We start from the raw sequence: 57,671 nt of genomic DNA, 5'->3' as shown, positions 1-57,671 counted from the left end.
TTGATCATCGCGGTGGGGAGCCGGGAAATACTTCAATAGCAAAGGGTTAACGGCTCGTGAAGTTACTAACATCACACCTACTTTACTAATTCAATTAGCCGAAAGTTTTGCTAATTTTTTTTGGCGTGCCAATATGTTCCTCAACAGCCCTCAGATTCGTTTTCGTCAACTATTTTGGACGGTGTATTTCATAACCGAAAAGGCCCGATCACGCCAGTAAACTGACAGCAATCGGGCCTTTTATCCTTTGAAAATCAAGGCTTTACTCGCCGCGCAACCGCTTTTGGTATGTCAGAGCCAATCGCAGCTTGAAGTAATCGTGCTTTTCGCGCAAGTGATCGAAAAGATCGCGCAGCAGCGGCGAACCGCCAAGCTGCCCCACAGCCGTCTGGATTTCGGCAAAATCGTCCATGCTCAGGAATTCCTCCAGCCGAATCTGGTAGCCTTTGGCGTACAGGTTTTCGAGGTGCGCCCGGATTGTGCTGGGGCTTAGGCCGCGCTGGACGGCAATGTCGTCGACGCCCATACCTGCGCGGTGTAGCTGGAAAGTGGTGTCCTGCGTATCGTTGATTTCGGTGCGCGCTTTGCGGGCCTTTGGCGCGGGCAGGTCGGCGGAGTCGGCAGGCGTTTCAGATTCGGCGGGGTTGCCGCCACGCGCCAAAATTTCCTTGATAAATGCCTCGCCGTAGGTTTCGAACTTCTTCATACCCACACCCGAAATAGCCAGCATGGCGGTGCGCGTAACGGGACGTTCCTGCGCCATTTCCTGCAAGGTCGTGTCCGAAAATACCACGTAGGGCGGCACATTTTGCTCGTCGGCAATGCGCTTGCGCAGGGCACGCAGGTGCCCAAACAGCTCGGCCGTAGCATCGGTGGGCGTAGCAGCTGCCGCGGCCGCTTTCTTGCTGGCGCGGGTCGGTTTTTCGGCCTTCTCAGCAGGCTGAAATTTCTTCAGCGGCAACTGACGCTGGCCTTGCAGCACCTCCTTGCCTAACTCTGTGATTTTCAGCGAGTAGCCTTCTTCGTAAGCAATATACAACAGGCCATCGTTGAGCATCTGGTGGATGTAGCTATACCAATCCAGATAAGGCAGGTCGGCACCGGCACCGTAGGTCTTGATCTGGTCGTAGCCGCCGGAGAGCACCGCTTGGTTGCGCATGCCGCGCAGCACGTCGATGAGCAAGCCAATGCTGGCTCGTTCGCGCATTCGGGCTACGGCCGATAACGCCTTCTGTGCCAGCAAAGTACCATCAAAGGTGGTAGGTGGATTGCGGCAGATATCGCAGTTGCCGCAGTCCTGGCCCAGGGTTTCGCCGAAGTAGTTAAGCAGAATTTTGCGGCGGCACGAAGCCGCTTCTGCAAACTGCTGCATTCGCTCCAGCTTCGTGAGGTTGAGTTGGGTGAGATGCGGATTCTCTTTGGTGAGCATGTCGCGCAGGCTCATTACGTCGCCGAAGTTGTAGAACATCAGCGCCGTGGCCGGAGCCCCGTCGCGGCCGGCACGACCGATTTCCTGGTAATACCCTTCTATATTTTTGGGCAAGTTGTAGTGAATTACCCAGCGCACATTGCTCTTGTCGATGCCCATGCCAAAGGCAATCGTAGCCACAATTACCTGGATATCATCGCGTAAGAAAGCTTCCTGCACCGCGCCGCGCTGGTTGGGCGTCATGCCGGCGTGATAGTGGCCGGCCCGGATGCCTTTGGCCAGCAGCTTTTGCGAGATGGTTTCGCACTGCTTGCGCGACAGACAATAAATAATGCCCGCCTCGCCCGGATGTCGATCCAGAAACTCCAAGATGCCGCCGATCCGGTCTTGGCCGGGGCGCACGATCAGGTTGAGGTTGGGGCGGTCGAAGGAAGAGAGAAAGACCTGCGGCTCGTTCAAACGCAGTTGTTGCTGAATGTCGCGCTGCGTAAGACGGTCGGCGGTAGCGGTGAGGGCAATGATGGGCACCTGCGGAAACTGCTCGCGCAGGACGCGCAGCTGCGTGTACTCGGGCCGGAAATCGTGGCCCCACGACGAAATGCAGTGCGCTTCGTCGATGGCGAACATGCTGACTTTGAGACGCTTAAGAAACTGCAAAAAACCCGACGACAGCAGCTTTTCGGGGCTCACGTACAGCAGCTTCAGGTGGCCATTCATGCAATCGCCGGCAATGCTGTTTTGCTCGCTCTGGCCTACGCTGCTGTTGATGTAAGCAGCCGAGATGCCGTTGCCTTTTAGGGCTTCCACCTGGTCTTTCATCAAGGCGATCAGCGGCGACACGACCACGCACGTTCCTTCGCTGATGACAGCCGGCACCTGAAAACACACCGATTTGCCGCCGCCCGTTGGCATGAGCACCACCGTATCGCGCCCCGCCAGGATAGACTCGATAATATCCTGCTGCATAGGCCGAAACGCGTCGTAGCCGTAGTATTGCTTCAGGACGCGGCGGGCGGAATCAACGGTAGGTTCGAAGGTTTCGGGGGCAAATAGCATTCGGTAAAAATACGGCTAATCGGGGGGAGTTGAAAGATTAATTGAACCACTAAAGCGCGGAAATCGTGCACATTCTCGGCGCAATTCTACACCATCGCCGCCGACAAAAGCCACGTAAAAAAGAGCAAATCTTTTTGTTCACTTTTCTACTAAGCCCCAATGAACCAACCTGCTTCTACTTCGAACCAAGCTAGTCAAACCGTCTTAGACGCCTTGAGTCGCTGCATCGCCGCCTGCGAAATGTGTGCCGACGCGTGCCTGCACGAAGACGACATCCAGATGATGGTGCCCTGCATCCGTCTCGATCGAGACTGTGCCGATATGTGTCGGCTGACGGCCGCCTTTATTGCCCGCAGTTCCGACCACGCCCAACATGTGTTGAAAGAATGCATCGAGATCTGCCAGAAGTGCGCCGACGAATGCGGACAACACAAGCATGATCATTGCCAGAGATGCGCTGAAGCATGTCGTGCCTGCGTGGCAGCCTGCAAAAGCTACCAAGCATAACATTCTGATTATCACATACTTACAAATCCACTTCCAGTTATTCAGAGCGTAGCAAAGAATAACTGGAAGGGGTTAAAGTAGCTAGCCGAACACTATCAGACAATCTTTGGCTTGCGCGTGCCTTGGTAAAGCTCGTACTTCAACAGCCGGCATTCAATTGGTCCGTTGTAGAGCGGCACACGGCGGGAGGTGCGCAGGCCCACGCTTTTGGCCGCCTCCAGGTTGCCGGTAAAAATGTAGGCGTCGTAGCCCTGAAAGTTCGTTTTGAGCGTATCGCCGATGGTTTTGTAGAGCCCGGCCATTTCTTGCTCCGCCCCGATGCGTTCGCCATACGGCGGGTTCATCATCACGATACCGGGTTCGCCTTTGGGAGCTTTGGCTTCCTTGACATCGCGCACACCAAGCCGGATATAATCCTCTAAATCAGCAGCTTCCACGTTTTGCCGCGCCAGTTCGATGAACTCGCGGGAGATGTCGGAGCCGGCGATGTCGGCTTGGGGCTCTTCGAGGCGGGCATTTCGGGCGTCGAGCCGAATGGTTTCCCAGAGCGAAGCGTCGAAGTCGGCCCAATTTTCGAAGCCGAATTTGCCTTGGTGATACAAACCAGGCGCAATGCGCTGGGCGATGAGCGCGGCCTCGGTCAGGAGCGTAGCGGAGCCGCACATCGGATCGACAAGCGTTTTCTTACCGTCCCAACCCGACAGCAGCAATAGCCCGGCGGCCAATACTTCGTTGAGCGGCGCGGCGTTGGTTTGCTGACGGTAGCCGCGCCGGTGCAACGATTCGCCCGCCGCATCCAACGACAGCACCACTTCGTTTTCGAGCATGTGCAGGTGCAACCGGATGTCGGGACGGTTGACGTCGACGCTTGGGCGGCGGCCCGTACGATCGCGGAACTGGTCGACGATGGCGTCCTTGGCCAATTGCGCTACAAATAGCGAGTGCTCGAAGCTGGATTTATTGACAACGGCCGTAATAGCAAAGGTCTGATTTTCAGCTATATACTTACTCCAATCAATTTTACCAACTTCCCGATACAGTGCCCGCTCGTCGCGGGCGTAGAAGTCGGCGAAGGGCTTGAGTATGCGCATGGCGGTGCGGCACCACAGGGTCGCTTCGTAGAGTAATTGCTTGTTGCCGGTAAACTCCACGGCCCGGCTGCCCATCTTCTCGATTTTGGCGCCGAGCTGGCGCAACTCATCAGCCAACACCTCTTCCAGCCCAAACTGGGTGGTGGCAGTCATAAAAAACGGAGCGTCGCGGCGGTTATCAGCCATAAAAAGCGGCAAATGTGAGGAGAAGGCACAAAGGTCGGCAAATGCGCAGGAATGCAACGCGTGCTTTTACGCCGCGCAGCATCAGGCGAAAGTAAACGCAACAGCCCAAGCGGTTTTTCTATCTTTAAGGCCTCGCTTTTGCTTTTCCTCTCCAAAACTTCGCCTGCATGGCCGTTCCCACCACCTCTTCCTCCCCGATTGCGGCTACCGGCCCCGAAACCAAGCGCAGCTTTGCGCTGCCCATGGCCGCCATGACGTCGCTGTTCTTCCTGTTTGGGGCCGTCACGAACTTCAACGACGTGCTCATGCCCTACCTCAAGGACGTGTGTCAGCTCACCGATTTACAGTCGTCGTTGGTGCAGTCGGCTTTTTTCGGGGCGTATTTCCTGATGTCGCTGCCAGCAGGTTACGTTTTGAAACGCCTTGGTTACCAGCGCGGTATCGTGGTGGGCTTGCTGGTAATGGCGGGCGGTGCGCTGCTGTTTGTGCCGGCGGCCAATTCGCGCACGTTCGGGCTGTTTCTGACGGCGCTAGGCGTGCTCGGAGCTGGTATCACCCTACTGCAAGTTGCAGCCAACCCCTATGTGTCGGTGCTGGGCGCTGCGCGTAGCGCGGCGGCGCGGGTGAGCATTGTAGGTGTGGCCAACAACTTCGGTGGCGCTTTATCACCCTTGGTGGGCGGAATTTTATTGTTCGGTGGCTCGGTAGCGCTGAAAGCGCGTTTGGCAGCTCTGCCCGTGGCCCAACGACTGGCCGAAGAATCGCAACTGGTAAAAGCCCCCTATCTCGGCTTGGCTGCGTTTTTGGCGGTGCTGGCGGGCGTGTTTTTCGTCTTGAAATTACCCGAAATTGAAAGCCTGCCTGCCGAAGATGAACCCCAAGCAGCCGACCTTGCCGCCAACGGCCAATCACAGACGGCCGCCCGGCAAAGTGCGCTGGCATTTCCGCACCTTGTGTTGGGCATCGTGGCCATTTTCGTGTACGTAGGAGTGGAAGTAGGCTTGGGCTCCTTCCTGATCCGCTACGGCGAATCGCAAGGCATTCAACAACTTAGCTCGTTTACCCAAACCCTCGTCCGCAGCCTGAACGTGGCAACCAACTACGCCTTGGTGCTATTTGGCCGCCACGCCGACGCCCTCGATACGTCGGCTGGTTTTACCAAGGCAGTGGGCGCGGTGCTGGTTTCCTCGTACTGGTTTGGCTCCTTAGTGGGCCGACTGGTGGGCATTCCGCTGCTGCTGCGCTTTCACAACCGAGCCTTATTAGTGGCAGTGTGCGCCGCCGGCGTGATGCTGGTAGTTGCTTCGATCCTGAGCCACGGTGAAACTGCTTTGTGGTTGGTGGTGCTCTGCGGCTTGTGCAACTCCATCATGTGGCCCGTAATTTTTCCACTGGCGATTACAGGCCTCGGCTCATTCACCAAACAGGGCTCGTCCTACCTGATCATGGCAATTGTGGGCGGAGCCATCATTCCTCCGCTTATGGGCTTCATCGCCACGCACGGCGGAGGGCTACGGGTAGCCTTTGTGGTGCCGGCCCTGTGCTATACTTATTTGTTGTTTTACGCGTTGCGCGGCTACCGGGTGCGGTAAGCAAGCCTCTTCCAGAAAATTAGGTTGGGGTATTTTCGCTCCCTCTACCCAGCAAAAAGTCCGGCAGTATGCCGGACTTTTTGCTGGGTACGCTTTGCTTGGTGATTAACGCTTAAGAGAACTTATGCTTGAGGCGCAGGAAATAAGCCTCAAAATACCGATAACTTATATAGCTCATTATCAAAGATATAGCCAGAGCAATACCGGCGTAGCTAAAGCCCCCTCCCACGCTCTCACGAGACAGATGCGCGCCCCGAAACAAGAGAATTGTCACTTGGATGGCGATGGGATGCAGCAAATACAGGCCGTAGGTATACTTGCCTAACCGGGAAAGCGTAGTGAGGCGGGACAGCTTTGATGGTGAATGCCCTGCGAAGTTCTGCTCCGTTATGATAAAAGCAAAAAACAAGGTACTCACCAAGCGCGCAACCACGGCCGCAGAAGTGCCGGGGTACAGATCATCGCGGTACAACAGCAACGCGAAACCGAGCAGGTATGCCAACCCGATCACCAGTTTGGGCAGGTTCTGGAAAAAGCCAACAAACCGCGGATTAAAACGGCAGTGGTAGGCAAACAAACCGCCCATTGCCAAATCCGACATTACTGATAGCGTATGGAAATAAAGGGTGTCGCCATCCGTGCGGTGCAGATAGCGAAAAACCAATGAGCAGAGTATCACTCCGTAAAAAATTGCCTGGTAATACCGTTTGGGCACCACCAAAAACAGCAGCGGCCACACCAGGTAAAATTGTTCTTCAATGGCTACCGACCAGGTAATCCCGATCATCGCCACGGAGAGTGCCTGCAAATGATTGTGAGCCAGATAAATTGAATCGAAATTACTCAGAAAGGTAAAATAGAAAGGTGCCCGGTGTGCTATGTCAGTAGTGATGCCAATGACGCCTTTGAAGGCTGGGTACACGAAAAAGCCGAAGAGCAGCACAGCGAAATACAGAGGCCAAATTCGCAAGGTGCGCCGGACGTAGAAGTTACTCAAGTGAATCCGCCCGGTTGCTTCCCGCTCTTGTAGCAGCAGATACGTAATCAGATACCCGCTTAGCACGAAGAAAAAAGATACGCCCGATCCGCCATCCGACAGCAAGTTGATAACTCGGATATAGAAAGAATTGCTGCTGAAATGGCCCAGCGTCTTGCCCAACTCGCTGTGCGCCAAAAACACCATTCCGAAAGCCACAACACGTAACAGATCGAGGTTGTCGAAATATACTTTCTGCGCTTTAGGAGGCTTGACAAGCCCAGCAGAAGATGAGGCATCTATCGAAGTAAGCAGTAAAGAATGCTCGGCCATTAGGGCTTCGTTGAAGGTAAATTACCTCAAAGATACGAGTACAATGCTTCTTACATTAGAACGAGACGCAATCCAATTACTTCTCGAAGCGTCAAAAGCGGGAATACGAAACGGCTACCTTTGCCAAGAAATCACTTCCCGCCTTCCGCATGACTTCGGCTCCTCTTCTTGAACACAACGTTTCGCTACGCACCTATAACACGTTCGGCATCGATGTGAAAGCACGCTTGTTTGCGCGCTTTGCCAGCACCGATGAATTACGGGCACTGTTGGCATTGCCCGAAGTTCAGCAAGCCGCAAAGCTGGTGCTAGGCGGCGGCAGTAACTTACTGTTTACCAAGGACTTCGATGGTGTAGTACTCCGAAACGAGATTCGGGGTTTAGAAACGTTGTCTTCCGACGAGGCCAGCGATACAGCTTTGGTCCGTGCCGGTGCTGGCGAGTCGTGGCACGCCCTGGTGCAATACGCTCTGGATCAGAATCTTAGCGGAATCGAAAATCTCTCTCTGATTCCAGGCACAGTTGGCGCTGCGCCGCTCCAAAATATTGGAGCCTACGGAGCGGAGTTAAAAGACACCTTTGAGAGCCTCGAAGCGCTCGAAACCAGCACCGGGCACTTGCGCACGTTTACCCGAGCGGAATGTGGCTTTGGTTACCGCGAAAGCGTGTTCAAAGGGCCGCTCAAAGACCAGTACATTGTCACCAGCGTGCTGCTCCGGCTGCACCGCAAGCACCGCGTCAACATCAGCTACGGCGCCATCGGCACGACCTTGGCCGATATGGGAATCGAAGGCGAGCCAACGCCGCAGCATGTGAGCGAAGCCGTTATCCAGATTCGTAGAAGCAAACTGCCTGACCCGGCCGAAATTGGCAACGCAGGCAGCTTTTTCAAGAACCCCGAAATCTCGCAGCACAAATACGACGAACTCAAAGCGCAATACGCCGACTTGCCGGGTTATCCCGTGCCCGGAGGTGTGAAAGTGCCCGCGGCTTGGCTCATCGAGCAGTGCGGCTGGAAAGGTCAGCGCCGCGGCCCCCACGGCGTCCACGACAAGCAAGCATTGGTACTCGTAAACCACGGCGGCGCGCAAGGCGCTGACATTCAGAGCTTAGCCCAAGAAATCATTACTTCAGTCCGTGAAAAATTCGGCATCGAGCTGCACCCCGAAGTGAATATCATGTAGCCGTAGCGGCGCCTTGCAGGCTCCCACCCCTGTTTCTTTCACTCTACTCCTTTGCATCTGTCATCTTGAGCAACGCGAAGGACCTTATCACAGCAGAACAAGTTCTTGTGCCGTGATAAGGTCCTTCGCGTTGCTCAAGATAAAGAAAAGTCTTACAACCATCTAATAATCAGATGTTTGCAATACACTTTACTTTAAAACTGCTACCGTAGCACCATCGCCGCCGCGGTCGGCGTGCTCGTCGGCGACGCTGGCCACGGAGCGCACCGAGCGCAAATAATCGCGCACCACCTGGCGGAGTACGCCGTTGCCGCGACCGTGCAGAAACTTGATTTCCGGAATGCCCAGCATGACGGCGTCGTCGATGTAGGACATTATTTTCTGTAACGCGTCTTCGGCCCGCTCGCCGCGCAGGTCGAGCGTGGTGTTGAAGCCCGACATTCGGCCCGTCATATCAAACCCGGATCCAGCGTAAGTGGCTGGTGCTGTGCGGGCCATTTGCTTCTCGCGTTCGCGAATTTCGGAGCGGCTCACCTTTTCGAGCTGGCCAACTTTCACCAGCGTTTTCATGCCGCCGAACGATACCTCAGCCGATTTGCCCTTTAGACTCATAATTTCGCCGTAACCTTCCTGGCCAATCAGCGCAACTTTGTCGCCGATCTTAAGTGTGTTAGGATCAGCTACTTCACGATGGGCCTTGGGCTTGGGCGGCTCAATCTGCAACTCCTTACGCACGAAATCGTCCAGCTTCTGGCGTGCCTGTTTGGTTTGCTCTTTATCCGCCTGCGAAGTCTTTATTTCCTGAATCGTGGCTTCTATTTGCTGGTTCGTGTCCTTGAGCAGCAACTTGGCTTTCGCCTTGGCGTCGCGCAGCACGTCGAGCGTGGTTTCGTCGAGGTATTTTTTCAGATCCTGATATTCCTGCGCCGCTTTTTTCATGCGCCGCTCCTGCTTGGCCGCTTCCGCCGTGCGCTGTTCCAGGTCGGTTTTTTCCTTTTCCAAGCCCTCCAACAGCCTGTCGTACCGGATTTTATCCTTACCAACGAGTTGGGTGGCGCGCTCCACAATTTGCTTAGGCAGCCCGATTTTTCGAGCAATTTCAATGGCAAACGACGAGCCCGGCTTCCCGATTTCCAAGCGGTAGAGCGGCTGCAACTGCTCCGGATCGTAGCGCATGGCACCGTTGACAATGCCCGGCGTACGCTCCGCGTAGTTTTTGAGGTTGGTGTAGTGCGTCGTGATCACGCCAAATGCGCGAGCGCGGTTCAACTGATCCAGCACCGCTTCGGCAATGGCACCGCCCAGCATGGGCTCGGTGCCGGTTCCAAATTCGTCGATCAGCACGAGGCTGCGCTTGCCGGCAAACAGCAGAAACTGCTTCATGTTCAGCAAGTGCGACGAATACGTACTGAGGTCATTCTCAAGGCTTTGCTCGTCGCCAATATCCAAGAAAATATCCTCAAAGATCCCAGCTTCAGAGCCGTCGCCGGCCGGAATGAGCAGGCCGCACTGCAGCATGTACTGCACCAATCCTACCGTCTTCATCGACACCGACTTACCGCCGGCATTCGGTCCTGAGATCAGAAGCAAGCGCTGCTCGTGGTTGAGCTCTATGTCGAGCGGGACCACTTCACGCGGATTTTCTTTGTGGTGCTCTTTGAACGTGAGGTAGAGCAGCGGATGGCGCACCGTTTTCCAGCGTACCAACGGCTTTGGGTTCAGCGCAGGCAACGTGGCTTCCAACTGCCTGGCTAGCTGCGCCTTGGCCCTAATAAAATCCAGCAACCCCAGGTACTGATAGGCTTTCCGCAAATCCGGAATGTGCGGACGCAGCTGGTCGGTCAGGGAAGTAAGAATGCGGATCAGCTCGCGCTGGTAAGCATTTTCGAGGTCCTTGATGTCGTTGTTTAGCTCAAAAACCGCTTCCGGCTCGATAAACACCGTTTGCCCCGAAGCCGATTCGTCGTGAATCAGGCCTTTCACCCGGCGCTTATGCTCCGCAATGACGGGCAGCACCAACCGCCCGCCCCGAATCGTGGGTTCGGCACCTTCCGGCACCCACCCTTCCGACTTAGCATGGCGCAGAATGCCGGCAATCTGTTTACGCAGAAGCCCCTGACGGTTAATGAGTTCCTGACGCAAATGCATAAGCAAGGGCGAAGCGTTGTCGCGTACCTGGCCTTCATCGTCCACCACTTTATCGAGCGCCGCTAGCAGGTTACGGTCGACTTGCACGCCAATGCCCAGCAGGCGCAAGGTTGGGTACAGGCTTTCTTCTGCTTGGGTAAAAAAAGTCAGGGCTTGCCGAATGGTGCGCAACGACATTTTCACCGCGAAAAACGCAGGCACGTCGAGGTAAGCCCCCGGAATGGAGGCGCGCACCAGATGTGGATGCACATCGTGGTAATGTTGACTCGGAAAATCGGCGCCAGAATGAAGCAGGGCGCGGAATTCGTCGGTTTGCTGCAGAAGTTTCAGCAGTTGGTCGTGCTTGGTCTGAAACTGCATTTTGCCCACAAAGTGGCGGCCTAATGCACTCAGGCACAACGACTCCAGCATTTCACGCAGCTGCGCGAAGCCTATTTTCTGCTCGAAGTTATTTGGAAGAATCAAAGAGAAATCGGAATTCAGGATGTAGAAAAGACTGCTATGGTAAACACAGCTAGCAGCGATAAAGATTCAGGAATATTAATAAATGATGCACGGGTACAAGCAGGTTATCGGCATTACATTTCGCCTTCCACACCCAGCCCAAACAACGCAAAGTCGTATTTGACCGGGTCATTCGGGTCGAAGTCGCGTAGGTGGGCGGTCAGATCTTCGGCAGCAGCCCAATCCACGGCGGGGCGTGTCATCAAGCCCAGGCGGCGGGCGACGCGCTCCACGTGCACGTCGCACGGGCAGATCAGGTCCGACATAGGCAGGCGCGTCCAGAGGCCAAAATCCACGCCGCGGGTGTCTTGGCGCACCATCCAACGCAGGTACATGTTCACGCGCTTGCAGGCCGATTTGCGGGCCGGCGTGGCTACGTGCTTGCGGGTTCGGCCGGGGGCATCGGGCAGGCTAAAGAACAGATTATGAAATTGTTCTAGCCGTTCGCGCTGTGTGGCACCGTGCAAAAAAGCGTCTTCCAAGGTGCTGCGCTGCTCATAAAACCACCGCAGAAAATGCACGAAATACAGCAAATCGGTATCGCAAAAGGTGCGGTGGCAGAAGCCTAACAGACCCTTCAAATCGTCGTCGGAATGGTGCAGGATGAACTGATGGGGCGCGTTGTCCATGCGCTGCATCAGTTCCTGACATTTTTTAATGATTGTAGGCCGACGCCCCCAAGCCAACAAGGCCGCGAACAGGCCGCTAATTTCAATATCCTGGCGCAGCGAAAACCGATGCGGAATGCTAATGGGGTCGTTGAGGATGAAGGCTGGCCGGTCGTAATGGTCGTAGCGATCGTCGAGCAACTGGCGGATTTGGGCGTGATTCAAGAGCAAAAATTAATGCAGCCCCTCGCCTTCCAACGGATAATGGAAAGCGCACAGAAGCTGTACGTTAGCGGCAGTAATGGGCAAAGTTGAGGAGGAAACACCGGACCGGAGGGCAAAGTGCAAGTTGCTGGTGCTGCCACAAACCTGACAACGCCCTTTCTCCCGCTTCCAAACTTCCTGCTTGACAGAAGCAGAAAGCAAGTTATTGATAATCAATTCGTTACCAATAGCTTGGTTTTCTACAGGGTTTGCAGGATCGGTCTCAATTAGCCGAAGCTTGAATTTGAATACCTGCCGCGCCGAATCGGCTTCGCGCCACGCGTCTATAAGAGCAAAAACGCCGTTGAAGACCCACACGCCAGCGTCAATTTTCTCATACACTCGCACCGGCTCAGGCTCAATTTCGCCCAACTTGGCGCGGCGGGCAGCCTCGAAGAAGCGTCCGTTTTGGGTGAGCGTACCCCGCGGGGTAGCGAGCTGCTGATCAGCGAGTTTGGACGCAGATAGCTCATTGCGCGGAATGTCGTGGCCTTCGTAAATCAGGATGCGTCCATGCTCCTCAAACCGATCGGCGTAGGGCGCGTCCGGCCGCCTCGACATCAGAATAATTGTCTGGCGCCCGTGCAACCGAAAGTTCATCCCGCGCCGCAGGTTGGCTTTTTCCAGCCAACACATTTCGGCGTAGGTAAAAATATCGCCCGCGGCCGCTAAGTCAGTAGAGCGATGCTCCATGCGCTTAGCGGCTGTGCGCCATGCGTTTACGGCACATACGAAGTTTCGACGCGGAAGCGGCTATCGGGCGTTGAGAGGCGCTGCACCGCTTTTTTGGAAAGTCGCACCAGAATGTTGCTGTTCTCGCCAGTATCAGGTAGTTGACCGATTACGCGCACGTACACGGCCTGCCCGTTCATGATGTTGCGCACCTGCATAATTGTGCCCACCGGCGCAGTTTTGTGCAGCGCGAGGTATTTGTCGGTGCCGCCGCCTTCGATGACGGCCGCCAAGCCGCTTTCTTTTACGCGCCGCACGATTTCGCTGGCCCGCTCCGGTGCTCGGTCTTCGTCGGTAGTCGACTCACTGGTTGTTGGCGGCGCAGTCTCCCGAGACTTTTCGGCCTCCTCAGCGCGCTCTGGCCTGTTGGCGGGCGTTGTCGGAGCGGTTGCGGGCGGCGACGTTTTTACGGGAGTAGTTGCCACCACAGGTTGGGGTTGCGGCTGAGTTGGGGCGGGTGGCGCACTAGGCGCGGCATGCGCTGGCACAATAATGAGGAGTTGACCGATACGAACGCCACCGCCGGCCGGCAAATGGTTAAGTTGAGCCAACGCATCCGGGGTAGTTTCGAAACGGCGCGCAATGGAAAAAAGGGTTTGGCCTTTTTCCACTTTGTACACTTTGTTGCCGTGTGCATCAGTGGCCAGCGCCCGCGCTGCGGCCGAGGTCGGTGCACTAGTAGCTTCGGCGGCGGGGCGCGCCGCCGGCGGATTGGTCAGGACGACGCGGGACCGCGGCACCAGCACAATCTGGCCGGTGTTTAGGCCGCCTTGCAAATTCGGATTGACCTCTACAATCTGATCGACGGGCACTTTGTAGCGCCGCGAGAGGCCGTAGAGGGTTTCACCAGGATTAACCCGGTGCTTAATCAACATCTTATTGTTGCGGTATTCAACGCCTATAGAATCAGGCAACACGGGCCGTAAGGCGGCGGAAGCAGAAAGGCTGGAAACAACGAACGCGGCAAACAGCAACGAAAAACGGGTCATACGGACGGTTTGCGGGAAAAGGCAGACACCAGCGAAAAAGCAGCACCTTGCCTTGCCAGCAGCATAAATACTGCCGAAAGATAAAAAATAATCCCAGCACAGTGCCAAAACACGCTTCTCCTTAGGCAGAAGGCATGTTTTTACCGAACTATTGACAGTGCCAAACGAGCATAGTTTCTGTTTTTTGCCGGAATTCTGCCTCCTTTGTAGCCGTCCACTTCACTTTGATTGCTATGCTGCACGCCATCGGCATCATTCCGGCCCGCTACGCTTCTACCCGCTTGCCCGGCAAACCGCTTACCGACTTAGGCGGCAAATCCATGATCCAGCGCGTGGTCGAGCAGGCCCAGAAGTCGGCCCTGAGCCGCGTGGTGGTCGCCACCGACGACGAGCGCATTCTAGAACATGTTTTGGCATTTGGCGGCGAAGCTCTCCTGACTTCACCCGATCACCCCAGCGGCACCGACCGTGTGTATGATGCCTACCGCCAGCTCGCTACCCCTGCCGATTGCCTGGTAAACATCCAAGGCGACGAGCCATTCATCCACCCAGAGCAAATCAATAGCTTGTTGCAACTATTTAGTGACGAGCCACTTACTCAGATAGCCACGCTGGTTAAACCGGTCGTGGACGAGGAAGAACTATTCAGCCCGCACTTGCCTAAAGTAGTGTTGGATGCGCAACGTAACGCGTTGTATTTCAGCCGTCATCCGCTGCCCTACCAGCGCCAGCACCCAGCCGAACACTGGCTCGAGCACCATCGCTATCTGCGTCATATCGGCCTGTATGCCTACCGCCCCGATGTGTTGGCCGAAATCACCCAGTTGCCGCCTTCCTCATTGGAGCTCGCCGAGTCGCTGGAGCAATTACGCTGGCTCGAAAACGGCTACCGCATCCTGACGGCTGAAACCAATTTGGCCACCATCGGCATCGACACGCCGGAGGACGTAGCGCGGGCACTGGAATTCTTAGCCGCAAACGCATCTCTGTAAATACCTTGTTCACTGATACTTACACAATATCAAGGCTAGCCACCTGCCTTTTTGGCCTTGTAGCCTTGCTCAATCAAAACGGCAAGCGCTTTATCGCGGAAGTCACCCTGAATCAGGATTTCACCGTCTTTGGCATTGCCGCCGACGCCGCATTTGGTTTTTAGAAGCTTGCCAAGCACCTGCAAATCAGCGTCTTTGCCTACAAAGCCGGTTATTAGTGTTACCTGTTTCCCGCCGCGGGCTTTGCGGTCGAGTTGAACGCGCAGGTTTTGCTGTTGAGGAGGTAGCGTCGCCGTTTCTTCTTCCGCATTGTATTGGTAGGCAAACTCGGAACTGGTAGAGTAGACGATGCCTTCGCGGTTGCGATGATTTTTGTCTGCTTTCATAGTAATAAAGGTAAGAAACCCAGAAGTGCGCTAGGGTCAAAAAACAACACCCATTGCGTATACCATTGACTATCAATTTATTGCAGCAAACTCAAATAGCAACTTCAAGCGCCAGCGGCTCTAGCCCGATGTTGAAGTCCTGAGCATCTTCCACATAATCGCCGTCGACGTGAAAGCCAAGGGGCGCAGCAGCGTGCACCTGAATCTGGCGAGAAGTATGAAAAACCGCGGCTCCTGATGTTGGCAGATCGCCCAGCGCCAGCCCAATGCCTACGCGCACGGCCCGGCCCAGTGGCAACGCGTCGATCAGGCACAGATCCAGCAGACCGTCGCGGATATCCGCTAGCGGCGCGATGTAGGCGTTGTTGCCATATTGAGCTGCATTGGCAAAAGCCAGTACGTAACAACCCGTTTCGAGCGTTTGATTATTAAACGCGACGTTCACGGGCACAGGCCGGAAGCGGCGGTATTCGCGCAGAGCTACGCGCACATACGTAGCCAACCCACGCGTGCCGGCGGCCGCAAAACATTTGCTTACGTGCGCGTCAAACCCTAGGCCCGCCGTACAAAAAAAGCGCCTACCGTTAATTTCTCCCACGTCAATACGTTGAAAGTCAGGAGCATTGAGGCGCTTAATCGCGGCGGGCAAACTGAGCGGCACTCGCAAGTGGCGCGCTAATCCGTTGCCTGAACCGCGCGGCAGAATCCCGAGCGCTGCCCGACTTCCCAGAAGACCGCGCCCCACCTCGTTTACCGTGCCATCGCCGCCCACGGCTACTACCACCCGAAAGCCCGTTAGAGCCGCCTCACGCGCCAGCGTTTCGGCATGGCCGGCGTACTGCGTCAGCTGCAATTCATAGTCGACGAGGGCGGGGTCGAGGTGTTGCGCAAGTAGCGCGGGCACATCCTGTCGCCGATTGGTGCCGGAGTTCGGGTTGAGAATGAAGCAGATGCGCAGCTTAGCAGGCGACATACAAAGACAAAACACGGTTGCCATCCGGTATGCAGGCAACGTTGGATGTACTACAAAATAAGAAAGCCCGCCCGAGATGGGCAGGCTTTCCAATATAACTATTTGGAAATCAAATAGTTATGCTTTAGCCATTTTCTCACCCAAACGCTGAATGAGGTCAGCAGTGCGGGTGCTGTAGCCGGTTTCGTTGTCGTACCAGCCTACTACTTTCACCAGCGACCCGTTGGCCGAAGTTAGGCCCGAGTCAAAGATGCAGGAGTGCGGGTTGCCTACGATGTCGGTGCTTACGAGCGGGTCCGTCGAATACTCAACGATATCCTTCAGAGCGCCTTCAGCTGCCTTTTTCACGGCCTCGTTGATTTGCTCTTTGGTTACTTCCTGCTTCAGAATAACCGTGAGGTCGGTGGTCGAACCATCTGGAACGGGCACGCGCATGGCAATACCGTCGAGTTTGCCTTTCAGGCTCGGCAACACCAAACCAACGGCCTTGGCGGCACCCGTGCTGGTCGGGATGATGCTCAGGGCAGCAGCGCGGGCACGGCGCAGGTCTTTGTGCGGCGCGTCCTGCAGGTTTTGGTCCGAAGTGTAAGCGTGCACCGTCGTGATGTACCCCTTTTCAATGCCGAATGCTTCGTCCAGGATTTTGGCCATGGGAGCCAAGCAGTTGGTCGTGCAGCTTGCGTTCGAAATGATGGTTTCGTCGCCCGTCAGAATATCTTCGTTCACACCCAACACCACAGTTGGAATGTTGCCGGTCGCCGGCGCCGAAATCACTACCTTCTTGGCACCCGCCGTAATGTGCTGACCAGCACCGGCTTCGTCTACGAAGCGGCCCGTCGATTCCAGTACTACATCTACGCCCATGTCGCCCCAGGGCAACAGCTTCGGATCGCGTTCGGCCAAGGCATGAATGCGTTGTCCGTTTACGGTGAGGCTTTCTTCGTCATACGAAACAGTGCCCTGGAAGCGGCCATGCACAGAATCATACTTTAGCAGATGCGCCAGCGTTTTGTTGTCCGTCAGGTCATTGATTGCCACGACTTCCACATTGTCGCGCTCGAGCAGCGACTTGAACGTCAGGCGGCCAATGCGGCCGAAGCCGTTAATGGCGACTTTGATTTTAGCCATAATTACAGAAAAATGGGGTTAGTGGCCTTCAGTAAGGCCCAAGTGGAAACGCGCAGCGAAGGTAAAGGGACGCCGTAACATCGCCAAATCAACTAAGCGCGGTTTGACAGCGTTATAAACAATGTACGAGCGAATAAGATTCTGGGTAATCTGAAGCTTAGAAAGCCATAGGTACTGGTTTTTGGCAGCGCCTTGCCACTTGGGCTAGCTACGATTAAATAACTTTTCTCCTTGAAAGTCAGTCCATTTGATCCTGGGCACACTTTTTTTTCGGGCCAGGTATTGCGCTAAACTTTCTCTCCTCTATCTTTGCACCATCAAAACGAACAAGGCACGTCACATGGTCCGTTCGTCTAGGGGTTAGGACAGTAGATTTTCATTCTACCAACAGGGGTTCGATTCCCCTACGGACTACTCACCCACTCGTTTTGAGACTTTAAAAACCCGCTTCCAGAATATCTGGAGCGGGTTTTTTGTTTTCTATGCTTTTGCTAGGTAGCAGTGAGCCGGTTATTTAGCTATTCTATAAAAAGCATAATGACAAGACAGGAGACGTGGTGTAGGAACGGACTCCAAACGATGTAGACGCAAAAGGCGGCTGCGGAAGCGCGTGATTTGAGGCGCGACCCGTCTTTTCTTGTGCCGTGGAAGTTCTTGCTACCTAAAGATATTTCCGCACGCTGCCTTGGCGTCAACCAGCTCTCATTTGAAAGGCGTTACCTGCCTTCGACATCACCTACCTGCTGTGCCGGCTTACTGCCGTAGGTTGGCCCGATTGCGTCGTAGATGACGACTTTCTCCCAATAGGGCGCGTAGGTAGTGCGAAACTCGTCGTGCAAAGGATGCGTCTGGTAGCTTTCCTCGTCCTGAGCACTGGCGAAGAAGCACAGCCACGAATAGGTGTACGTGCGCTCAATCACATCGCGGTGGGTCGCGGCTGGCGTGCCAATATGCGACAGTTGGATTGAGGGAATGCCCCTTAGGATATGCAGTCCTTCCAATAGTTTGGCTTTATCGGCTTCGCTGGCGCGGGCAGGGGTATAAAACAACACGTGGTGCACGAAGAGGTCTTGGGGAGAGGGCGCAGTCATGAGCTCAGGATAATCTGAAAAATAATTCAGGAACAATATGAGCGAAATAAATCAGGATTGAAGAGACGAGGCAAGAAGGCTAAGCGATGATGCGGGTAGATCCCTTACCGCAGAGGGCTACCACGGCTGTTTTCCGCTGTGCATGGCCCGCGTCCGAATTCGGCCTCTGATTTGGCATAGAGCGCGCTCAACAGTATTTTCTGGCTCCCAATTGGCAGGTCCTTTTCTTCCAACTTCCTGACAACGACTCGCGTACGCTACAGGAGATATACCATCTCATTTTAGTAAATCATGAGTCAATCCAAGCAATTCTCCCAAGCAAGTGGTGCTTCCAATACTTCTTCCCGTTCCGCTTCGTACGCTCCCGAAACTGGCGGTTCGTTAGCCGACCAAGCAACGAACTGGCTCAGCAAAGGCAGCATGTTGGGGTTATTAGGTGGCCTTAATAAGTTGAGTACTACCCAAAAAGTAGTTGGGGGCGCCTTGGTGGCATTGGGTGTGGGCTACCTATTACGCAGTGGTGGTAGCGCAAGCGCCGGCAGTCGCAGCGTGGCTGCACCAGATGGCTCGACCAAGGAATCAGTTGATACACTGCACGAATTGTTGCACTTCGTCAACGACCGCATCGAAGGCTACGAGCGGGCCGTGAAGGAAAGCCAAGACCCCGAGCGGCAAGGCTACTACAAACAGTTGGTCAGCCAAAGCCAGCAGTTTGCCAATGAGCTCAACGCCCACCTGCGCCAGCAGGGCGAAGACCGCGAAACGTCCACGACCGTGAAAGGCAAGCTGTATCGCGGCTGGATGGACACCAAAGCGGCTCTCACGGGCAGCGACGAAAAGTCCATCCTCGGCTCCAATATCTACGGCGAAGAGTGGGCACTGAAAGCCTACGAAGACGCCCTCGCCGACCAGAGCCTCACCGGTGCCCTGCGCTTGGAGGTGGAACGTCAGTACACCCAATCACAGAAAGCGTACAAAAAGCTGCAAAAAATGCAAGACCAGCAATAGGCCCTACTTGCTTTGTAGTTGCAGTCCCGCTGGGGTGATTCTAAAGGAATCACCCCAGCGGGACTGCTTGGTTGGCGAGGTTGGTGACATCGACTTTGCAGGGAAGCACTAACATAGACAACTATCTCTGAATGAGGCAGTAATCCAAAATCACTCTTCACCTTTTCTCACCCCATGCGCTGTGTTTTCCTATTCCCACTATAGGCTTGGGCCTGTTCATCGCCAAGCAAATTGTGGAGTTGCACGGTGGCCACATCTGGCTGGAAAGCCGCGAGCAGGCCGGCACCACTTTTTTCGTTGAGTTGCCTTAACCGGGCCACTTGTACTATGGTCTTTGTCGGGGTGCATCCTAGCCGGCTACTGCAGCTTTCAAGACCAATGCCGCTCGGTAGCTGCGGCGGGTGTTCTACGCCGCCATTTCTGCGGTCACCGGGGGTGCAAGCAGCAACTCATTCGGCGCAGGCTGCCCGGTGAGCCAGCACTCCAAGCTTTCCAGTGATGTGGCCGCAATGTTGGTGAGAGCGTCGCGGGTCAGAAAGCCTTGGTGGCCGGTTATCAGCACATTTGGATAGGCCAAAAGCTGGCGTAGCAGTTCATCCTGAAGTGGTTGCGCGGAATGGTCGTTGAAGAACAGGCCCTTCTCGTATTCGTACACGTCGAGGCCCAAGTAGCCTAGGTGCCCCGATTCCAGCGCCGCTAGGGCTGCCGCCGTGTCAAGCAGGGCACCGCGGCTGGTGTTGATGAGCATGGCCCCCGGTTTCATTTTGGCCAGCTGGCGAGCATCGAGCAAGTGACGGGAGGCCGGCGTGAGTGGGGCATGCACGGAGACTACGTCGGCTTGCTGGCAGAGCGCATCCAAGGACACATATTCCAAGTCATAGCGCCCGGTCAGTTCCTCGTCGGGCTGCACATCGTAGCCCAGCAGGCGGCAACCGAAGCCGTGCAGCAGCCGCGCCAGCGTGCCGCCGATGGTACCGCACCCAATGATGCCCACCGTTTTGCCATGCAGATCGAAGCCGACGAGGTTGTCCAAGCGGAAATCGGCGCGGCGGACCTGCGCATCCGCTTGGCGCAAGTGGCGGTTGAGGGCCAGCATCAGGGCCAGGGCGTGCTCGGCAATGGCGAAGGGCGAGTAGTGAGGCACGGTGGCCACACGCAGCCCCAAGCGGTGGGCGGCGGGCAGGTCAACGTTGTCGTGGCCGGCTGAGCGCACCAGCAAGTAGCGTACTCCTAGTGCCCACAATCGCTCTAAGACCGGTGCGGAAGCATCGTCGTTGACAAAAACGGCCACGGCTATGCTGCCGGCGGCCTGCTCCGCCGTTTCCAGATTCAGCGCCTCGTTCAGGAAGTTCATGCTATATTGTTGATGCGCAGCCGCCACGAGGTACGGGCGCTCAAAGGGATAAGCGCTAAAAACGGTAACATTCATAAGAATTGGGGGCTGAATAGGCTCAGGATGCGCTGAGCGGCCGACCGGAAAACGACCTCAGTCCCTTGTTGCTGATGAACAGGCGACTGGGCAGGCGAACGGCGCTACAAGGTTACGCGATAATCCCGGCTGGCCACATGAGAAGAATCATGTGCCGGAGCGGCGTTGCGCATATTGTCGGTGAGCCGAGGGTCGGTTCTTTGCCCGTACTTGATTGACACCGCCGCAAGCATTGCGGCGCCGGGCGGTACTAGCTCATGCTGTGAGAAGCAGCTGAACCGCCCTATTGCCGGAACTCACCGGTCTAAAGAGTATCTAAAGTCCCTGTTTACTATGGAAACCACTCTTCGCCTTCCGTCTCCCCTGGTACCCGCTCAGGAAGCTCCGCTAACCCCGGAAGCCCTGCGGCTTATTGATGCCTACTGGCGGGCAGCTAACTACTTGTCGGTGGGGCAGATGTATCTGTACGACAATCCTTTACTGCGCGAGCCCTTGTCGCTGACACACGTCAAGAACCTACTGCTCGGGCACTGGGGCACCACGCCAGGACAGAACTTCATCTATGCCCACCTCAACCGGGTCATCAAACAGTACGACCTGAACATGCTGTACGTCTGTGGCCCCGGTCATGGGGGGCCGGCGGTAGTGGCAAACACCTATCTAGAAGGCACATACAGCGAGGTGTATCCCGAAATCAGCCCAGACGAAGCGGGGTTGCGGAAGCTGTTTCGGCAATTTTCGTTTCCGGGCGGCATTTCCAGCCACGCGGGGCCCCAAACGCCGGGCTCCCTGCACGAGGGCGGGGAGTTGGGCTATTCACTCAGCCACGCCTTCGGGGCTGTGTTCGACAATCCTGATTTAGTTGTGGCCTGCGTCGTAGGCGACGGCGAGGCCGAAACCGGCCCGCTGGCCACGGCTTGGCATTCCAATAAGTTTCTGAACCCCGCCACTGACGGGGCAGTGCTGCCCATTCTGCACCTAAACGGCTACAAGATTTCCAACCCCACGGTGCTGGCCCGCATCACCCCCGAAGAGCTCGATCAGCTGCTGCGCGGCTACGGCTGGGCGCCCTACTACGTGGAAGGCGACGAGCCCACGCAGATGCACCAGCAGATGGCTGCCACGCTCGACCAGGCAGTGGCCGATATTCAAGCCATTCAGCAAAATGCCCGCGAGCATGGCGACCTTACCCGTCCCCGCTGGCCGGTTATCGTGCTGAAATCCCCCAAAGGCTGGACGGGGCCCAAGCTCGTTGATGGCCGGCCTAACGAAGGCACGTTTCGGGCCCACCAAGTGCCGTTGGCGGTGTCGGCTGGCACACCGCCCGAGCATTTGGCGCAGCTGGAGGCGTGGCTCCGAAGCTATAAGCCGGAGGAATTGTTCGACGCCGAGGGCCGGCTGCTTCCGGAAATAGCTGCCCTAGCTCCGCAAGGCAACCGGCGCATGGGCGCCAACCCCCACACCAACGGCGGCCTACTGCTGCGCGCCCTGCACCTGCCCGACTTTTGCGATTACGCGGTGCCCGTACCTGTGCCCGGCGCCACGCAGGCCAGCGACACGCAGGTGGTCGGCCGGTTTCTGCGCGACGTCATCAAGCTGAACTCTGCGCCGCGCAACTTCCGGATTTTTGGTCCCGACGAAACCGCTTCCAACAAGCTGGAAGCGGTATTTGAAGCCACTAACCGGCAGTGGGGCGCCGAAACGACTGAGAACGACGAGTTTCTGGCGCCATCGGGCGCAGTGTTGGAAATGCTGAGTGAGCACCAATGCGAAGGCTGGCTCGAAGGCTATTTGCTCACCGGCCGGCATGGGCTCTTCAACAGCTACGAGGCCTTTATTCACCTCGTCGATTCGATGTTTAATCAGCATGCTAAGTGGCTGAAATCGACGTTAGAAATTCCGTGGCGGCGCAACATTGCTTCGCTCAACTACCTGCTTACATCTACTGTCTGGCGGCAGGACCACAACGGCTTTACTCACCAAGACCCGGGATTCATGGACCACGTGGTGAACAAAAAAGCAAGCATCGTGCGGGTGTATTTGCCGCCCGATGCCAATTGCCTGCTTTCGGTAATGGATCACTGCCTGCGCAGCCGCCACTACGTCAACGTCATCGTAGCTGCCAAGCACCCGGCCCCGCAGTGGCTGAGCATGGACGCGGCCCAGAAACATTGCACCGAAGGCATCGGCCTCTGGCCCTGGGCCAGCAACGACCAGGGCTACGAGCCGGACGCCGTGATGGCCTGCTGCGGCGACGTACCGACGCTGGAAACCCTGGCGGCTGTTTCCATCCTGCGCGAGCATTTGCCGGAGTTGAAAATCCGGGTCGTTAACGTGGTGGATCTGCTCAAGCTTCAGCGCAGCACTGAGCACCCGCACGGCTTGCCCGATGCCGACTACGACGCCCTGTTTACGCGCGACAAGCCTGTGATTTTCGCCTTCCACGGCTACCCCTGGCTGGTGCACCGCCTCACCTACAACCGCGCCAACAACCAGCACATGCACGTGCGCGGCTACAAGGAAGAAGGCACCATCACGACTGCGTTCGACATGACCGTGCTCAACGAGCTAGACCGCTTTCACCTGGTGATGGACGTGCTCGACCGGGTACCGCAGCTGGGCAACCGCGGCGCCTACCTCAAGCAGCTGCTCAAAGACAAGCTCGTGGCGCACAAGCTCTACATCACTCGCCACGGCATCGACATGCCCGAGATTCAGAACTGGCAATGGCCGACTGCGAATCGCGGCGTAAGTGTTGATTAACCCCATACAAACCATTCTACTGGCTCAGTTAAAAAGCCCTTTATATAAGTAATTAATAATCAATTATTTATATAAAGGGCTTTACTTGTCGTCAGCAGGAAGTTCCCCTAAGAACGGCTTGGCAGCAAAGCAGAAAAGGTACCCGTTTTTTGTATCACGCCTGGCTAATCAGGCTTTAAGGGGTTCACCGCCGGGCCCTCTCCTTTTGCAGCCTTGAGGGGTGCCCCGTTGAGGGTAACGTTGGTGAATTTCACGTCGGGATACTTGTTTGGAAAAGCGGCCGTTTCGGCCGTGGCCTGCACATTCTTAAAGGTGATATTCGACACCTTATCGGTGGGGTTGCCATCCAAAACTGCAAACTGCTTGCACTTCACCTTGACCTTGGAAATGGTGATGTTGCGGATGGTGCCAAAGGGTTTTTCCGTGCTGCCCGCCAAGTTGAAAAACTGCGTCCAAGGCGAGAGCGTGACGATGGTGCCGCAACGGCCGGTCACGTTTTCAACGGTAATGTTTTCGTAGAGCTGATAGGTATCGGGGCGCATCTTGAAGAGTAGCAGCGGCCGGTCGTTGTCGACCTTGCAATTGCGCACCGTGATGCGGTTGGCGTGGATGCACTCGCTGCCGCAGGTGATGGCTGCGTGCACTTCCCCAAACGTGCAGTTCTCCACCAGAATGTCTTCGACCGGGCCGTTCTCCGGAAGCTGTTGGGCGTTGGGTCCTTTGCCACCTTTCATGACGATGCCGTCGTCGTTGACGGAGATGTAGCAATTGCGTATGGTCACTTTCTTACATACGTCGATGTCCACGGCGTCGGTGCTGGGGGCCTTCACGGGCCGGAAGGGCGAACGAATGTCACAACCCTCTAGCAGCACGTTGTTGCACTGGTACAAGTGCGTGGTCCAGAAGCCTGCATTGTGCAGCTTCACCTTCTCGATGGTCACGTTGTCGCAGCCCCAGATAAAGAGCAGCCGGGGCCGGTGCACCTCCAGATTAGTGGACGATTTGCCGACTTTCTGCATGGAGTCGCGGTGGGCCCAAAAGCTTTTCCAGAACCGCAGCCCGTTGCCGTCGATGGTGCCGGGGCCCGTCACCCGAAAGCCATTCACCTGATAAGCATTGACGAGCGCCGCGTAATAGTCCAGCTTTTGGCCCTCCATCCGCGACGGCACCAGAGGGTAGTCGCCAATGTTGTCGGAGCCTTTGAGTTTGGCGCCTTCCTGCAACCGCAACTGCGTACGGGGTTTGAAAAACAGCGCTCCGCTCAGAAATACGCCTTTAGGAATTACCACCGTGCCTCCGCCATCGGCGTTCGCTTTGTCGATGGCGCGTTGAATGGCTTCCGTATTCAGCGTAGTGCTATCGGTGCTCGCCCCAAATTGGGTGATAACATAGTCTTTAGGGGCGGCTTCTTTCTGCGGAGGAATTGCGGCAGGGAAACGCAGGAGAAATGCGGTTAGGCCAACAGGGAGCAGCGCAAGAAGAGCTTTCATAGGGCGGAAAAAAGATGAAGTGTGCAAAGAAGCGAGTTTACGGCGAGCGTACCGTTCTGTAGTTACCTGATCGCGGTGCGTAAGCGTACGGAACTCCACTCCTGCCATATCAGGCTGAGCGTCGGGGCTGACGAATTCCTAACCGGCGGCACTCTGCGTGAGTATACAGGCGAAGCGTTCTGCAACCGTTGTGGGATGTATTTCCGAGACTTTTTCCCAACGGCCGTGGCAAGGGCAAAGGCGGCCAACACTTGTTTGATTTTTATAAGCAATGGTTTGATTCCTTTTATTCAGTGAAACATGGCTGACCGACCTTTGCCCCGCCCCTTGCTACGGCCTGCCCGTGGCACTACAGGTCAAAAACCCGCAGTATCCTTTACGCCTTACTAGCTTGTGCGCGAAAGAGGCGTGATCGTGGCTGCTTCACCGGAGTAGTGCCCTGCATGCTCAGCGGAAAGTGGGCCCCGCAAAGCACCCAGGCCGGATTGCTTTACGACGCCCGCTTTTTTGTTTGAAACTCCTGGAGAACCTTATGACTTGCCTCAAACCCCAGGGCAAGTAGCAGCCCCATCAAGCGGCTGCCCGGCTTATTTCACTCTTATGAAAAACGTACTCATTCTTGGTGCCAGCGGTACCATTGCCCAACACGTTACCGCCCTGCTGGTCAAAGAAGACGACGTCCAGCTAACCCTTTTTGTGCGCAGTGCCCGCCGCCTGCACCACTCGCCCGCCCTGGCCCGCGTGGTGGAAGGCGACGTGCTCAACTACGCCCAACTGAAAGAAGCCGTGGCCGGCCAGGACATCGTGTACGCCAATCTCTCGGGCGACCTGGGGCGCATGGCCCAAAACATCGTGCGGGCCATGCAGGAAACCGGGGTCCGGAAGGTCATCTTCGTCAGCTCCATCGGCATCTACGAAACCCCGCTGAAGCCCGTGTTGAAGCCCTACCGCGCGGCCGCCGACGTGCTGGAAGCCTCAGACCTGGACTACACCATCCTGCGGCCGGCCTGGTTTACCTCCGATAACGAAGTGGACTACGAAATCACCCACAAGGGCGAGCCGGAAAAGGGCTCCGTCATTTCGCAGAAAAGCCTGGCCACATTCATCACCCAGATTATCGAGTCGCCCGCGTAATATGCCCGGCAGAGCCTGGGCATCAACAAACCCAGGTCCTAGCACCGGCTTTGTTGGGTTGAAGGTCTGCGACAGCCACCTGCCAAGGCCGTCTCCTAACTATTCATCGGCATTTAACGTGAAGAGCTTTACCTTGAAAGCCCAGACCTGGGCTTTCGTTGTTTCCCTTTGGCTTCTTCCGTATGCAAAGCCTGTTCTCCGAACTCGTCTTTCTGGTCTTAATCATCCTGGCGCTGGTCATGCTGGCCCAGAAGCTGCGACTGGCCTACCCTATTGTGTTGGTGCTGGGCGGGCTGGCGCTCAGCTTCACGGGCCTGTTCACTAACCTGGAAATCAAGCCGGAAATCGTGTTCCTGATTTTCCTGCCCCCGCTGCTCTACGAGGCGGCCTGGCAGGTGTCGTGGAAGGAGTTTTGGAAATGGCGGCGTGTCATTACCAGCTTTGCCTTTCCCATTGTCATTCTCACCGCCTGCGTAGTAGCCCTAGTGTCGCACGCCCTGATTCCGGGATTCACGCTGGCACTGGGTTTTTTGCTGGGCGGCATCGTTTCGCCGCCCGATGCCATTTCGGCCACCACCATCATGCGGCAGGTGAAAGTGCCAAAGGTGCTGCTCAGCGTGATTGAGGGCGAAAGCCTGCTCAACGACGCCTCCTCCCTGATTGTGTTCCGGTTTGCGTTGGCGGCCGTGCTGACCGGCCAATTTTCCTTCGGCCAAGCGGCCGGCAGTTTTTTCCTGGTCATCGTGCTCGGCACGCTTATCGGCGTGGCGGTGGGCCTGGTGTTTTACACCCTGCACCGCAAGCTACCCACCACGCCCAGCATCGATACGGTGCTGACGCTGGTGACGCCCTACTGCATGTACTACGCGGCCGAATATTTCCACTATTCCGGCGTGCTGGCCGTGGTCAGCGGCGGGTTGCTGCTCTCTAGCAAGCGCAACACCATGCTCACCTACCGCAGTCGCATCGAAGGCGTGAACGTGTGGACGGTGCTGAGCTTTGTCTTCAACGGATTGATTTTTCTGCTCATCGGCCTGCAGCTGCCCCACATTGTCCAGCAACTCGGCGACACCAGTTTGGGCACGGCCATCGGCTACGGCTTGCTCATCTCGCTGGCCCTGATCGTGGCCCGGCTGCTGTGCTCGTTTGGCGCTTCCCTGTTCACGCGGCTGGCCAGCCACTTCATCACCGTGGCCGACGCCAACCCCGGCTGGAAGATACCGCTCGTTTCGGGCTGGGCCGGCATGCGGGGGGTGGTGTCGCTGGCGGCGGCGCTCTCCATTCCGCTGCTCACGCCGGCGGGGCAGCCGTTTCCGTACCGCAACCTGATTCTGTTTATCACCTTTGTGGTCATCCTCGTCACGCTGGTATTTCAGGGCCTGACGCTGCCCTGGCTGATTCGCAAAATGCGCCTGGAGGACAAATTTGCCCCCATTCCGGCAGAGCAACAAGAGCTGCTGATTCAGCAAAAGCTGGCCGAGCAAGCCCTGCGCCACCTGGCAAACCGGAGCCCCCACAACGGCTCTCCGAACGAATACCTGCACAATATGCGGGCGCGGTTGCAGCTGGATACGGCGTTTTTCTCGCGGGCCTTGGCTAGCGCTGGCAGCACGCAGCTCAACACGCTTCAACACTTCCAGCAGCTTTATCTGGAAGTATTGGAGCAGCAACGGGCCTTGTTGCAGCAGATGAACCGGCGGGAGGATTTCGACGAGGAAATCATTCGAAAATACCTGACCGTCCTCGACCTAGAAGAATACAAGCTGCGCGAAAAGCAGCTGCAACCCGCTGATGCCGAGCAGGCTTCGCCTTGATCGCGCCCCAAGCTACCACTAAGCCCATGTACGGCTGACGATGCCTCTCTACGAGCACCAACGTGGATTTATCAGCTAAGTACCGGCCCGAAGCTGGCGCCACTCAGGTTATGCGTATGGAAGCTAGCCCAGTCTCACAATAAGCTTAGAGCCAGTGCTTTGCTAAGCGCCAATTTTTGGCAAATTCGTAGTACTATGGCTTACCGGAATCATCTTGTTCTTGGGCGACTGCATTTAACGGGTTTGGCGCGAACTATTCCGCTCATAACTTTCAGTCTATCAATAAGTTAAATAAACAGTGTAGCCTTTTGTCGTTTTGCCTTCACCTCTGGTCACGGCTCGCTTATGAATCACTCTTTTGATGCGTTGATTATTGGGGCAGGACAAGCTGGCCCATCGCTGGCCGGGCGGCTCACGGCAGCTGGTTGGAAGGTCGCCCTTGTAGAGCGCAAAAACTACGGCGGCACCTGCGTCAATACGGGTTGCACCCCCACCAAAGCCATGGTTGCCAGTGCGAAAGCCGCGCATACATTGCGCCAGGCAGCGCACTACGGTTTGGCACCAGTAGGAGAAGTCACGGCCGACCTGGCCCAGGTAAAAGCCCGCACGGACCGCATTGTAGCAGCGTCGCGCACCGGCTTGGAAAACTGGCTAAAGCAAATGCCCGGCTGCACGCTTTTTCGGGGCACGGCCCGGTTTGTGTCGCCGACGGCGATGCGGGTGGGCGACGAGGTGCTGGAAGCCCGACACATTTTTCTCAACGTGGGCGGGCGCCCTGTCAAGCCGGCGCTGCCGGGCATCGAGCAAGTTCCGTACCTGACCAGCAGCACACTATTGGCGTTGGAAGAATTGCCGGCCCACCTGCTTATCGTGGGCGCGGGAGCTGTGGGACTGGAGTTTGCGCAGCTGTTTCGGCGGCTGGGCTCGCAGGTTACCCTCGTGGAGCGCAACGCGCGCCTGCTCCCCCACGACGACGACGACGTAGCCGCTTCCGTGGCCGATATCCTTACTAATGAGGGCATTACGCTGCGGCTTGGGGCCGAGTGCATTAGCTTGGGGCAGGAAAATGGGCGGCCCGTGGTGCACGTCAGCTGCGAAGCAGATTCGTCGCCGAGCCACGGCTCGCACCTGCTGCTGGCCATGGGCCGCCTGCCCAATACCGATGATTTAGACTTCGAAAAAGCAGGGCTCCTGGCCGATGCCCACGGCTACCTCACAGTGGATGAGGCGTTGCAAACGGCCACGCCGGGCATCTGGGCGCTCGGCGACTGCAACGGGCGCGGGGCGTTTACGCACACCGCCTATAACGACTTCGAGATTGTGGCCGCCAACCTGCTCGAGGGCGGTCAGCGGCGCGTCAGTGACCGGCTGCCGGTTTCGGCCATTTACCTCGACCCACCCTTCGCCAAAGTTGGCCTGACGGAAGCCGAGGTGCGGGCCGCGGGCACACCGGCTTTGGTAGGCAAGCGGCCCATGACGAAAGTGGGCCGGGCCGTGGAAAAAGGCGAAACCCAGGGCTTTATGAAGGTGCTGGTGCACGCCGAAACCGACCAGATTTTGGGGGCCAGCATTGTGGGCGTAGGTGGCGACGAGGCCATCCACTGCATCGTCACGGCCATGTACGCCCGCCAAACTGCCGCCTTCATGCGCAGCAATATGTTTATTCACCCCACGGTTTCGGAGCTGATCCCGACGGTGTTCGGCGAGCTGCAACCGTTGCGTGCCGAGCTCAAGGCAACGGCCAGCACCTAATCTGGTGGATTAAGCCAGGCTTTTTTATAATTTACAACTATCTTATTATCAAGTAATTATAAAAATAAGTTACTAAAAACCAGGCATTGAGGACAGGCGTGTCGCGGGCCTTACTTCAACAACGGAAGCAGAGGTACGTTTTATAGATTTAGCCGGCGCCTTGCCCAACCGCCGCACTCTCAACACTCGATTACCAGGCTTAGCCCAGTAGCCGAGCCGAAGCAGGAGTTCCTGTTTTGGTTTTTCTCGTATTGGCTTTATGCACCAAGAACCACTTCGCAGGGCCGGCCAGCCTTTGGCTACCGCTACCAAAGCTCTTATTCTGCTGCACGGCCGCGGGGGCAGCCCCGCCGACATTCTCTCGCTGGCCCGGCACTTGCACGTGTCGGATTTTGCGCTGCTGGCGCCGCAAGCCACGCAGAATACCTGGTACCCCAATTCGTTTCTGGCCCCGCCCGCCCAAAACGAGCCCTGGCTTTCGGACGCGCTGGCCGCCGTGGGCCGCGCCGTGGCGGAGGCTGAAACGGCCGGCATCAGTAAGGACAACATCTATTTTCTGGGCTTCTCTCAGGGGGCCTGCCTCACGCTGGAATACGTGGCCCGCCACGCCACCCGCTACGGCGGCGTGGTCGCCTTTACCGGCGGCCTCATCGGCGATCAGCTGTACGCGACTAATTACGCCGGCGATTTCGCCGGTACGCCTATTTTCATCGGTACCAGCGACCCGGATTTTCATGTGCCGGTGGAACGGGTACGGGCTTCCACTAAGCTGCTTACCGGCCTCGGCGCCACCGTCACCGAGCGGATCTACCTCAATATGGGCCACACCATTTCGCAGGAAGAAATCAACGTCGCCAACTCGCTTATATTTAAATAGTTACTTCGCAACCAGCGACTGCTCGCTTATCCTTGTACTTTTCTTTTTCTACTTTCCCATGGAACCTCGCATTCTGGGCCTGCACCACGTCACGGCCATCGCTGGCAATGCCCAGCGCAACCATACGTTCTACACCAAAGTGCTCGGGCTGCGCTTCCTGAAGAAGACGGTCAACTTCGACGACCCGGGCACCTACCACTTTTATTTTGGCGACGAAACCGGCTCGGCCGGCACGATCCTCACGTTTTTCCCGTGGGAGCACATCACCACTGGCCGGCGCGGCCTCGGGCAGGCCACCGAAATCGGCTATTCGGTGCCCGCCGGCAGTTTTGATTTCTGGATGCAGCGCTTCGAGCAGCACGGCGTAACCTACAACAAGCCCAGTGAGAAATTTGGGGAGCGGTACCTGACCTTTCTCGATCCCGACGGCCTGAAGCTAGAGCTCATTGAGTCGAAAACCGCTGACCCGCGCACGCCCTGGACCACGGCCGAAGTCGGGGCCGCAGTAGCGACCAAGGGCTTTCATACCGTCACGCTCACGCTGGCCAGCATCAAGCCCACGGCCGCAATCCTGACCGATGTCTTTGGCTACACCTTGCTAGAACAGCACGTCAATCGCTACCGCTACGCGACCGATACGGTGCAGGGAGCCGCCTACATCGATCTGGTGGAAGTGCCCGGCGAGGCACGTAGCGTGACGGCCGGCGGCTCGGTGCACCACATTGCCTTCCGGGTGAAAGACGATGAAGCCGAGGTGTACTTCCGCAACAAGCTGCTTGAGAAGGGCCTGCAACCCACCCCTCAAATCGACCGCGACTACTTTCACTCCGTGTATTTCCGCGAGCCGGGCGGGGTGCTGTTTGAAATTGCCACCGAAAACCCCGGTTTCACCGTGGACGAGCCGCTGGCCGAGTTGGGCACCCACCTGATGCTGCCCAAACAGCACGAGAAGCTGCGGGCGCGCCTGGAGACCAGCCTGCCGCCAATCGGCTGAAAAAGATCAGCGTTGCACGAAAGAAACTTACACTCCTACTACCCGCCCGATGCTTTCCGTATCCCTCGCTTCCTCTAACGACGACTTGCGAGGCATTCTGGCGCTGCAACAGCAAAACCTGCCGCGGGTGCTGGCCCCGGAAGTGCGAGCGCAAGAGGGTTTTGTCACGCTGGAATACACTTTCGAGCAGATGCAACGCATGCACCAAGCCGGCCCCTCCGTAATCGCCCTCGACGGCACCCGCGTGGTGGGTTACGCCATCACCGCGTTGCCCGAGGTGCGGGCTCATGTGCCGGAGCTGGAAAGTTTGTTTGCCTTCGCCGATGCGCTGCCCTACCACGGCACCCCACTGAAGCAGCAAGCCTATTACCTGATGGGCCAAGTCTGCATCGCTCAGGGCTATCGGGGGCAGGGCGTGTTCGACCGCCTCTACCAGCACCATCGCGCCGTGTACGGCGGCCGCTACGATTTTTTACTCACCGACATTTCCCTTCGCAACCCGCGCTCCTTGCGCGCCCACCAGCGGCTCGGGTTTCAAGCTGTGGGCCAAATGCAGACTCCGGTCACGGGCGAGCAATGGGCAGTCGTACTCTGGGATTGGCAGAACCCAGCGCCGGCTCACCCGCAAACTGAGCTGGCTAATTAACCTCTATCTTCTATATCCTAATCCTATCGTGAACTTGACCACAAAGTCAAGTATATAAATATTTTATAATCAATTACTTATAAATATCAGTAGGCAGCAACGGGAATTGTATGCTGGACGGCTTCGAAGGGCAACTGCACAGCGGTAAGGCGCCACGTCAGGCCGGTGCGGCGCAGGGTAAGCGTCACGGCCGGCGCGTGCGTGTCGGGGTCCAGCACACAAAGCGTGTAACGGTCCATGGATTCAAATACCCCGGCCTGCATCGGTCCGTTTTCCTCCTCACCCGGCTGCGCGGCTGGTTCCGGCTCCTGCCCAAACGCAGCGGCGCAGTGGCCCCGTACCAAAGCGGCCAAATGGCGCGGCTGCAAAGCCGAAGCGACCAACGCATCGACCCAAGTGTTGGCAGCCGACACCGCCACGAGCCGGAAGGAGTTGCCAGAAGCCTTCGCGGCGTCGGGCAGGTGCCTGCCGGGTCGCGCGGCAAGGGCCAGCAACTGCTCGTGTAGCCCGACCTGCACGGCGGGCAAGTCGGCGTAGCGGTTGAGTGCCACTACGTCGCCGGCCGCGGCGGCTTCCTGAAGGTGACGCAACGCACGGTACGGGCCCGACCGAAACCAAAACAGGCTAGCTAACACCGTACAGATCAATGTATAAAGTAGAATTCTTCTCATAGAGGATGCCATAACTCCTTTGCCGGTATAAATATAACATAATGACTCACGAAATGCTACTTGCTTTATTATAGGGATATATTGACTTTTGTTTTATATAAATTATTTAATAAATATCTGCATATAAATCAGCAAATAAAGTTTTGATATTTCGAGTTTCTCTACCTGCCGCCGAAGGAATGCTTTCCTTGCCAGCTAAGTTGTGTACAGGCACCAGATCTTGAAGAGGAGCGCCTCATATAAGATACGAAAAACTGTTTTTCTATCGAGCAGAATCCCTGAAAACTGCCAACCACAGCATGAAATCCGGTTACTACCACGGGTAGCTGCACCAGGGTTTGTTTCTTCAACGGAGCGGTCCGTTTTTTTGCAGGAACGGTGTTTTCTCTGTAAATCAGCAGGCTCTAAACCGTCTCGACTCAACCCTACTTCCCGCCCATGAACCAGCCCGACCGCGAATGCCTCCTCAAAGAATTACAGCATCTGCTAGAAGGCGGCAATGCGCATGTGCCTTTCGAAGAGGCTTGCGCCGACGTTCCGCCCGCCTTGCTCAACCAAACCGTGCCGGAACTGCCCTACACGCTCTGGCAGCTGGCCGAGCACATCCGCATCGCGCAGTGGGACATCGTCGAATTCTGTATCAATCCGGCGCACGTATCCCCGAAGTGGCCCGACGAATACTGGCCGGCTCCGGACGCGCAGGGCGATGCAGCGAGTTGGGCGGCGACGCTCACGCAGATTCGGGAGGAACAGGAGCGCTTTCTGACCCTGATCAGCGATCCGGCCCAGGATCTGTTTGCCGCTTTGCCGCACGGCACCGGCCAGAATCTCTTTCGCGAGGCCGTGCTCATCGCCGACCATTCGGCCTACCACACCGGCCAAATCATTCTGCTGCGGCGCCTGCTCCGCAACTGGGGCTAATGGTTATATCCCCTTATTTATCAAGTAGTTACTTATCGGGCACCCGCCGGTTGATTACCTTGTCCTGGACTTTAATCTGAGGGGAAATCGGCCTTTCCACCTTCGTCGGCGCGGCAGGATTGGCGCCCATCTCCTGCTTATACAGGTTGTGATCGTTTTGCAGATTCTGCACGGATTCGCGCAAGGTAGCGGCGTTTTCCACAATGAATTGCTGATCGGGGCCCGACAGCGTCGTCAGGTACGCCTGCTTTTCCGATTCCGGCTTGAGCACGTATGTCATGCCCGCGATCAGCGTTTCGACCGGTACGGGCATGTGTGTCCCGCCGGCTTTGCCTTTGGGCGGGCTCCACGTCAGGCCCCCGCCGGGCGCCACGCACTGACACACCTGGTTACCGGTGCATTTGCAGGTTTGCTGGGCGTTCGCCACTTGGCCAAAGCCCACTACTGTTGCCAACAAGGCAGCGAGATGGAGAGTAGCTTTCCACATGGTTTATTTTGTTTGAAAGGGATGGATTTGCGAGGTGTCGCGTGCCGCTGGCGCGAAGCCGTCGCCGGGATAAATCGGCACGCTGATGGTGGGATCTTCTACATTCGCGGCGATGCCGTGCACAATGGTGGTTATGATGATGCTGCCCCCGATAAACGCCAGAAAAACGCCCGGCGAACTGGCCGTAAACTTGATCCGGGCGCGCTCCAGCCCTTCGGCCTCAAAGCCGATAGGACTGTCGCGTACGCCCTTTACCACGACCACGGCCCCCAGTATGGCCAGCAGCGTACCGACCATAAACCCGATGTATTTGATTAGCGAATTGGTGTGCTCAAACCGGGCGCCGTATTCGTAGCGCTTGTAGGCTATTTGCAATTGGGCCTTGATGAGATTGGCCCGCAGCCGGTCGTCGGGCATGGCGTCCAGCGCGAGCCGATCGACCATAACTTTGTCGTGCGCCGACATAAAATCGGCGCCCGACGCCGCGTTTACGCTGGTGAAGTAAAAGGCCACAAAACCGACCAGCAAAAAGCAAAACACATACAGAATCAAATCTTCGGGGGTGAAATCCGCGGAAAAGAAGCCGGGGGCCGACGCCGGTATTTTTGGGTTCTTATCCTCTACAAATCCTTCCATCGCATTTGCTTTTTACTCCGCATTCACTCTCCAAAAACTCAAAATTTATTCTTACATATCGTATTGATATACAATCACTTATACAAAAGACTAAAAGCTACCGCGGCGCCCAATCGCAAAAGGCAACGGCTTCGGAAATGGCGGTCCAAAACAGGTTTGGGCAACGGACTAGCTGTACCAAATGAAGAGCCGCTGCGGGCGCAGAGAACTGCCACAGGAAGCTGGCCGGGAGAGGAGGCCGCGGAAGGAAAAGGCCTGCCGCGTACGAGGAAGTTGACTGGAAGGGCGCCGGCGGGCATCCTTCAATATTCGAAAGACTTAATATACCTTAAATTCCGCAAACCCCAACGCGCGAAATGGCTGCTCGCATCAACCTTGCACCGCCTAAGCGCCGCTGGGAGTGGGCCGCCAGCGGAAGGCCTGCGGATCGAGGGCGCGCATGGTGCACAGCACGCCGTCGAGGTGGTCGCATTCGTGCTGCAACAACTCGGCTAGGCTAGCGTCTTCCACTTGCCACGTCTGGGGCTGCCAGTTGGCATCGCGGTAACGCACCGTCACTTGCTGATGGCGGCGCACCCGCACCAACAGATTGGGAAAGCTCATGCAGTCGTCCCACAACTCGAAGGTGGCCGCGCTCATCTCCACCAGCTCGGGATTGATCAGCACCAGCGGCCGATCGACGTTCAGGTACACCAGCCGCTTCATGATTCCGAGTTGCGGGGCCGCAATGCCGCGCCCGAAGCTATACGTGGCACGAATGTCTTCCATGACGGCGTGCAGGTCGGCTACCCAGCCCGCCACCAAGGGCAACTCGGCTTCGAGCACCGGCGCGCACGTCTCATACAGGCGCGGGTCGCCCAAAAGCAACAGATCAGCCAAGGTTTTCATGTGATGAAGAAACGCATAAACTCACGCTCCCAACGCCAGGCACAGAAGCAAGAGCAGGACTTGCTTACTGGAGCGTTTTGAGCCGGAAGTTTTTGTATTCGATTTTCATCGGAGGGCCTACGTGAACCTGTACGCCAATCCAGCCGCTCATTTTGCGGTTTGCAGCATCGTCATCCGTCACGTCGGACATCAGCGCTCCGTTGATGTAGTGCTGCAAGTGATTGCCTTTCGCTATTATGTGCACCTGGTTCCACTCGCCGGGCTTCACGAGTTGACCTAAGGCTGCGCGGCCGCCGCCCAGGCTATCGAGCACTTGGGGCGGTTGGCCTTCGAGAAGCCGCACGCGTTGCCCGCGCAAGGCCAGAAACTTGCGTCCTCGCTCCTCGTAGTTCTGGCCCGAATAGCGGTTGCGGCCGTCGAGGTCGGCTTGGTAGCCTTTCAGGGCATGCGCCACGCCCGGCACGTCTTCACTCCGGTAGTTGATGCCGCTGTTGCCCAACGCGGAGATCCGATAATCGACCAGCAGCTCAAAATCGCGGGGCTGGCCGCCGCGCCAAATGATAAAGGTATTCTGCTTCACCAGGGTTTCGGGCGTGATCTCGCCCACCAACACGCCGTCGCGCACGTGCCAGTACGTGGAGTCGTACTCCCAGCCATTCAGTGTTTTTCCGTCGAAAATGGCTTGGTAGCCCTGTTCCGCGCGCGGGGCTTTTTGGGAAGTGCTGCAACTTATCGTCAGCAGCAGCAAACTCACACGCAGCAATAACGCCGGAGTATTCATAGCAGAAAGTATAAGCAAGACAGGAGAAGGCCCCGGAAGATAAGCAGCTGAAAGTCGGGCAATAATAAAAAATATTAAAGTACTGATCTACAAGAAGTTATCATTCCAGCCGGAACGTACAACCCAAACGCACCTCCAGCCGGCAGCTTGGCCAAAACTATTTCACTAGCCAGGCAACCCTTTTTGGCTACGCTCCGAGTAGACAACATCCCCCTGGGCGAACTGTCTGCCTTTCTCTAATCATCCGCTCCGCTTTAACACCATCTTTCATCTTTAACGGGTACTGACATGAAGACTTTTACGCGTTTGCTGGTCGTGCTTTTATTGCTCGTGCTGGCCGGTTCTTCCGCTTGGGCGGAAACAGTCATTATCAAGGTGACGGATAACGCCTACACGCCCCAAACCGTCACGGTGCATCCCGGCGATGTGGTGAAGTGGCAATACGAAGGCGGCACCAACTCCCACCCTACCGCTTCCGATAATGCGGCGTGGGTGACGTTTACCATCAACACGGCCAACCCCACCAATTCCATCACCTTCAACAACGCTGGCTCCTTTCCTTACCACTGCACTTTCCACGGTGCCCCCGGCGTTGGCATGTACGGCGTCATTACGGTGGCCGTGGCTACGCCCGTACGCCCGATGGCAGTGGCTCCGTCGGCGTTTCGCTGCTATCCTAACCCCGCCGACGGCGTCGTGACCCTGACGCTGGACAACCCGCAGGCCCGCGCCAACGCCTCCGTGCAACTCATCAACAGCCTCGGTACGCTCGTGCGTACCTTAACCGTAGGCTCCGAAGCCAAGACCGAAGCCACGCTGACACTGCCGGTCGCCGACCTGCCGGCCGGCCTGTACGGCTGCCGCTGGCTGGTAAATGGGCAGGTGGTGGCCCGGCAACGCGTGATGCTCATCCACTGACCCCTCACAAGCATACTGCCCCTGGCGGCACATCTGCGCAAAAAGCCCGGCCCGAGAGGCCGGGCTTTTCTGTGTAATCCTCATTCGCTCTGCTACAACGCGCTGCGTGTGAGCTATTTCGTACCAGTCCGTCAACCAAACTTTTCTCCAACATTCCGTCCCAAAACTTGCATGTTCGCTTAAATATGCATTACTTAAAATATAGTATTGACGCGATCTTTACAGCCCTACGGCACTGCGTCCGACGCGTGGTGCCCCGATAGCCTATTGCATTTGCTAGTGCCTCCTGATCTGGCCGCCAAAACGGCCGCCAGCTTAGGAATTGGGTGTACTGAATTTTGAGGGGCAAGACCCGCTAAGGGGTCTGGAGCGGGTTGCTTACTCGGTAACGCAACCTGCCAAAACTGGCTATTGACTAGTCCAACGCAAGAAAGATCGACGGGAGAGAACAGGCAGCTAAACCGATAACATTCTGATTGTAAGACCATTATCTAACTCTGTGTAATAGAGCAGATTCTGGTCCCTGCGAGGCAGGCCGCACAGTTACCCCAATGCGGGGTACCCGGTAGTTGATAGAGCATTTATCTGAAAAAGATGATCTCGCACGCGCTTACCATTGTGGTCAATGAGCTAAACAAGCACCTGGCCGTGTACGGGCCGGTTGCGCCGCCCAACGAAGCCAAGCTCGGCAACTTGGCCGAGGGCTTGGGCGGCCAAAACGGCGGCGTGCCCCGCGACCGGCTCATCCTTTCAGTGGTGAACATTCGGGAAGAGAAAGCGCTGAAAAACGTCCCCAATTACGTCCGCAACGACACCCGGCTCACGGTCACGTACGAAAACCCGCCGGTCTTTCTGAATTTCCAGGTTTTGATGGCCGCCACCCACAGCGACTACGTCAATGCGCTGCTCATCCTGTCGCGGGGCATCCGGTTTTTTCAGGCCCAAAACGTGTTCACACCGGATTCGGTAGCCCCCGAGTCCATCACCCAGAATGCGCCCACCAACCCACTCGATCAGCTGGAAGGCTTCAAGCTGATTTTTGATTTGTACTCGCCTATGATGGAGGAGGTTAGCTATCTCTGGGGCACGCTGGGCGGCAAGCAATTCCCCTTTGTGCTCTACACCCTGCGCATGCTCGATCTCAAGTTCCGGGCGGTGCAAAGCGAGAGCGGCCTGATTACCGAGATCGACAGCACGTTTTTCACCAAACCACCTGTGGGTCAATAACATGGCAGAGCGCATCCGCATCGGCTACCAGCGCCTTTTCGAGGTCAGACTGCTCCATCATTATTGGCTGGACGAAGGCCTAACCGTGTTCGACGCCCTGCCCGACGCCGTGCAGTTCAAGCGCCTGCTGACCTACGACGTGCGCTCGTTTCTGGCCATCGAGCCCACGCCCGCCACGGCGCAAGCGTTGCGGGGGCTGCGTGGCGTTTTCAAAAGCACGGCGCTTGGGGGCGTGGTGGCCGTTAAGAAAGACACGGTGATTCCGGATGATGCTGTCTTTGAGTTCGTTATCACCGTACAGAACGCGCATTTTTTCGACTACACAGCCCTAACGCTGCCGGAACACAAGATCTACGAGATCTATTATCTGCCGGAAAAAAAGACGTATCGCTACAAGGAAAACGTGCCCGTTTTTTCTAACCTAACCGGCGTGCCGCGCGGGACGGGCGCAACTAGGGCGTTGTTTTTATCCCAGGAAATTCCGGCCCTCTCCCCCACCGACCGCGTCGAGTCGCTGGTGCGGGCGGGCGCGGCGCTTGAGCAGCTCACCAGCGACCAGCCCGGCGCCAACACCCAGCAGCTAAGCGCACAAGCTGCTGATATGCCGGTGTTTGTAAACCAAGCCGACGTGCCCGCCATCGTGCCGCCACCGGGCCTGACCGGCGCACCCGCCCGCGGCATCCGGCTGACCAACGACATTCCCGACAACGTATTTGCTCTCGTGCAGATCGCGGCCGTGAAACCCGGCGATTCTGAGTACAGCTGCACCAGCGGCGGCCTGGCGAAGCCCGATTATCCCGTTTTTCAGGTTCGTTTCCGCAATCGCGCTACGTTCTGGCAATACTTCAACCGCAGCACCGGCGCGCCGGTCTCGGCCGAGCCCACAGCCTTGCCACTCACCGTGTTCGGCAATGCGGGCACCAAGCGCAAGCCTTCCGAAGGCGTGATCAAGGCCACTTTCGATAGCGCAGACCCCGCCAGAATCACCGGAATTTTCTCGGAGATCTTCGATTAAATGCTTGTATTTCAACTAGTTGAAAAAACTTAAGCCATGGCAACACTCTATAAAACGCCGGGGGTTTACATTGAAGAAATCCCCAAGTTCCCGCCCTCCATTGCGCCCGTCGAAACGGCGATTCCGGCCTTCATCGGCTACACGCAGAAGGCGGAAGACGTGGTGGCCGACGACCTGGTGCTGAAGCCAACCCGCATTGCGTCCATGGTTGATTATGAGAAGTATTTCGGGGGGCCGCAGCCCGAGGAAAAGATCACCGTGGCCGTGGCAGAAAAGCAGGACGCCGGCGGCAACACGCTCGATATTAAAGCGGTAGCTACCGTCGCCGAAACCGATCGCTCGAAGCACATTCTGTACTACGCCTTGCAGATGTTTTTTGCCAACGGCGGCGGGCCTTGCTACATCGTGTCGGCGGGCGTTTACAAGGCATTTGATAACCCTTTGGTAGAGAAAGAGTTACACGACGCCCTGGATACGCTGGTAAACGTTGACGAACCCACCCTGATCGTCATCCCAGAAGCGCAACAACTGAGTATCGGCGACTTCAAAAATCTGCACGACGCGGCCCTGCTGCAATGCGAAGTTTTGAAAGACCGCTTCGTGGTGATGGATGTGCACGGCGACAGCATCTCGCTCTCCGACCCCGACGCAGATCTGCTGACGGCCATTGGCAATTTCCGGACCAGCGGCATCGGCACCAACAACCTCAAATACGGCGCTGCCTACGGCCCCAACCTTGATACGGTGCTGGATTTTGCCATCGACGAAACCAAAATTGACGTCGCGCACAGCATCAACGGCGCGGCCGCGACTACGGCCAAACTCGATACGCTCCAGGCCGGCAGCAACCGCATGTACGAGCTGGCCAAAGCTGCCGTCCGCGACATGAGCTGCATCCTGCCGCCGAGCGCGGCGGTGGTGGGTATTTATGCCGCCGTCGACAACAGCCGCGGCGTGTGGAAAGCGCCGGGCAACGTGAGCGTAAACAGCGTCATTCAGCCCGCAATCCTGTTTTCGAACCTTGTGCAGGACCAGATGAACGTGGATGTGGTGGCGGGCAAATCGGTGAATGCCATTCGCGCGTTTACGGGCAAAGGCACGCTGGTGTGGGGCGCTCGCACGCTGGCCGGCAACGACAACGAGTGGCGCTATGTCAACGTCCGCCGCTTCTTCATTTTCGTGGAAGAATCGACCAAGAAGGCCATCGAATCGTTCGTGTTCGAGCCCAACGATGCCAATACGTGGGTACGGGTGCAGGCCATGATCGAGAACTTCCTGACCACTCTCTGGCGCCAGGGCGCGCTGCAAGGCATCAAGCCCGAGCACGCCTTTTACGTGGCCGTGGGCTTGGGCAAAACCATGACGGCGCTGGACATTCTGGAAGGCCGCCTGAACGTCGAGATCGGGATGGCCGTGGTGCGCCCCGCCGAGTTCATCATCCTGAAATTCTCGCACAAGCTGGCCGAATCATAAGGCTAACCATTTGTTTGTGAGCCATTTATCGCCATTCACCTTTTCGCAGTAACGCATTATGGCACAGGAATATCCACTCCCGCGGTTTCACTTTCAGGTGGACTGGGGCGGCGCCAAGCTGAGCTTCACCGAAGTTACCGGCCTCAACATGCAGGTGCAGGTAATCGAGTATCGGCACAGCGACAGCCGCGATTTCAGCACCATCAAAATGCCGGGGCTGACCAAGAACGAGAACATGACCTTCAAGCGCGGCAAGTTTGAGGGCGATTTCGACTTCAACAACTGGCTCAACGAGATCACCAACGAGCGCGTCAACGGGCGCCGCGACGTGGTGATTCGGCTGCTCAACGAAAAGCACGAGCCCGTGGCAGCGTGGTCGGCCACGCGCTGCTTCCCGACGAAAATCACGGCGCCCGACCTGAAATCCGACGCCAATGAAATCGCCGTGGAAAGCATGGAAATCGCGCATGAAGGCCTGAAACTGATGAAAATCTAACGTTCCGCGACCGTGGCCGGCTACTATCCGCCCTGGGGATTCTACTACCGCGTGGAATTCGGGATCAGCAAAAACAAGAACGACACGGGCTTTCAGTCGGTGTCGGGCCTGTCGGTGGAGTACGAGATGGAGGAATTCCGCGAAGGCGGCGAAAACCGCTTTACCCACAAGCTGCCGGTGCGCACCAAATACGCCGAGCTGGTGCTGAAACGCGGCATGCTCACTGACTCGGACGTGATCAAGTGGTGCCTCGCCGCGTTTCGCGACCGCGACTTTCGGCCCACCGATTTGAGCATCATCCTCCTGAACGAACAAAGCGAGCCGCTGCGCACCTGGAACGTCACGCAGGCCATCCCGAAAAAATGGCTGGTGTCGGATCTGAATTCCAACGACAACGCCGTGGTAGTCGAAACGCTCGAACTGATGTATCGCTATTTCAGCGTGCAGTAAATCAAGCGGTTACCTAAGCTCTCAACTCCTTCGCGATGCCCCTCGAAATCAAAGAATTACACATTCGCGTCACCGTAAACGCCCCCGAAAACCAAGCCCCGGCGTTGCGGCCGACAACCTTGCTGGCCGCGACGCGCGATGGTAGCGCGGAGGCCGAAAAGCAGGCGATTATCGCGGAGTGCGTGGAGCAGGTCGTGCAAATCTTTCAGGCAAAACAAGAACGCTGATGGCCACCGGGGGGAAACTGGAAAAGCTGCTGATTCTGGGTTTTAAAGACTCGAAAGAAGCCGAAAAAGGTGGCATTCCGGAAGCCATCCAGAACGACGCGTACTTCGAGGCGCTGATCAATCCGGAAACCTACACCCTCGATTACAAGCTGAAATTCTCGGAATCGGGGCAAGGTCAAGGCACTAGCGGCAAGCAACTTAAGTACGAATACACCGAGCCGGAAGAAATCACTTTTGAGTTTCTGTTCGACAACACTGGCATCATCGACGGGCAGCCGCGCGAGAACATTGCCGACGACCTCAAGCGGCTCAAGCAGATTCTGATTGAGTACAAAGGCGATTCGCACGAGCCGCGGCATTTTAAGCTGGTGTGGGGCCAAAATTCCATTTTCAAAGGCCGCGTCACCGAGCTGAGCATCACCTACAAGCTTTTCAATCCGGATGGCAGCCCGATTCGGGCGGTGGCGCGGGTGAAGTTTAAAAGCAGCATCGAGGAGCAGATTCGGGCGGCCAAAGAGGACAAAAAATCACCCGATCTCACGCACATCCGGCAGGTGAAAGCCGGCGACACACTGCCCTTGTTGTGCTACCGCATTTACGGCGACGCCCGCTACTACCTGCAAGTCGCGGCGGCCAACGGGCTCGGCAATTTCCGCTACTTAAAGCCGGGACAAGATCTTGTTTTTCCACCCATTGATAAAACTACTGCATGATAAAAACCCATACCTATCTCCAATACAACTAATTGACAATCATGTAATTATAAAGCATAAGAATTCCAATGGCTGCCAACGAATCCGCTATTCCTACCCCGGCAACGCCCGATGTCTGCACAGCTAAAATATTGGTGGAAGGCGCCGAAATTCCCGGTACCATCCATGTGCAGTCTGTTGTGGTGATGCGGGAAGTAAACCGGATTCCGTCGGCGACGCTGCACATTCAGGACGGCGAGGCGTCGCGCAGCACCTTCGCAGTCGGTAATGCGGACTACTTTATTCCGGGCAAAAAGCTTGAGATCAAGCTCGGCTACCGCTCGCAGGAAGACACGGTGTTTAAGGGCATTGTGATCAAATACAGCGTCAAAATCCGCAAGAACGGCAGCTTCCTGATCGTCGAATGCCGCGACGAGGCTGTGAAAATGACGTGCGGGTTGAAAAGCCATTATTTCGCCGGCAAAAAAGACAGCGACATTCTGGAGGAAATCATTGGGCGCTACGGGCTCTCGAAAGACGTCGAAGCCACGAAGCCCGACCTAAAAGAAATAGTGCAGTATGAGGCCACCGACTGGGATTTCGTGCTTTGCCGCGCCGAAGCCAATGGCTTGCTGGTGCTGGTGGAGGACGGCAAAATCAGGATCGTCAAACCCGATACCAAGCAAGAGCCCGTCGTGAACGCCGCATTTGGCTTCACCCTGCTGGAGCTCGACGCCGAAATTGACGCCCGCTTGCAAAGTCCTGGCATTAAAGCACATAGCTGGAACGCTACCGAACAGAAAGTAGCCGAAGCCGAAGCCGCCGAACCTGCCACGACCAAAAATGGCAACCTCACGCCAGACGCACTCTCCAAAGTCATGGGCGGGGCGGCGCATTTGCTGCGGCACGGCGGCAAGCTCTCGACGCCCGAGCTAAAGGCCTGGGCCGACGGCGCTTTGCAGCGCGAGCGCCTCGGCAAAGTGCGGGGCCGCGCGCAGTTTCAGGGCTTTGCGGGCGTAATGCCGGGCAAAACTATTGATATACAAGGCATTGGCGAACGCATGCAAGGCAAGATGCTTATTGCGGGCGTGCGGCACCAATTTGCCCGCGGCAACTGGGAAACCGACGTGCAGTTTGGCCTTAGCCCCGAGCCATTTGCCGAAACCTACAACCTGCGCCCGTTGCCGGCCGCGGGGTTGCTGCCGGCCGTGAGCGGGCTGCGGGCTGCCGTGGTCACGAAGCTGGAAGGCGACCCCGACGGCGAAAACCGCATCAAAGTGCGGCTGCCCCTCATCAGTGAGCAGGAAGAAGGCACTTGGGCACGTATTTCCACACTGGATGCCGGCAACAACCGCGGCACTTACTTCCGGCCGGAACTCGGCGATGAGGTGATTGTGGGATTCCTGCACGACGACCCGCGCCACCCGGTAGTGCTGGGCATGTGCCACAGCAGCAAAAAACCGGCCCCCGTGCCGCCTTCCGACAAGAACCACCAGAAAGGCTACGTGTCGCGGGAGAAGCTGAAAATCACTTTCGACGACGAGAAAAAAGTGATGGCGTTTGAGACGTTTGCCGGCAACAAGATCACGCTTTCCGAAGCCGACAAAGCCATCACGATCAAAGACCAAAACGGCAACAAAATCACGCTCGACAAAAAGGGCATCACCATAGAAAGCACCAAGGACATCGTTTTCAAAGCCAAAAAAGACGTCAAAGCCGAAGGCGTCAACTTCGACCTCGCCGCCAAGTCGGCCTTCAAAGCGACCGGAACCAGCAGCGCCGAGCTTTCTGGGGCCAGCACTTCCGTGAAAGGCAGCGCCACGACCACCATCCAGGGCGGAACGGTGCGAATCAATTAACGCGCTATAAATCAATTGCAATGCTTCCAGCGGCCCGCGTCACCGATATGATTTCCAGTCCGGCTACCAGCGGCGTGCCCACGCCGATTATTCCGCCGGGAGCGCCCACTGTGCTCATTGGTGGCTTGGCGGCGGCCCGCGTCGGTGATACGTGCGGCGTGGATGCCATCGTCAAGGGCTCGCTCACGGTGATTATTGGCGGGCTGCCAGCGGCCCGCTTCGGCGACCTAACCGGGTCGGGCGGCGCGGTGCTGGGGCCGGGAATGCCTACCGTACTCATCGGCGGCTAAGCGTAACGTAAATTTTTCGTTTAGAGCACAATGTATTGATTATCAATAATTTACAATAACAACAACATCTCTTATGAACCTCACTTTTCTCGGTCGCGGCTGGTCATTTCCTCCCACTTTCAATCCCGTATTTCGGGGGGTGGAAATGCTGGAGCAGGAAGCGGACATTGCCTCCAGCTTGGAGATTCTGCTCTCGACCATGCTGGGCGAACGGGTGATGGTGCCCGAGTTTGGCTGCAACATGGAAGAGCTGGTGTTTGAAAGCCTCGACACGACCACCAAAACTCTGATGGCCGATAAAATCGAGTCGGCGATTCTGTATTTCGAGCCGCGCATTACTCTCGAAACCGTGCGCCTCGACAGCAGCCGCGAGCTAGAAGGCGTGGTGCTCATCGAGGTGATTTACAAGGTGCGCACCACCAATTCGCGCTTCAATTTCGTCTTCCCCTTCTACAAAAAAGAGGGCACCGATATCAACCTGACGACTACCCTCAACCTGCTGCCGGACCGATAACCTACATCGACGGAAATGGACTGCTCTCAGAACACGGACCCGCTCAAACTCATCCGCGAAGGCACGAGTCAGGCGCAGCGCACGAGCCAGGCGCTCTCGCCCGACTCAGCCCCCGTGGACGAGCGCACGCCCGCGCACAGTATGGTGTTTGCGCAGGCGTACAGCCGTTATCTGAAGTATTACAACGACAGCAACGTAGCAGCCGGCGACTGGCAGCAGTTCTTTTCCGACGACGTATCGCTGCAGCTGGCCACGGCTTCGATTCAGGATGTCGAGCAATACAGGATCCGAATCAGTGAGTTTTTTGGCTTTCTGAATACCCTTGATAACCAAGGGGATGAACCGGGGTTGAAAGAGCATTTGGGCTATCTGTTTAGCAGCGCCGGGACGCTGGCCAAGCAGCTCGACGCACTTGCCGAAGCGCTGCCGAAAGAAATTGCGCTGAAAAACGGTTTGCAAAACCTCATTCAAGGTCAACTGGCCGAAGCCTTCAAGCGCCTGATTGCCTACTACAAAGCCGGCGACACGCTTAACGTGCTGACGGAGGCCGTTCCCACGCCGGAAATGCGCATTTTGGGTGGCCCTGTATCGACATTTCTTTCCATTATCACCGCAGGCCTGTCCAAGAATTGGATCACCAACGGCGCACCCGATTGGGCCACTTACGAAGCCGGTATTGCCGCCGATGCAACGGTGTACGGCAGCGGCGGCAGTGTCTTCGCGCAGGTCAACCACCTTGCGACGCACAACCTGTTTACTTCGGTCTTCGACCAGCTGCTGAAAGTGTACGCCCGCGTAGTGGCCGATGCGAAATTGGCGCTGGAAAATACCTTCACCAACTGGGACGACCACGCGCCGCATTACGCGCTCTTTCTCGCGTTTCTGCGCCTGCGCGAATATGCGCGCCACGAGGCGAATACACTCACCCAGCGGCACCTCGATTTTTATTACCGCGACATTCTGCGCCTGCGCGAAAAGCCCGCGCAGCCAGCCCACGCGCACCTTTTGCTGGAATTAGCCAAGCACGTCGATTCGTATTTGATCGGGCAAGGCGAATTATTCAAAGCCGGGAAAGACGACTTAGGCAAAGAAGCCTTCTTCGCCAACGACCGTGATTTCGTAGCGAATCAGGCCCTTGTAACGAGCTTAAAAACGGTCTACCGCCACGGCAAAGAGCCGGTGGGAACGGATGCCAATGCCGACAAACAAATCGGGCGCTTGTACGTGGCAGCCGTTGCCAATTCCGACGACGGACTGGGCGCCGAACTGACCTCGCCGGATAAGTCGTGGCATCCTTTTTTCAACAAAGTTTACGTCGATGGAAAGCTGGCCGAAATAAAAATGCCAGCGGCGGAAATTGGCTTCGCCATCGCTTCGCACTACCTCTGGATGGCTGAAGGCACGCGCACCATTACCGCCGATTTTACGGTGACAGCGGGCACATTTCCAGCTTTGTCCGACAAGATTATTTGCCTGCTCACCACCGAAAAAGGCTGGCTGGAAAAACCCGCCACCATGTTTGCTACCGAGTCGGGCGTCTTGCGATTGGTCGTCGAATTATCGGGCGCCGACCCGCCCGTGACGCCGTATTCTGCCGACACCCACGGCTACACGTTCGCCACCAACCTGCCAATCCTATTGGTGAAGCTGCGGCACCAGAATTCTGACAATTATATCTACCCTTTATTCCAGGACACAGTAGTTCAGAAAATCGACTTAAAAGTAAAAGTCGCGGGCCTCAAGACGCTAGCTGTTTCCAATGACTTTGGGCCCGTCGATACGTCCAAACCGTTTCAGCCTTTTGGCCCTTCGCCAGTCGCTGGCAACGCCGTCATTATCGGGTCGAAAGAAGCCTTTCAAAAAAACCTTACCAGCGCTTCGCTCGACGTGGCGTGGCTAACCGCGCCGGCCGCGTATCCGAGTGGCACGGTGCCAAACATCACCATTGATTTTCTGCAGGCTGGCAGTTGGCAAGCCTCTGGCATTGCGGCAATTGCGGTGACTTCCGGCACGTTTGTTTTCTCCAACAAGCTGGATTCATCCGTCGTCGATGCGCCCGATTTGGAGGAGGATGATTTTTACAACACGGCTTCCCGGCACGGCTTTGCGCGCCTGAAATTGGCCGCCGGGTTTGGGCAGAGCCAATACCAAACCGACCTGCTTAAATACCTGCGCAAAGACACGGGTGCGGGCGACCCCGGCAACCCGCCAGTTGGCCCGTCGATAAGCGCGCTTTCGTTGAATTACGAGGCTGCCCAAACCATCCTGCTGAACTCTGTGGATAAGGCGGCTTTTGCGAACCGCCAAGCGCTCTTTTTCCACGTCGCGCCATTTGGGCAGGCTGAGCAACATCCGCTGCTGAATTCGGCGCACACGGTTTACCTACTGCCGCAGTTCGACTTTCAGCGCGACAATGCCAAACAGGAAAGCGAGGCCGAATTCTACATTGGCCTCAGCGCGTTGCAACCGCCCCAGAATGTAGCCTTGCTGTTTCAGGTAGCCGACGGCACCGCCGACCCGCTCGCGCAAAAGCCCGACCCACATGTGCATTGGAGCTATTTGCGTGACAATGAATGGATTACCTTTCCTCAAAATGACGTAGAAGACCAAACCGACGAGCTACTGAATTCAGGCATCGTCACGTTTGCCGTGCCCCGCGACGCGACTGCTACCAACACGCTGCTGCCCACCGAGATGCACTGGATTCGGGCCGCGGTGTCGGAAAAAAGCGAGGCAGTTTGCCGGCTGATCAGTGTGGCAGCGCAGGCGCTGCGCGCCACATTCACCGACCGTGATAATGACCCGGCTTTTCCGGCCAAGGTGCTACCAGCCGGCACCATTTCCAAGCTCGATCAGCCGGTGGCGGCCGTCAAAAGTATTACGCAGCCCTTTGCCACTTTCGGCGGCCGAGGCCGGGAAGCATCCGACGCATTTTATACGCGCATAAGCGAGCGCCTGCGGCACAAAGACCGCGCAATCGCGCTCTGGGACTACGAGCACCTCGTGCTGGAGGCTTTCCCACAGATTTATAAAGCCAAGTGTATCAATCATTTACACTACGAGCCTAACGACAGCGGTACCGGCATTTACAAAGAGCTGGCACCGGGGCACGTCACGGTGGTGACCCTTCCGGATCTGCAAACTCAGAATCTGCGCGACCCGCTGCGGCCTTACACCAGCTTGGGTCTTTTGCAGGAAATCGCCGATTTTCTGCAAAAGCGCATCTCCTGTTTTGTAAAGCTGCACGTCAAAAATCCGCAGTTTGAGGAAGTGGCTGTCAGCTTTAAGGTGCGGTTCTACGACGGGTTCGACGAAGCCTTTTACACCAAGAAATTACAGGAAAGCATCACCCGTTTTTTGTCGCCGTGGGCATTTCCGGGGAGTGGCAGCCGCGGCCCTTCCTTCGGCGGCAAAATCTATAAATCGGTGCTCATCAACTTTGTCGAAGAGCAGCCTTATGTGGACTATGTAACTGATTTTCAACTCTTTCACGACGTAACGGGCACTGCCGACCGCGAGGAAGTGGAAGGCTCCAAAGCAGTTTCCATTTTGGTTTCCGTGCCGGCCAAAAAGCATTTGATCCAGGTAATTAACCCCGCCGAGGAAGAGGCCCACCACGAAAAATGTCCTTGCGAAGCATGAGCCAGACGCCCGTCACCATCCCGAAGCAGCCCGCGCTGAAACCCGCCGAGGACTTTTTCCGCCTCCGCCGGGAAGGGATTGGGTTTATCGAGCAGATGGGCAGCCGCCAGTGGACGGATTACAACGTCCACGATCCCGGCATTACCATTCTCGAAGCGCTCTGTTACGCCATCACCGACTTGGCCTATCGCATCGGCTGGGACGTGAAAGATATTCTGGCGCCGGCCACGCCCGCACCCAATCCCAAGCAGCCTTTTCCGAACCAAGCCTTTTTCACGGCCCGCGATATTCTGACCGTAAATCCCTGCACGCCCGACGATTTTCGGCGCCTGCTCATCGACCGGGAATTGGTGCGCAACGCGTGGCTATTCTGCAAGGAATGTGCTTGTGACGTACACTATTACGCTTGGTGCGAAGACGACGAATTACAGCTATCCTACGAAAAACCACTCAACCGAAAATTCAAGCCCAAAAAAGTATCGGTACTGGGCTTGTACGAAGTGCTGCTGGAGCTAGAATCCGATCCGGATTTAGGCGATTTGAATGATCGCAAAATTGAATTCACCTACTTCATATTCGATACGGAAGGCAAGCGACACGCCGTCACGCTTGAATTGCGCTTCCCGGATTGGGGCTTGGAAAAGCGCGATGCCTGGCAACTGTTTCTGGAAAGCAACGATGCTTTTTCCAATCAGAATGGCGCCTCGTTTAATCTTACGCTGTTAAAATTCAACCGCAACAAAACCGATAACACGCCCCTTACCGATGCCCAACTGCGCAGCAATTGGCGGAATGTTTTCTACGCCAGCTTTGAATTAGAACTGCTGCCCGGCGGCGAGAAAATCACCATTGAAAATGCGGCACTGCGGATTTTCGGCGATACCACTGCGAAAAACCAAACCAGCGTAGCCGACATAGCCGCGATGCTAGCCGATAAAACCGCCGCTGGTTTTGTGCCGCGCTACCGTCGGAAACTGCTGAAAGTGGCGCAGTCTGTGGCCGATGCCAAAGCAACGCTACACGCCCACCGCAACCTCGACGAAGATTATTGCCGCGTGCAGGGTGTGGCCATAGAAGACGTAGCCGTTTGCGCCGATATAGAAGTTACGCCCGGCGCCGACATCGAGCGCGTGCAGGCGCAAATCTGGTTTGCCATCGCGCAGTATTTGAATCCGCCTGTGCCGTTTTACACGCTCCAGGAAATGATGGATGCGAGCATTCCGGTGGAAGATATTTTCAACGGCCCGGCGCTCGACAACGGCTTTATCAAGGCCGAAGAACTGGAACAAGCGCAACTGAAAACCGTTCTGCGCGCCTCCGATATCATCAACCTGTTGATGGATATCGAGGGCGTAATTGCGGTAAATAACCTGCTGCTCACCAAATACGATGCAGAAGGCAATGTGGTAAACGCAGCTGCCGACCCCACGTGGGTGAATGGCAAGCCCGTATTTGACCCGAGTAAATCCAGTGCTTCGTGGCTGCTGTTTGTGAGTGCGCTGCACCAACCGCGGCTGTATTTTAACTTGTCGCGGTTTCTGTTTTACAAAAATGGCCTGCCGTTCCTGCCGCGCCTTGACGAGGCCCACGATACCCTCACGCAATTGCGCGGAGAAGCCGAGCGGCCCAAAATCAAAAATGCGCCGAATGATTTGCCCGTACCGGCCGGCACTTTCCGTAGTCCGGAAGACTATTTTCCGGTGCAATACAGCTTCCCGCTGACCTACGGAATTGGCTCCGCGGGTTTGCCCTCGCATGTGTTGCCACGGCGGCGGGCGCAGGCTAAGCAATTGAAAGCCTACTTGTTAGTATTCGAGCAGTTGCTGGGCAATGCGCTCGCCCAGATAGCCCATACGGCCGATTTGTTTTCCCTCGACCCCACGGTCAAGCGCACCTATTTTATTCGCGAGTTCAGCGAGTCGGTCATTCAGGGCTACACCGAATTGATCAACGGGCTCAACCAATCGGCGCTGGAAGAATTGACGGAAACGCTTCCCGAGTTTCACGAGCGCCGCAACCGTTTTCTCGATCATTTGCTGGCCCGTTTTGGCGAGCAATTCAGCGAATACACCCTGCTGCTCACCAATCTGCAAGGACAGGAAATTGGCTTAGCGCATTTGATCGACGACAAAATCGCGTTTCTGAAAGCCTACCCCATTATCAGCCACGACCGTGGTAAGGCCTTTAATTATACGCAAACACCTTGCGCGCCAGATAATATTTCGGGCCTGAAACGCCGCATCAGTTTGCTGCTGGGCTATCCTGATCTCACATTTTCCTGGACGCTGACGGGCACGGCACCGGGGCCGTTTACCGTCACGGGTTTTCAATTAAAAGACCAAAGCGAAACCCTGTGGCTCGAAGGGAACCTCAGCGTAAGCGGCGCCTCCGAAGCCGCCGCGACGCAACAGGCATTTCGGGAAATCATTGCGCAAATGATGCAGCCCAGCGCTTACGAAATCGTAGCTGATACGGCGCAATTTCGGCTTACGCTCAAGGATAAAAACGGCAATCTTCTTGGCCGACACCCCGAATTATTCAAAGCAAAATCCGCAGCCCAAGCGCTTCAAGATGAATTACTTAATTGGAGCAGCAACGCCCGCGCAATTGTGGTCGAACACCTGCTGCTGCGGCCTAAATTTCCGGGCGATGCGCTGTACCCGGCCTGCACCGACGGCGGCTGCAAAACCTGCGGCGACGAAGATCCCTACTCGTTCCGCCTGACGTTTGTAATGCCCGGCTGGACGGCGCCGTTCAACGTCAACCTGGACATGCGGCGGTTCGCCGACCGCACCATTCAGCAGGAAACACCTTCCCACTTGGTAGGCAAAGTTTGCTGGGTTGGCAACGACGGCTTCATAGAAAACCCTTGTGATGAGGTAGTTAGCAAAATAGCTAACCTATTGATTGACAAAGGTTTAACCCCTGACGGCACAAGACCTACCGAAACAGACGCCTGTGCCTGCGCCTTGGCTATTTACGCTGCATTTAGCGAAGTATTCCGCCTTTGGTACGACGACAAAACCCTGCTTTACATCCAGCCAGACGCCTTGCAAACGCTGCTGGAAACAGAGTTTTCGGCGAAGCTCTCCCCTGCCAGCGTTTCCTGCACTACCGTGCTGGAAGTTAGCCTATGGACTGAAATCCAAGCAATTATGGTGGAGTATTTCCATCAGATCGCGCTATACGGTTGGCAGTTCGAGCGATTTGAGGATGCCTGGTGCGCGTGGCTGACGGCCAATGCTGCCTTCGACTGGACGGAAGAACGTTTGCAGGAACGCGTGGAAGCCATTCTCAAGGCCGGTGTAGTGTCCGCGCCGGCCGTGACCCATTCCAGTCACGATGAGTTGTGCAAATGCGCCACCGCCATTCTTACGCAGTATGGCGTTGCTTTTTATGACTGGATGGATGCCAATTTCAAGGCCGGCCGGGCCTTTGCTGACTTCACCGATTTTGTGCCCGCGCCTATTACGCTGTGCCCCGGCTTCACTTTTAAACCAGATACCGAGGCAGCCTTGGAGGCACTACTGAAAGACCGCTACGAGGCCTACCGAGAAGTTTCGTACCGACTCTGGGTGGTGGTAAATCTGCTCAGCAAACTGCGCAACACTTACCCCGGCGCCACCCTGCACGACTGCGACGACGGCAGCGACCAAAACCCGGTGCGCTTGGGCAGTACGGCCCTCGGCAACTACCCTTTGCAGCGGGTGCTTACGCCAGAAATCCACGAAGCAAATGCCCACAAGACTTCTCCGGCAAAAGCCAAACGCGCCACGCCCAAAAGGCCGCCGAAACCGCCCAAAAAAGCATAGCTGATTTTCCTTAAATGGTTAAAAACCGCCCTTCGCCATGCGACCGACACAAGATACTTATCCGGTCTTCGAGGCCAATCAGGTGCTCACCAATGCGCATCTAAATCAGGTCTTTAACTATTTGGATGAACAGGAACGCCTGACGCGCGCCAACCTCATCGGCATTGGCATTGTCTGCGGCCTGGAAATTCAGCTCGACACTACGGCGGGCACGGCGGTTATTTACCTTTCCAAAGGCTGCGGCATCACCTCGGAAGGTTATTTGATCGTGGAGCCCGACGACGTAGCGCTGGTTTCGTACCGTGCTGATTATAAGGTTCCTAACGAGATAGAGTATCGGCCTTTCAAAGACCCGGTTTCGAAAGCACAATACCCGTTGTGGGAATTGTTTCCGGCCGGCGAGCCCGATACTACTGCGCTGGCAACCCCAGCTAACTTTCTGGCTGACAAGGCGGTACTGTTGTTCTTAGAACTCAAAAAAGAGGGATTACGCAATTGCAGCCCCAATAACTGCGACGACAAAGGCGCCGACGTAACCGCCACCGTGCGCCGCCTGCTGATCAAGATCGAAGACCTCACCAAAATCATTGCCGAGGCCAACAAATTAAACGCAAACCTCACCTTCACCGATCTTGAAAGCGCGCTCCAAGCCCGCCTCCACCTGCCCGACATCCGCTTGCCCCGCTACGACGTCCCGAATACGGGGCCGGCCACTTCCAACCAGGTTCTGGCGGCGTTTTTCGAGGTCTTTCGCAGCGAAAAACTGGCGCAGGCAATGGGCAACGCACTGACGGCCGCCTACAACGCCTTTCGGCCGGTAGTGGAAAACCAATATCCGTCTAACCCTTTCGCCAGTTTCGGTGCGACGTTCGGCTTTCTGGATACCGCCCCGACCACCCCCGGCCAAGTGCGGTTTCTGCAGTATTACTACGACTTTTTCGACGATTTGCTGGCTGCCTACAACGAGTTTCGTTGGAAGGGCGGCGAGTTGCTGTGCGCCTGCTGTCCGCCGTCGGAGTTGTTTCCGCGCCACCTCATGTTGGGCGTTCTGGAGCCGACCGCGGTACCGAACGCGGCCCTGTATCGCCATGCTTTTTTGGCTTCGGGCGCCATCAGCGGCTGCGAAGAACAGACGCGGGACGTGGTTTTGCTGTTTCAGCGCTTGGTGGAAATGATTGTACGGTTTACGCCCAATCCGCCGCCGCCGAAGTCGGCCACCAACCCGCGCGTCGATACGCAAATTCGCATTACGCCCAGCAAACTCGCCGATGTGCCGCTTTCCGAGAAGGCCATCCCTTATTATTACCTGCAAAACGGCACGCCTCCGTTATATCACGTTTGGAGCCCGCAAAAGACCCGTCGCGGCCGCGCCAACCAAAACCTGAGCTACCGTGCCGACGAGTACGTGCCTGCGCCCCCGCAGTTTGTGCTCCAACCGCTGCGTTACGACCTCGAGCCGCACAATTTTCTGCGCATCGAAGGGCACCTGGGCAAGAACTACCAAACGGTGCTCAGCACGCTGCTTTTTCAGAAAACGCGCTACCGGCTTCCCATCGAAATCTTGGCGTTGCGCACGGGCGCATTCGACGAAAATATCACCCTGGATTTGAGCAAGGAAGACTGCCGGTTTCAGGATCTGGAAACGCTGTATGACACGCTGCGCGCCGAGCTAACCTGCTTCCTCTGTAAGGAAACGCAGTATTTCTACAACCTACCGCTTGAAAGCCGATTTAAAATCCCTACGCCGACCAAGGCCAAGCTGCCGCTGTTGGTGCAGTGCGCACCCGACTTTCTGGTGCAGCCGCAAACGCTGGGGCGGTTGTTTGAAGACTGGTACAGCAACCAGCCCGGCGGCGTAATTCCGGAGCTTGATCCCAGCGTCATTATCAACTTTTTGAACAGCCAAAATGTCGGGCAGTCCAACCTGATCATTTTCTACATTCTCATCTACATTTCGAAGCTGTTTGACCAGCTCACGCCCGATGCCCGGCAGCTTGATTTTGCGCGCTTTGAAAAGCGGTATCAGGACTTGGTTAGTGTTACGGAAGCCATTGAGCGCGAGCGCGAGCAGGCCACCGACAACCTCGAAGGCAACGCCCGGCTGCTGAGCTGGGAGGAGCTCGACGACCGCCTCGAAGCCATTCTGTACAACTGCCGTCTTGCTGCTTTTCGGGCGTTGCTGGAAGAATACCGGCGGCGCGTGAAAGAAGCGAAGCAGAAGCAATTTCTCAGCTATTTCCTGCAACAGAACCCCGGCATTCAGCACAAAGCTGGGGTGCCGTTGGGCGGCACGTTTATCCTCGTGTACCACGACGATCCGGAGCGGCGCCGGCCGGGCCTGGGGCTAAATCGGTTTGACCTGACCAACTTGCGCGCCAACGTTTTCTCGACGGCCATAACCAATCTCTCAGCGGCAAGCGCGCTCAACACGGAAGCGGTAGCCGAAGCGCTAGAGCGGATTAGCGCCAATCGAGAACTAGTTGTTAATGAAGATGTTAGGTTTATCATTGGCACCCTGACGGGAATTGCGCCGAACAGCACGGCGCTGTTGCCGCCAAACCAAAATGACGAGGTCGAAAAAGTAATCGCGGCGGCCGTCAACGAGCTGGTAGATGGCACTGTCATCGCAGACTTTTTCCTTCCCTACATCTGCTGTTCCGATTGCTCGCCGGTGCAGTTTGTGCTGCCCAAAGCGCCACCCACTTTCACGGTGCAAATCGGCTGCACCAACCCCAACAATGAGGCCGAAGTAACTATCACGCCGGCAGGCGGCATGGAGCCGTACAGCGTCAAACTGGACGACCAGGAGTATCGGCCGCTCACCGGCGCAGTGCTGGCCGGCACGGGCACGCACACGCTTATTCTGCGCGACGCCGAAGCAGTCGAAACGGCTCCGCAGACCGTCGTCATTGCTCCGCAATTAACACTATCGGAGCCGTCCTTCGACTGCGTTGGCGATAACAACGAGTACATCGTAGCCTTGCAGATTTCGGGCGGCACGCCGCCTTTCACCGCCAACCGCGGCACTGTCAACGGCACCACCTATTCCAGCGACGCGCTGCCGGGCGACACGGAAACGGAAATCATCATTACCGACAGCCTCCGATGCAGCGTCACGCAGCGCGTGCAGCACTCCTGCCTGCCCGCGCTGGCTTTCACCGCCAACGTGGGCTGCACCACTCCCAACAACGCAGCACCAGTAGAAATCAGCGCGACGGGCGGCACTGCGCCTTACGAGCTTCAGGTTGATAACGAGGCGTTTAAGCCCGTGGCTGGCTCCATGTTCCTTGCCGTAGGAACGCACAGCTTGGTGGTGCGCGACGCAGCCGGAGTCCTGACTGCGGCCCAAACCGTAACGATAGCGCCCCAGTTGCTGCTGAAAGAAACGGACTTTACCTGCGACGGCACCGCTTCTTACCGCTCTTTCCTCCGCGTGGAGGGCGGCGTGCCGCCTTATCTCGCTAACGGAGCACCCGTAACCGGCGATAGCTTCGCCACCGACCCAATTGCCAGCGGCACGGCCACTACCATCGAGGTAAAAGACCAGAATGGGTGCACAGCTTCGCTGGAGGTGCAGCATACCTGCGAGCAACCCTGCAACCTGCCCTGCGGCGGCCAATCGCGGCGCTGTGCGTACCGGCTGTGGCTACAACCACCCGTCGAAGGGGCGCCGTACGAAACCTACAAGCAGGATTCGGAGGTAAAATTCCGGTTCAACGGCCAGGATTTCGCGCTGGCCGATGCGGGCAGTCTGGTGCAAATACAGGCTGGTCAGCTCAACGGCAATTTCCGCAATGCCATCGGCGGGGCAGTCAAAAAACTCAACGAGCGCATCAAGCAGGCGTTGGTAGGCGAGTTTGGGCCTGAACTTGGGGCCAACCGCTTGGTGCTGAGCTACGAGCCGGCCGACTCCGACCCGTTTGGCATTCTCTGGATAGAACACTTTGAATGTGAGCAATTTAGCCTTGAGTTTAATTATTCTTTCGCCAAACCCACACCGGCCTTTAGCCTGCTGATGCGTTACACCAACGAGCCCGACGTGACGGGCGCTCCCTTCAACGGCGCAATCTTGGTCAACCGGCGGCTCAACAACAAGGAAACGCGCGTGCCCGCCTTCGACTGCCGCGAGCGCAACCAATGTACCGGCACCGATTTTCAGAAGCTATGCGAAGGCCCTGATCCTAAACCAGTTGTGGGCATTGAGCGCCAGGAAAACAACGGCTTCCTGTTTACTGGCAAAGTCGAAAATGTGCCCGTCAATTCGGTGGTGGCCTGGGTGTGGGATGTGCCCATCGCCCAACCGACTGAGCCCTTTTACGAAGGCCCCAAAGTAGAGGCACAACTGCAAAAACCCGGTGGCACGGCGCGGCTTACGGCCATCACGCAGAAAGGCTGTTTCGGCACCGCCGAGCAAAACATACCCTAATGGCGCACCTCATTCGGCAGCAAGTTTTGCACGTAGAATTGAACGGCACCGAAGCCGATGGGCTTGCGCTGCAAAATCGGCTTTCGGCTCTCTGTCACAATTGGTTACAGCCGGAGATAGAGCGCATTTTCGACCGCTCAGCGCCAACTGAGGAACATTTGTATATCGAA

The 57,671-nt window shown here is 56.6% G+C and carries 48 protein-coding genes and 1 tRNA gene (2 of these 49 only partly in view); 30 read left to right on the top strand and 19 right to left on the bottom strand.

Going from position 1 to position 57,671, the window contains the following annotated elements:
• Together H9I52_RS08005 and recQ are read right to left on the bottom strand one after the other, a co-directional pair.
• On the bottom strand, positions 1-8 hold the beginning of the coding sequence (locus tag H9I52_RS08005) for an XRE family transcriptional regulator (protein WP_187453438.1). Its footprint begins 799 nt before the window's first position; 8 of the gene's 807 nt are visible here — the first part of the coding sequence; its start codon is at positions 6-8; the stop codon falls past the left edge of the window.
• 254 nt (positions 9-262) lie between these two features.
• Positions 263-2,485 (bottom strand): DNA helicase RecQ, encoded by a 2,223-nt coding sequence (recQ, locus tag H9I52_RS08000; RefSeq protein ID WP_187453437.1) that lies wholly within the window; start codon positions 2,483-2,485, stop codon positions 263-265.
• 159 nt (positions 2,486-2,644) lie between these two features.
• Between recQ and H9I52_RS07995 the strand changes: the two genes are divergently transcribed.
• Complete coding sequence (locus tag H9I52_RS07995) at positions 2,645-2,992, top strand: four-helix bundle copper-binding protein (protein WP_187453436.1); 348 nt, start codon at positions 2,645-2,647, stop codon at positions 2,990-2,992.
• A 95-nt stretch (positions 2,993-3,087) separates the two neighbouring features.
• On the opposite strand, the gene H9I52_RS07990 is transcribed toward H9I52_RS07995, so the two are convergent.
• Positions 3,088-4,269, bottom strand: coding sequence for a class I SAM-dependent RNA methyltransferase (locus tag H9I52_RS07990; protein WP_187453435.1), 1,182 nt, complete (start codon positions 4,267-4,269; stop codon positions 3,088-3,090).
• Positions 4,270-4,436: 167 nt separating this feature from the next.
• Here H9I52_RS07990 and H9I52_RS07985 point away from each other — a divergent pair, with 167 nt between their 5' ends.
• Complete coding sequence (locus tag H9I52_RS07985) at positions 4,437-5,861, top strand: sugar MFS transporter (protein ID WP_187453434.1); 1,425 nt, start codon at positions 4,437-4,439, stop codon at positions 5,859-5,861.
• 112 nt (positions 5,862-5,973) lie between these two features.
• Here the strand turns inward: H9I52_RS07985 and H9I52_RS07980 are convergent, their stop codons facing one another.
• The gene (locus H9I52_RS07980; RefSeq protein WP_187453433.1) at positions 5,974-7,170 is read right to left on the bottom strand and encodes an acyltransferase family protein; all 1,197 of its coding nucleotides are present in this window, start codon (positions 7,168-7,170) and stop codon (positions 5,974-5,976) included.
• 149 nt (positions 7,171-7,319) lie between these two features.
• Between H9I52_RS07980 and murB the strand changes: the two genes are divergently transcribed.
• Entirely contained in the window at positions 7,320-8,354 is a 1,035-nt protein-coding gene (gene murB / locus H9I52_RS07975) for a UDP-N-acetylmuramate dehydrogenase (protein WP_187453432.1), read from the top strand.
• A gap of 189 nt (positions 8,355-8,543) precedes the next feature.
• Here the strand turns inward: murB and H9I52_RS07970 are convergent, their stop codons facing one another.
• From H9I52_RS07970 to H9I52_RS07955, 4 genes are all read right to left on the bottom strand, one after another.
• The gene (locus H9I52_RS07970; protein ID WP_187453431.1) at positions 8,544-10,967 is read right to left on the bottom strand and encodes an endonuclease MutS2; all 2,424 of its coding nucleotides are present in this window, start codon (positions 10,965-10,967) and stop codon (positions 8,544-8,546) included.
• A 113-nt stretch (positions 10,968-11,080) separates the two neighbouring features.
• On the bottom strand, positions 11,081-11,839 hold the full coding sequence (locus H9I52_RS07965) for a TIGR02757 family protein (RefSeq protein WP_187453430.1): 759 nt from the start codon (positions 11,837-11,839) through the stop codon (positions 11,081-11,083).
• 9 nt (positions 11,840-11,848) lie between these two features.
• Positions 11,849-12,571 carry an HNH endonuclease gene (locus H9I52_RS07960; RefSeq protein ID WP_187453429.1) on the bottom strand — a complete coding sequence of 241 codons (723 nt, stop codon included), beginning with the start codon at positions 12,569-12,571 and terminating at the stop codon, positions 11,849-11,851.
• 26 nt (positions 12,572-12,597) lie between these two features.
• Complete coding sequence (locus tag H9I52_RS07955) at positions 12,598-13,599, bottom strand: LysM peptidoglycan-binding domain-containing protein (RefSeq protein ID WP_187453428.1); 1,002 nt, start codon at positions 13,597-13,599, stop codon at positions 12,598-12,600.
• Between the two features lie 236 nt (positions 13,600-13,835).
• Here H9I52_RS07955 and kdsB point away from each other — a divergent pair, with 236 nt between their 5' ends.
• Positions 13,836-14,591, top strand: coding sequence for a 3-deoxy-manno-octulosonate cytidylyltransferase (gene kdsB / locus H9I52_RS07950; protein ID WP_222940468.1), 756 nt, complete (start codon positions 13,836-13,838; stop codon positions 14,589-14,591).
• Positions 14,592-14,626: 35 nt separating this feature from the next.
• Here kdsB and H9I52_RS07945 read toward each other — a convergent pair whose 3' ends face one another.
• The 3 genes from H9I52_RS07945 to gap all read right to left on the bottom strand — a co-directional run bounded on the left by H9I52_RS07945 (position 14,627) and on the right by gap (position 17,078).
• Positions 14,627-14,977: a translation initiation factor gene (locus tag H9I52_RS07945; RefSeq protein ID WP_139516847.1), complete on the bottom strand. Its 351-nt coding sequence runs from the start codon at positions 14,975-14,977 to the stop codon at positions 14,627-14,629.
• 91 nt (positions 14,978-15,068) lie between these two features.
• Complete coding sequence (locus tag H9I52_RS07940) at positions 15,069-15,950, bottom strand: diacylglycerol/lipid kinase family protein (protein WP_187453426.1); 882 nt, start codon at positions 15,948-15,950, stop codon at positions 15,069-15,071.
• Positions 15,951-16,067: 117 nt separating this feature from the next.
• Entirely contained in the window at positions 16,068-17,078 is a 1,011-nt protein-coding gene (gene gap / locus H9I52_RS07935; protein WP_139516845.1) for a type I glyceraldehyde-3-phosphate dehydrogenase, read from the bottom strand.
• A 342-nt stretch (positions 17,079-17,420) separates the two neighbouring features.
• Between gap and H9I52_RS07930 the strand changes: the two genes are divergently transcribed.
• A tRNA-Glu gene (locus H9I52_RS07930) sits at positions 17,421-17,492 on the top strand.
• Between the two features lie 302 nt (positions 17,493-17,794).
• Here H9I52_RS07930 and H9I52_RS07925 read toward each other — a convergent pair.
• Positions 17,795-18,169, bottom strand: coding sequence for a Dabb family protein (locus H9I52_RS07925; protein WP_187453425.1), 375 nt, complete (start codon positions 18,167-18,169; stop codon positions 17,795-17,797).
• 291 nt (positions 18,170-18,460) lie between these two features.
• Between H9I52_RS07925 and H9I52_RS07920 the strand changes: the two genes are divergently transcribed.
• Positions 18,461-19,177, top strand: a complete 717-nt coding sequence (locus H9I52_RS07920) for a ferritin-like domain-containing protein (RefSeq protein WP_187453424.1) — start codon at positions 18,461-18,463, stop codon at positions 19,175-19,177.
• A gap of 206 nt (positions 19,178-19,383) precedes the next feature.
• Positions 19,384-19,488: an ATP-binding protein gene (locus tag H9I52_RS07915; protein ID WP_262385990.1), complete on the top strand. Its 105-nt coding sequence runs from the start codon at positions 19,384-19,386 to the stop codon at positions 19,486-19,488.
• A gap of 95 nt (positions 19,489-19,583) precedes the next feature.
• Here the strand turns inward: H9I52_RS07915 and H9I52_RS07910 are convergent, their stop codons facing one another.
• A complete protein-coding gene (locus tag H9I52_RS07910; protein ID WP_187453423.1) occupies positions 19,584-20,606 on the bottom strand; it encodes a 2-hydroxyacid dehydrogenase in 1,023 nt (340 codons plus the stop codon).
• Positions 20,607-20,939: 333 nt separating this feature from the next.
• On the opposite strand from H9I52_RS07910, the gene H9I52_RS07905 reads away from it, so the two are divergent.
• Positions 20,940-23,369 (top strand): phosphoketolase, encoded by a 2,430-nt coding sequence (locus H9I52_RS07905; RefSeq protein ID WP_187453422.1) that lies wholly within the window; start codon positions 20,940-20,942, stop codon positions 23,367-23,369.
• A gap of 164 nt (positions 23,370-23,533) precedes the next feature.
• Here the strand turns inward: H9I52_RS07905 and H9I52_RS07900 are convergent, their stop codons facing one another.
• Positions 23,534-24,859, bottom strand: a complete 1,326-nt coding sequence (locus tag H9I52_RS07900) for a glycoside hydrolase family 28 protein (RefSeq protein WP_187453421.1) — start codon at positions 24,857-24,859, stop codon at positions 23,534-23,536.
• A gap of 600 nt (positions 24,860-25,459) precedes the next feature.
• Between H9I52_RS07900 and H9I52_RS07895 the strand changes: the two genes are divergently transcribed.
• The 6 genes from H9I52_RS07895 to H9I52_RS07870 all read left to right on the top strand — a co-directional run bounded on the left by H9I52_RS07895 (position 25,460) and on the right by H9I52_RS07870 (position 32,076).
• Positions 25,460-25,993, top strand: a complete 534-nt coding sequence (locus tag H9I52_RS07895; protein ID WP_187453420.1) for an NAD(P)H-binding protein — start codon at positions 25,460-25,462, stop codon at positions 25,991-25,993.
• A 182-nt stretch (positions 25,994-26,175) separates the two neighbouring features.
• A complete protein-coding gene (locus H9I52_RS07890) occupies positions 26,176-27,807 on the top strand; it encodes a Na+/H+ antiporter (RefSeq protein WP_187453419.1) in 1,632 nt (543 codons plus the stop codon).
• A 345-nt stretch (positions 27,808-28,152) separates the two neighbouring features.
• Positions 28,153-29,559 carry an FAD-containing oxidoreductase gene (locus tag H9I52_RS07885; RefSeq protein ID WP_187453418.1) on the top strand — a complete coding sequence of 469 codons (1,407 nt, stop codon included), beginning with the start codon at positions 28,153-28,155 and terminating at the stop codon, positions 29,557-29,559.
• A 259-nt stretch (positions 29,560-29,818) separates the two neighbouring features.
• A complete protein-coding gene (locus H9I52_RS07880; protein WP_187453417.1) occupies positions 29,819-30,436 on the top strand; it encodes an alpha/beta hydrolase in 618 nt (205 codons plus the stop codon).
• A 58-nt stretch (positions 30,437-30,494) separates the two neighbouring features.
• A complete protein-coding gene (locus H9I52_RS07875) occupies positions 30,495-31,430 on the top strand; it encodes a ring-cleaving dioxygenase (RefSeq protein WP_187453416.1) in 936 nt (311 codons plus the stop codon).
• 49 nt (positions 31,431-31,479) lie between these two features.
• Positions 31,480-32,076, top strand: coding sequence for a GNAT family N-acetyltransferase (locus H9I52_RS07870; protein ID WP_187453415.1), 597 nt, complete (start codon positions 31,480-31,482; stop codon positions 32,074-32,076).
• Between the two features lie 86 nt (positions 32,077-32,162).
• Here the strand turns inward: H9I52_RS07870 and H9I52_RS07865 are convergent, their stop codons facing one another.
• Positions 32,163-32,747, bottom strand: a complete 585-nt coding sequence (locus H9I52_RS07865; RefSeq protein ID WP_187453414.1) for a DUF2939 domain-containing protein — start codon at positions 32,745-32,747, stop codon at positions 32,163-32,165.
• Between the two features lie 438 nt (positions 32,748-33,185).
• On the opposite strand from H9I52_RS07865, the gene H9I52_RS07860 reads away from it, so the two are divergent.
• On the top strand, positions 33,186-33,668 hold the full coding sequence (locus tag H9I52_RS07860; RefSeq protein ID WP_187453413.1) for a DinB family protein: 483 nt from the start codon (positions 33,186-33,188) through the stop codon (positions 33,666-33,668).
• 28 nt (positions 33,669-33,696) lie between these two features.
• On the opposite strand, the gene H9I52_RS07855 is transcribed toward H9I52_RS07860, so the two are convergent.
• The 4 genes from H9I52_RS07855 to H9I52_RS07840 form a co-directional block, all read right to left on the bottom strand.
• Positions 33,697-34,155 (bottom strand): hypothetical protein, encoded by a 459-nt coding sequence (locus H9I52_RS07855; RefSeq protein WP_187453412.1) that lies wholly within the window; start codon positions 34,153-34,155, stop codon positions 33,697-33,699.
• 3 nt (positions 34,156-34,158) lie between these two features.
• On the bottom strand, positions 34,159-34,791 hold the full coding sequence (locus H9I52_RS07850; protein ID WP_139516781.1) for a hypothetical protein: 633 nt from the start codon (positions 34,789-34,791) through the stop codon (positions 34,159-34,161).
• Positions 34,792-35,175: 384 nt separating this feature from the next.
• A complete protein-coding gene (locus H9I52_RS07845) occupies positions 35,176-35,679 on the bottom strand; it encodes a peptide deformylase (RefSeq protein WP_187453411.1) in 504 nt (167 codons plus the stop codon).
• A 64-nt stretch (positions 35,680-35,743) separates the two neighbouring features.
• Complete coding sequence (locus H9I52_RS07840; RefSeq protein WP_187453410.1) at positions 35,744-36,460, bottom strand: DUF1080 domain-containing protein; 717 nt, start codon at positions 36,458-36,460, stop codon at positions 35,744-35,746.
• Between the two features lie 288 nt (positions 36,461-36,748).
• On the opposite strand from H9I52_RS07840, the gene H9I52_RS07835 reads away from it, so the two are divergent.
• The 15 genes from H9I52_RS07835 to H9I52_RS07765 form a co-directional block, all read left to right on the top strand.
• On the top strand, positions 36,749-37,378 hold the full coding sequence (locus H9I52_RS07835; protein WP_187453409.1) for a T9SS type A sorting domain-containing protein: 630 nt from the start codon (positions 36,749-36,751) through the stop codon (positions 37,376-37,378).
• A gap of 594 nt (positions 37,379-37,972) precedes the next feature.
• A complete protein-coding gene (locus H9I52_RS07830) occupies positions 37,973-38,605 on the top strand; it encodes a DUF4255 domain-containing protein (protein ID WP_187453408.1) in 633 nt (210 codons plus the stop codon).
• A 1-nt stretch (position 38,606) separates the two neighbouring features.
• Positions 38,607-39,620 (top strand): hypothetical protein, encoded by a 1,014-nt coding sequence (locus tag H9I52_RS07825; RefSeq protein ID WP_187453407.1) that lies wholly within the window; start codon positions 38,607-38,609, stop codon positions 39,618-39,620.
• Positions 39,621-39,656: 36 nt separating this feature from the next.
• A complete protein-coding gene (locus tag H9I52_RS07820; RefSeq protein ID WP_187453406.1) occupies positions 39,657-41,093 on the top strand; it encodes a phage tail sheath family protein in 1,437 nt (478 codons plus the stop codon).
• 58 nt (positions 41,094-41,151) lie between these two features.
• The gene (locus tag H9I52_RS07815) at positions 41,152-41,589 is read left to right on the top strand and encodes a phage tail protein (protein ID WP_139516774.1); all 438 of its coding nucleotides are present in this window, start codon (positions 41,152-41,154) and stop codon (positions 41,587-41,589) included.
• 12 nt (positions 41,590-41,601) lie between these two features.
• Positions 41,602-42,039 (top strand): phage tail protein, encoded by a 438-nt coding sequence (locus H9I52_RS07810; protein WP_139516773.1) that lies wholly within the window; start codon positions 41,602-41,604, stop codon positions 42,037-42,039.
• A 35-nt stretch (positions 42,040-42,074) separates the two neighbouring features.
• Entirely contained in the window at positions 42,075-42,266 is a 192-nt protein-coding gene (locus H9I52_RS07805) for a DUF5908 family protein (RefSeq protein WP_187453405.1), read from the top strand.
• On the top strand, positions 42,266-42,979 hold the full coding sequence (locus tag H9I52_RS07800) for a CIS tube protein (RefSeq protein ID WP_139516771.1): 714 nt from the start codon (positions 42,266-42,268) through the stop codon (positions 42,977-42,979). Before H9I52_RS07805 ends, H9I52_RS07800 begins: the two co-directional genes overlap by 1 nt.
• Positions 42,980-43,047: 68 nt before the next feature.
• Positions 43,048-44,817: a type VI secretion system tip protein VgrG gene (gene vgrG, locus H9I52_RS07795; RefSeq protein ID WP_187453404.1), complete on the top strand. Its 1,770-nt coding sequence runs from the start codon at positions 43,048-43,050 to the stop codon at positions 44,815-44,817.
• 20 nt (positions 44,818-44,837) lie between these two features.
• Positions 44,838-45,107, top strand: a complete 270-nt coding sequence (locus H9I52_RS07790; protein WP_187453403.1) for a PAAR domain-containing protein — start codon at positions 44,838-44,840, stop codon at positions 45,105-45,107.
• Positions 45,108-45,180: 73 nt separating this feature from the next.
• On the top strand, positions 45,181-45,621 hold the full coding sequence (locus H9I52_RS07785) for a GPW/gp25 family protein (protein ID WP_139516768.1): 441 nt from the start codon (positions 45,181-45,183) through the stop codon (positions 45,619-45,621).
• A gap of 15 nt (positions 45,622-45,636) precedes the next feature.
• Entirely contained in the window at positions 45,637-49,263 is a 3,627-nt protein-coding gene (locus H9I52_RS07780; protein ID WP_187453402.1) for a baseplate J/gp47 family protein, read from the top strand.
• Positions 49,260-53,075: a hypothetical protein gene (locus H9I52_RS07775; protein ID WP_187453401.1), complete on the top strand. Its 3,816-nt coding sequence runs from the start codon at positions 49,260-49,262 to the stop codon at positions 53,073-53,075. Before H9I52_RS07780 ends, H9I52_RS07775 begins: the two co-directional genes overlap by 4 nt.
• A 37-nt stretch (positions 53,076-53,112) precedes the next feature.
• Positions 53,113-57,501, top strand: a complete 4,389-nt coding sequence (locus H9I52_RS07770; protein ID WP_187453400.1) for a hypothetical protein — start codon at positions 53,113-53,115, stop codon at positions 57,499-57,501.
• A protein-coding gene (locus H9I52_RS07765; protein ID WP_187453399.1) for a contractile injection system tape measure protein crosses the window boundary here: on the top strand, positions 57,501-57,671 show its 5' end (the start). It continues 993 nt past the right edge of the window; 171 of the gene's 1,164 nt are visible here — the first part of the coding sequence; it begins with the start codon at positions 57,501-57,503; its stop codon lies off the right edge, out of view. Before H9I52_RS07770 ends, H9I52_RS07765 begins: the two co-directional genes overlap by 1 nt.

Source organism: Hymenobacter sp. BT491 (assembly GCF_014349165.1).
GTDB lineage: Bacteria > Bacteroidota > Bacteroidia > Cytophagales > Hymenobacteraceae > Hymenobacter > Hymenobacter jejuensis.
Note: the sequence above shows the minus strand (reverse complement) of the source record. Positions and strands in the feature narration are given on the sequence as shown.

Excerpts from the sequence above, each read along its gene's own strand:
- H9I52_RS07990 (WP_187453435.1), bottom strand. The coding sequence starts at position 4,269 with ATGGCTGATAACCGCCGCGACGCTCCGTTTTTTATGACTGCCACCACC.
- H9I52_RS07920 (WP_187453424.1), top strand. The coding sequence starts at position 18,461 with ATGAGTCAATCCAAGCAATTCTCCCAAGCAAGTGGTGCTTCCAATACT.
- H9I52_RS07775 (WP_187453401.1), top strand. The coding sequence starts at position 49,260 with ATGAGCCAGACGCCCGTCACCATCCCGAAGCAGCCCGCGCTGAAACCC.
- H9I52_RS07835 (WP_187453409.1), top strand. The coding sequence starts at position 36,749 with ATGAAGACTTTTACGCGTTTGCTGGTCGTGCTTTTATTGCTCGTGCTG.
- H9I52_RS07885 (WP_187453418.1), top strand. The coding sequence starts at position 28,153 with ATGAATCACTCTTTTGATGCGTTGATTATTGGGGCAGGACAAGCTGGC.
- H9I52_RS07995 (WP_187453436.1), top strand. The coding sequence starts at position 2,645 with ATGAACCAACCTGCTTCTACTTCGAACCAAGCTAGTCAAACCGTCTTA.
- H9I52_RS07945 (WP_139516847.1), bottom strand. The coding sequence starts at position 14,977 with ATGAAAGCAGACAAAAATCATCGCAACCGCGAAGGCATCGTCTACTCT.
- H9I52_RS07785 (WP_139516768.1), top strand. The coding sequence starts at position 45,181 with ATGAACCTCACTTTTCTCGGTCGCGGCTGGTCATTTCCTCCCACTTTC.
- H9I52_RS07800 (WP_139516771.1), top strand. The coding sequence starts at position 42,266 with ATGGCCACCGGGGGGAAACTGGAAAAGCTGCTGATTCTGGGTTTTAAA.
- H9I52_RS07910 (WP_187453423.1), bottom strand. The coding sequence starts at position 20,606 with ATGAATGTTACCGTTTTTAGCGCTTATCCCTTTGAGCGCCCGTACCTC.
- H9I52_RS07840 (WP_187453410.1), bottom strand. The coding sequence starts at position 36,460 with ATGAATACTCCGGCGTTATTGCTGCGTGTGAGTTTGCTGCTGCTGACG.
- H9I52_RS07850 (WP_139516781.1), bottom strand. The coding sequence starts at position 34,791 with ATGGAAGGATTTGTAGAGGATAAGAACCCAAAAATACCGGCGTCGGCC.
- gap (WP_139516845.1), bottom strand. The coding sequence starts at position 17,078 with ATGGCTAAAATCAAAGTCGCCATTAACGGCTTCGGCCGCATTGGCCGC.
- H9I52_RS07815 (WP_139516774.1), top strand. The coding sequence starts at position 41,152 with ATGGCACAGGAATATCCACTCCCGCGGTTTCACTTTCAGGTGGACTGG.
- H9I52_RS07830 (WP_187453408.1), top strand. The coding sequence starts at position 37,973 with ATGATCTCGCACGCGCTTACCATTGTGGTCAATGAGCTAAACAAGCAC.
- H9I52_RS07895 (WP_187453420.1), top strand. The coding sequence starts at position 25,460 with ATGAAAAACGTACTCATTCTTGGTGCCAGCGGTACCATTGCCCAACAC.
- recQ (WP_187453437.1), bottom strand. The coding sequence starts at position 2,485 with ATGCTATTTGCCCCCGAAACCTTCGAACCTACCGTTGATTCCGCCCGC.
- H9I52_RS07940 (WP_187453426.1), bottom strand. The coding sequence starts at position 15,950 with ATGTCGCCTGCTAAGCTGCGCATCTGCTTCATTCTCAACCCGAACTCC.
- murB (WP_187453432.1), top strand. The coding sequence starts at position 7,320 with ATGACTTCGGCTCCTCTTCTTGAACACAACGTTTCGCTACGCACCTAT.
- H9I52_RS07855 (WP_187453412.1), bottom strand. The coding sequence starts at position 34,155 with ATGTGGAAAGCTACTCTCCATCTCGCTGCCTTGTTGGCAACAGTAGTG.
- H9I52_RS07955 (WP_187453428.1), bottom strand. The coding sequence starts at position 13,599 with ATGACCCGTTTTTCGTTGCTGTTTGCCGCGTTCGTTGTTTCCAGCCTT.
- H9I52_RS07790 (WP_187453403.1), top strand. The coding sequence starts at position 44,838 with ATGCTTCCAGCGGCCCGCGTCACCGATATGATTTCCAGTCCGGCTACC.
- H9I52_RS07900 (WP_187453421.1), bottom strand. The coding sequence starts at position 24,859 with ATGAAAGCTCTTCTTGCGCTGCTCCCTGTTGGCCTAACCGCATTTCTC.
- H9I52_RS07770 (WP_187453400.1), top strand. The coding sequence starts at position 53,113 with ATGCGACCGACACAAGATACTTATCCGGTCTTCGAGGCCAATCAGGTG.
- H9I52_RS07860 (WP_187453413.1), top strand. The coding sequence starts at position 33,186 with ATGAACCAGCCCGACCGCGAATGCCTCCTCAAAGAATTACAGCATCTG.
- H9I52_RS07890 (WP_187453419.1), top strand. The coding sequence starts at position 26,176 with ATGCAAAGCCTGTTCTCCGAACTCGTCTTTCTGGTCTTAATCATCCTG.
- H9I52_RS07805 (WP_187453405.1), top strand. The coding sequence starts at position 42,075 with ATGCCCCTCGAAATCAAAGAATTACACATTCGCGTCACCGTAAACGCC.
- H9I52_RS07870 (WP_187453415.1), top strand. The coding sequence starts at position 31,480 with ATGCTTTCCGTATCCCTCGCTTCCTCTAACGACGACTTGCGAGGCATT.
- H9I52_RS07905 (WP_187453422.1), top strand. The coding sequence starts at position 20,940 with ATGGAAACCACTCTTCGCCTTCCGTCTCCCCTGGTACCCGCTCAGGAA.
- H9I52_RS07865 (WP_187453414.1), bottom strand. The coding sequence starts at position 32,747 with ATGAGAAGAATTCTACTTTATACATTGATCTGTACGGTGTTAGCTAGC.
- H9I52_RS07780 (WP_187453402.1), top strand. The coding sequence starts at position 45,637 with ATGGACTGCTCTCAGAACACGGACCCGCTCAAACTCATCCGCGAAGGC.
- vgrG (WP_187453404.1), top strand. The coding sequence starts at position 43,048 with ATGGCTGCCAACGAATCCGCTATTCCTACCCCGGCAACGCCCGATGTC.
- H9I52_RS07985 (WP_187453434.1), top strand. The coding sequence starts at position 4,437 with ATGGCCGTTCCCACCACCTCTTCCTCCCCGATTGCGGCTACCGGCCCC.
- H9I52_RS07880 (WP_187453417.1), top strand. The coding sequence starts at position 29,819 with ATGCACCAAGAACCACTTCGCAGGGCCGGCCAGCCTTTGGCTACCGCT.
- H9I52_RS07925 (WP_187453425.1), bottom strand. The coding sequence starts at position 18,169 with ATGACTGCGCCCTCTCCCCAAGACCTCTTCGTGCACCACGTGTTGTTT.
- H9I52_RS07980 (WP_187453433.1), bottom strand. The coding sequence starts at position 7,170 with ATGGCCGAGCATTCTTTACTGCTTACTTCGATAGATGCCTCATCTTCT.
- H9I52_RS07820 (WP_187453406.1), top strand. The coding sequence starts at position 39,657 with ATGGCAACACTCTATAAAACGCCGGGGGTTTACATTGAAGAAATCCCC.
- H9I52_RS07960 (WP_187453429.1), bottom strand. The coding sequence starts at position 12,571 with ATGGAGCATCGCTCTACTGACTTAGCGGCCGCGGGCGATATTTTTACC.
- H9I52_RS07825 (WP_187453407.1), top strand. The coding sequence starts at position 38,607 with ATGGCAGAGCGCATCCGCATCGGCTACCAGCGCCTTTTCGAGGTCAGA.
- H9I52_RS07845 (WP_187453411.1), bottom strand. The coding sequence starts at position 35,679 with ATGAAAACCTTGGCTGATCTGTTGCTTTTGGGCGACCCGCGCCTGTAT.
- H9I52_RS07875 (WP_187453416.1), top strand. The coding sequence starts at position 30,495 with ATGGAACCTCGCATTCTGGGCCTGCACCACGTCACGGCCATCGCTGGC.